Genomic DNA, 57671 nt, shown 5'->3' with positions numbered 1-57671 from the left:
GCCTTTGAGTATTTCTGAAAACTGCACTATTTCGCTGACCCGCTGGCGAACCACCGCAATACCCTCAAGGCCCAGGACTTCCATGATCACCTTGGCCAGTCCGGCGTACAGGTCCGCCTTGGTTTCCAGACGCACCAGCGTGTACCAATGGCTGTATGAGGTCCACAGGTTGAAGAAACCGGCGTTGGCCAGTTCTGGGACGTTTGCCGCCATGATTCGCCAGCGTGGAATGAACACGTTATCGAATACCACCATCGCCTCGGCTTCTTCGCCTTTGGACGTGAGCGGGTGGTCGTAGGCGCTGGCGTGGGGCTGGGAGACAATCTCCCGGCAGAAAATCTTCACCCCCGGCGCATCGGCAGGGACGTAGGCCCAGAATGACTCGTCGGGCGCCGCGGGGTGCAAACTGCCGACAAATATTTCATTGGATTGCGGTGCTACCGTGCCCACGCCTTTGACGCCGCTGATCCAGATGCCCTCGGCGTTTTGCTTGTTGATCCGCATCACCGCACGATCGGGCGGCGTCAGGTTGAGGTCGGTGCCGTGGGTCCGTGCCCGATAGCCTTGAGGGTCAACAATGGCCTCGGACAAATACAGGCTGTTGCGCTCGGCGTAGTCATGGTAATCGGTGATGTTTTCTGCGTACTCGGGGCATTTTTTCCTGAATGTCGGCAGGTGTCCCATCATGCCGACGGCGAAGCTGGCGATCATGTCCAGGCTACGGCAGTGGGTGCCCCAGGTTTTTTGCGCAACGTACATGATTGCGCGGCGTCGCGACGCCAAGTCTGCTTTGTTTCTGGGGGGCATATAGGCAGAAGAGGCCAGGTAACCGTCGGGGCGTACGTACGTCAGAATGTCGTCGTGTTTACCGCTGAACTGTTCCTCGTAGATTTCTGCAACTTGCGATATGCCGCCAGCCGTAGAGAAGTGTGTAGTCACATCTTCAACAACTTGGCCTTGATAAATAACAGTGCGGTCATCACGCAGTGAAGCTTTGAAGGATTCTGCACTTTTCAGATATTTACGCTTGTTTTGCAGATCTGGCATGGTAGCAACCTCAGTAATGTTCAACGTTGTTTGCGTAGGCTCTGGCCCGCTGTCTAGCGCTGGATCAAGGACAACGTTCTAGCGCCACTATAAGATTCAGATGGGAATTAATGTCGTTACAGACTTTGGCGATCCGGATTCTCTGTTTGGCATTTCGAGTACGCGTTGTTTCCCACCCGGACTCTTGTCTTGTTGACCGGGTGTCATGAATATTGAAGTTCGTGCAATGTGTTCGAAGTTGCAGCAACCCGGTTTTTCAAAGCGTGTTTATTGCACTGTCCTACGGCTGTAGCCGGCGATGTTTCCAGCCTTCGGCGCAGCGGTCATAGCGCAGCCGCTCATGCATCCGCCCGCTGCCGTTGGCCCAGAACTCAATTGACTCAAGGCACAACTCGAACAGGCAATATCCGGGTGGGCGTGGCAGCGGGCCGCCGACTAGTGCCAGACGCTGGGCTTGCGCGCGCAACGACTCAATATCGATGAGTTCTTCACTCTGGCGCGAGGCCACCGACATGGGGTGGGTTGCATAGGGCCGACTCTGCCACTGTGCGTCGGCGCGCTCCGACGAAAGCTGCTCGGCGATACCATTGAAAATGATCTGCTGACTGGTTTCACGCCAATACAGCACCCCCGAGGCCCAGGGATTCTCCAGTAGTTCGCGCCCTTTCTGGCTGCCGGCATGGGTGGCGAACACCAGGCCACGCGTACTGATTTCGCTGATCACGATGATGCGTGTCGATGGCCGGCCCTGGCTGTCGGCGGTGGCCAGCGCCAGCGCCCGAGGTTCGCGGATGCCCACGCGGCGTGCACGCTCCAACCAGTTGGCCAGCACGACCATGGGATCGGCGGGCAGCGTCTGGTACTCGGGAAACGGCGCATCCAGCGTGCCGGTGAGAGACTCCGACATACCTTTGCCCAGCAGGGGCTTGCCTTGTAGTGAAGGGTTCATAGCACGATGGTCCCCCGGCCGAACGTGACGCCATTGCCCGATACTTCAACCCGCGTCAGTTGATCGGCCCGGCCCTCAGCCCTGGCGAACATCAGCGACGGCCGGCCGATTTCCACGCCCTGCAGAATCTCGATCTGCTGGCCGAACTCGATCTGGCCGTGGCGTGCCAGGTGAATTGCCAAGGGCCCGGCCGCAGAGCCGGTGGCGGCATCCTCGACCACGCCATAGGCCGGTGAGAACATCCGGCTGCGCCACTGCCGCCCTGCGCCGGCAAAGCAGTTGATGGCCATGTCATGGAAGCTGGCAAGGGCACGATGGTCGGGGTGCAGCGCTGACAGCGCGGCAATATCCGGCAAGCCGACAAACACATGGCGCGGGCCGTTGTGATAGATCTCGATAGGAAAGGTCGAGCCGCTGATCCCCAAGGCGCTGAGCAATTGCGCATCGCGTCCCAAGGTGGTCCAGGTCGGTATGGGCTGGTCCATGCTGGCGGCGATGACGCTGGTGTTGTGGCGCTCCAGTTCAAAAGTGATGGTGCCCATCCGGGTTTCCAGGTACAGCCGGTGATTGTCGGTCTGCGCACCCAACGCAATAGCGGTACCCAGTAATGGATGGCCGGCAAACGGCAGTTCGTTGACCGGGGTAAAAATCCGGATCAACGCATCGCCACCGTTGCGCGGCTTGAGCACGAAGGTGGTTTCCGACAGGTTCATCTCGCGGGCGATACGTTGCATTTGCGTGGACGACAAGTCATCGGCGTCAAAGAACACCGCGACCGGATTGCCTTCCAGAGGGACGCTGGCAAAGGCGTCGATGATGACGTATTGGTGCATGGTTATCTCCCGGCGGCCGAAGCGCTGCTGTCGACAGGTGTGTGGAGGAGGGCATGGCGTAGCAGGTCGGCGATGATGCGTGGGCCTTCCTGGGTCAGCAGCGACTCGGCATGAAACTGCATGGATGCAAACGATGGCCCACGCAGGGCATGTACTTCCCCGGTCTCGCTGTCGCGGCTGATTTCGACGGTTCCGATGCCGTTGATGTCTAGGCGGTCACTGCTGCTCTGGGCGGCGAAGGTGTTATAGAAACCGACCCGTTCGGCGTGGCCAAACAGGTCGATCTGTTTTTGCACGCCCTGGTTGGGAATGGCTCTGCGTTGCAGCTCCAGGCCCAGGCACAGACTCAGCACCTGATGACTCAGGCACACCGCGAGGAACGGTCGCTGCTGGCGCAGCAAGGAGCGGATGGCCACGTGCAGATGGTCGATTTTTGGCAGTTGGGTATCGCTCGGGTTACCGGGGCCTGGGCCCATGATCACCAGGTCATAACCATCAAAGCTGTATTCGTCGCGCAAGCTGCACACCGTTACCACCAGACCCAGGGCACGAAGTTGCTTGGCGATCATCGAGGTGAAGGTGTCTTCCGCGTCGACGATCAACACCTGGCGCCCGTTAAAATCGGCATGGGTCTGTTGCCGTTGCTGGCTGTCCATCAGCCAGAAGTTGGAAACGTAGGCATTGCGGCTGGCCAAAGCCGCCCGCACCTGCAGGTGGCTACCGAAGCGCGAGGGCGCCTGGTTTTTCAATGCGCTAATCAGCCCGGCGGCCTTGGCCCGGCTTTCGGCAGCTTCGGTCACTGGATCAGAGTGGCGCACGATGGTCGAGCCCACGCTGATCTGCACCTGGCCGTTGCCATCGATGTCGGCGGTGCGAATCAGGATCGCCGAATCCAGAGTACGCCCCCCCTTGCCGTCGCTGCCGATCAGCGCAGCCATGCCGCTGTAGTACCTCCGGCCTTGTGGCTCATAGCGTTGAATGACCCGGCAGGCGCTTTCCAGTGGACTGCCGGTGACGGTAGGGGCGAACAGGGTTTCGCGCAGGATTTCGCGTACATCGCGCCGGGTCTTGCCTTCGATGAAGTATTCGGTGTGGGCCAGGTGGGCCATTTCCTTGAGGTAAGGACCGAGCACGCGGCCGCCGTCGTCACAAATGCGCGCCATCATTTTCAGTTCTTCGTCGACCACCATGTACAGCTCGTCGGCTTCCTTGCGGTCGGCCAAAAACTCCATGACCTCTGCCAGGTTGGGACCGGCGGGCGGATAGCGATAAGTACCGCTGATGGGGTTCATCACCGCAAGCCCCTCCTTGACGCTGATATGGCGCTCGGGGGATGCACCGACGAAGGTGCGGTTGCCGGTGTGGATGATAAATGTCCAATAGACACCTTTCTCCCGCTCTAGCAGATGACGAAAGAACGACAGGGCACTGGCTGGTCCGTATTCGCTGATCTCGGCGAGGAAGGTGCGCTTGATCACGAAGTTTGCGCCTTCACCGCAGCCGATTTCGTTGGTGATCACCTGGCTGACGATCTCGGCGTAGCTTGCGTCGCTGAGGTCGAAGCGCTCGTTGTTCAACTGGATGGGCACGTCGGGCAGCAGCCCCAGTAGCTGTTCGATGCCGATGGGCTGCTGTTCGGTGATTTTCATCGCCAGCAATGGCGACTGATCGTCCACGGCGTCAAAGCCACGCTCGGCAATCTGGTGGTAGGGAATCAGCGTCAATACATCCAGGCGAGGCGCGCCGATCGAGGTGGCGGGCAAGTCGATATCGGCCAGGACCGTGGGCTGCGACATCTCGCCTATCAACACGTCCAGCAGTCCCGGGCCGCCGGACTCCGGCCGGTACAGCAGGGCAAACGGCTCGGGCGCCGGTTGCAGGATGCGCTCCATAAGGCGGGCGGCGGCTTGGCTCATGACACCACCTCGTCAGTGGTGACGACCATGGCACAGCGGCTGGCGGCGTATTCGATGGCCATCCAGTGGTGTTCCTTGCTGAAGTCGGCAATAGCGTCGGCCACGAGGAACGGCTGGATATCGTTGGAGTAGGCATCTACGGTCGAGATCAGCACCCCGACATGGGCATACACCCCGCACAGGATCAACTGATCGCGCTCATTGGCGTGCATCCGCTCCAGCAGGTCGGAGTTGAAGAACGCACTGTAGCGCCACTTAGTCAGCAGCCAGTCGCCAGGCTTGGGCGCCAGGGCGTCGACCACCTCGCGGTCAGTGGCGCTGGCCTGCATGCCGGGCCCCCAGAAGTCCTTGAGCAGCCCGCGTTGCGCTTCGCTCATGCTGCCAGGCTGGGCGGTGTAGGCCACCGGCACGCCGTTGTCAGCCGCCCACTGGCAAATGCGCGCGGCGTTGCCCACCACTTCTTCACGCAGGGCGTCGGGCAAGGGCCGTAGGAAGTAGCGTTGCATGTCATGCACCAACAGTACGGCGCGCTCGGGGTCGATACGCCATTGTGCGAGGTTGACAGGCAGGTCGCGGGAGGTGGGTAGGGCATACGGGACGATGTTTGGAATGCCGGTCATGCGACAGTCTCCAGTGGGAAGTTTGCAGTGGGGGCTGCTTGCCAGCCGTTCCAGGCCATCACTGCGGCGAGTGCCTGCTGGGGATTGAGGCGTGGGTCGCAGAGACTGGTGTAGTGGCGGCTGACCTGGAGCAAACCTGCCGCGTCTGTCGCGCATTCGCTGACGTTGTCGGGGGTGGTTTCCAGGTGAAGGCCGGCGGCCACGCCACCGGCTGAAGTCACGGCATGCTTGAAGGTGCAGATTTCCTCGCTAATGGTTTGCACCATGCGGGTCTTGTTGCCGCAAGGGGCGACGATAGTGTTGCCATGCATCGGATCGCTCAACCAGATCACCGGATGGCCGGCTGCACGTACCGTTTCTACCAGCGACGGTAGGCGTTCGCCGACGGCCTGTGCGCCCATTCGCGCAATCAACGTCAACCGTCCTGGCTCGCGTTGCGGGTCGAGCCGTTCGCAAAGCCCCAGCAACTGCTCGCGACCCATCTGCGGGCCGACTTTGCAGGCCACCGGGTTGAGCACCTGGCTGAGCAGCGCCACATGCGCGCCGTTCAACTGTCGGGTGCGCTCGCCAATCCAAGGCCAATGGGTCGACCCCAGGTAGGCCCGGTGCTGGTGATCCTTGCGCAACATCGACAGCTCGTAGTCGAGCAACAGCATCTCGTGACTGGTCCACACCGGCGGGGCGCCTTTATCAAGATCGCGCGGGGCGTCCCAGCCCAGGTGACGCATGATGTTGCGCGCCGATGCATAGCCCTTGAGGATCCGCTGTGGGTTGGCCTGACGCTGTCTGGCATTCGCCGCATGACCGTTGACCATATCGCCGCGATACACCGGCAGCAGCTGTTCGCCGACCTGTTCATGGGGCTTGGATCGAGGCTTGGCATATTGCCCGGCAATCCGCCCGACCCGGATTACCGGGCGGCCCCCGGCCTTTTGCAGCGCCCCGGCGAGCGTCTCAAGCAGTGCGGTCTTGCGTGTCACGCTGTGTACCTGGTGGTCGTCGATGTCTTCGGCGCAGTCGCCGCACTGCATCACCAGCGCCTCGCCCGTGGCGACACGGGCAAGCTGTGCACGCAGTGCCAGGGTATCGCCAACCCGGATCAACGCCGGGCTGGCCCGCAGGCACTCCTGAACCTTGCGCAGGCACGACGGATCGTCCCAGTCGGGTTGCTGCAGCACCTCGCAGCGCTGCACGCGTTGCAATAAATCGTCCATTATTGACCCTGCTTGGCTGGCTATCAGGTGGGAATACCTTCGCGTTTGATTTGCGGCACCGTAATACTTAGTGCGCGCAGTTGCTGGAAGACGTTCATGAACTCGCGATTGCGCTTGATCTTGCCGTCATCCAGCTCGAAGGAATGCAGGAAGTGGTTTTCGTAATAGCCGTCCGGGTAACCGGGGAAGAGGATCTTGCCGTGGCCTTTGCACTCGACCCAGAAGTGATTGGGGTCGTCGGTACCGAAGATCTTGATGTCGTACCATTCCCAGTCCGGAAAACACTTGAGCGACCAGACCGCATGTTCCGCGAGTTTCTGTTTACCGCTGATCACGATCGGTGCGCCGGTATCCGTCGTCCATAGACCGCCACTGCCATCTTCGACGAACAACTCATGTCGACGCAGGCGATCCTGGCCCTTGGTATTCATGTAGGTTGCAACGGTGATGCGATTCTTCTCGCGAAGATCGGAGGCGCCACTGAAGTCGGCTTGGTTAGTTGTGTCTGGCATCATCAATACTCCTTTGATGGTATTTAGACGGGAATGCCGTCGCGCTTTATTTGCGGCATGGCTATGCCTAGTGCGTGCAGCTTGGGCACAGGGTTCATGAACTCGCGGTTGCGCTTGATCCTGCCGTTATCGAGTTCGAATGAGTGCAGGTAGTGGTTCTCGCAGTAGCCTTGCGGATAGCCCGGGATCAGCACCTTGCCGCGCCCGTCGCACTCCACCCAGAGGTGGTTGGGGTCGTCGGTTTCGAAGATCCGTACGTTGTGCCATTCCCAGTCGGGAAAACATTGCTCGAGCCATACGGCAAGGCGTGCCAGGCTCTCGTGGCCCTGGAAAACCAGGGGCTCTCCGGTAGCCGTGGTCCAGTTTCCGCCGCAGCCGTCCTCGCTGAACAAGGTGTGGCGTTGCAGCCGTTCGGCGCCCTTCATGTGCATGTAGCGCTCGACGGTTGCGCGATTGATCCGACGCAACTGCAGGTGGTTTGCGAAGCCTGTCATTGGTGAGGTGTCCTGCATGATTTAAGCCTCCCTGTCTACCGCTGTCCTGGCGGGCATTGCGCTACGGCCTGTTCGCCAGGGCATGCCGGGTATAGCCGATGAAATTGAAGTCAGGCCTTAACGCGATGTGCGACGTCAGCGTTTGCACGTCACGCCAGCTTTTCTGCACCAGATTGCTGCTGAAGTGGGCTTGGGCGCCGCTCAGGCGGAAGATGCGGTTGACGGCGTCCAGAAGCAGTTGTGCAGCGAAGCTCGCATCACGGGCGCAACGTCCGATTTGCAGTGGTGATAACTCACCCTGGTCAATCGCCTGGCAACTGTTGTGCAGCAACAGGCCGCAGGTCTCCAGTGCAGCTTCCGCGCTGGCATAGGCCATGGCCACTTCACCCACTGCCTCGCTGGGGAGGCTGTCACGCCATTGCTCAAGGCACTGCCAGCCGGCCCCCAGGCCACAGGCCAAAAACAGCTGGGCATCGGCGGCAATCGGTGAGGCCTGGTACTGCGGGCCCTGGGCGTGGCGGGAACCACCTTTCATCAAGTCGGTTCTGGCAAAGGTCATATGCGTCGGTACAACCACTGCGTCCAGGATGATCGAGTGACTGCCTGTGCCCCGCATGCCCAGGGTTTGCCAATTGTCGAGGACTTGCCAGGTACCGGCGGGAATGGCGGCGAAGCGTTGCTCCCCGTCATCGACCTCAATGCACAGCAAAGCCCAATCAGCGAAATCAACGCCCGAGAGGTAGTGCCATGTCCCCGTCAAACGCCAGCCCTGGGCGACGGCCTCGACCTTGCCGGTGGAGCGGAACGAGGCACAAATGCGTACGTCCTGGCTGTCTCCCCAGATTTGCTGTTGTGCAGCCACTGGAAGGTAGGCTGCCATGCGCCCTACGACCGCCTGGATGATGGCGCACCAGGCAGCAGAAGGGCATGCCTTGGCCACAGCCACGATGCGCTGTGACAGTTCGACGAAGGTGCCGGGGTGCCCGCCCTGTTCCCTTGGCACGAAGTAGCGGGAAAAACCGGCGCAGGTCAGCGCCTCCACCACTTCGGCGGCCAGCACACCTTGCTGGTCGGCGTTCAACGCGTGGCGGGCGGCAACTTCACGGACGCGCTCAAGGGGCATCAGTTGAGCGAGGGTGCTCGGCGCTTTCAGCTCTTGCATCGGGTCATCTCCTTGAAATTATTCAACCGACTGTGTGGGTGAGGGTGTTTGGCTGGCGGGTTTGCGCGGGGCGCGCAGGCTCCAGCCGAGCAGGTAGGCCAGCATCAGGCCAAGGGCGGCCAGCAGGCAGCCGAACAGGCCGCTGTAACCGGTGTGGTCCAGCAACACGCCGGCGAGAATCGGCAGCAGCGTGCGACCTGCTACGAACAGACTCGACTGGATGCCGTAGTCCAGCGCCGACAGCCCGGGCCGTACGTGGTACATCATCAAACCGAACACCAGGCCGCCGCTGGCGCCCATCATCAGGGCCACCAGCAAAGCCGCGACGGCCATTGCGTTAGGCCCCCAGCAAAGCAGCGTGCTGGCGGCCAGCGTGCCCAGCGTCAGCAGGTTGCCGGCCGCAAACAAGGGCAACGCAACGCGCACTCCCCACTTTCGCGATACATAGCTCCCGGCCAGGCTGGAGAAAGCGGCGACCACCCCGCCACCCACGCCGACAATCTGTGCAATGCGTTCAGGGCTGAAACCCTGGTCGAGCATCAACGGCTTGAGGAACACCCAGACGGTGCCGATCAACGGGAAATACAAGATCAGCAATACGGTCCAGGTGCGGTGCCCGGGTTGTGTAAACCACGCCAGCCATTGCCCCATGCTGGGCCTGGATATAAAGGCGTCGCGCTCTTCGGGAACAGGGCAGGCAAGGGTGGTCGGTGTTCGCAGCAGCGGGAGCAGCAGCACTGCCGAAAGCACCCCGAGAGACAAAACGTACAAGGGCGCGGCCCAACCTGTACGGCTGTGCAGGATCAGCATCAGGCCACCGCCGATGATTGCCGCCAGCGAGGTGGCTGTTGAACGAATCGCACCGGCCTGCATGCGCTGGGTTTGCGGCAGCATCCGGATGGCCAGCGCGTTGATGGGCAAATCGACCCAGGTACCGAAGAGGCTGACCGCCATGGCTAGCACGAACAACAGGGCAAATGGTGTCTCAGCCAAATCATGGAGGCCCAGCAACAGCAGGGTGGCGATGTAACCCACGCCCAGCAGCATTCCCCAATTGCGATAATTGTTCCGGCCTACCTGCCAGCGGTCGATGGGTGTCGCCAGCAGGAACTTGCCTAGCGCCGGCAACCCCGTCATCTGCATCAGGCCAATTTGTGTAGCGCTCCAGCCGTGTTCGCGCATCACCAACGGCAGGCCGATGAACAGATAAATCAACGGTGCCGTCAGGGCGAGGTTGATCCAGCCGATCAGCAGCTGTCGTGGCCACCAGAAAGTTGTGTTCATCACCACGCCTCACATGCGCCAGGTCAGTCGCGCGCCGACTTCACGTGGCGGGCTGTAGATGGTGTAGTAGCCGGCGTTGTAACCTTCGGCGTCGTACTTCTTATTGAGCGTGTTGTTGGCATAAGCCGCCACTTCCCACTGGCCGAAGGGATAGCCCACCACCAGATTCAGCAGGCCGTAGCCATTGCGTTCGTAACGGTTGCCGGCATCCAGGTAGATCTTGCTGGTGCCCACCACGCTGCCTTGGGCATACCATCTCTGTGGCGCGGTGTAGCGCAGGTCTACATGGCCATTGAGTCGGGGGGCAAAGGTGTTGTAGTTGCCCGCGTAGTTGGTCGCACCGTCCTGAAAACTGTCGTAAGTGGTGTGGTTGAAGGCCACGCCTGTGGTCACTTGCCAGCCGGCACCGAGCAGATAGTCCAGGTCCAGCTCTACGCCCTTGGACGTCGCCTTGGCGGCGCTGGCGGTGTAGATCACGCCCACCGCCGGCTGCATTTGCACTTGCATGTTGTCGATTTTCATCACGTAGGCCGCGAGGGAGTAACGCAGCTGTTTGTCCAGCGCCCAGCCTTTGAGGCCGGTCTCGTAGGACCAGATATCTTCCGGCGAATAAGAGGGGTAGTTGAGCCTGGAAACAAAGATGTTATAGCCGCCGGCGCGTACCCCTCGGCTGGCACTGATGTACCACTGGTTGGAGGCATTGATCTGGTACTGCAGGCTCAGCTTCGGCGAGACATAGGTCCAGTCCTGGCTGCTGTGTCCACCACCGGTGGGGGTGATGCCTGCCGACATGCGCTCGATGCGCGCGCCCGCCGAAACGCTCCAGTCATCGTTGAACGGCACATTCCAGTGGGTGAACAGGGCCACCGAATCTGTCTTCAAGCGGCCGCCATAATCAGAGAAGACGGGGCTGCGCAGGGCAAAGTTGCGCAAGTCGTTGTTACCGTGATCACCGTATAGGCCTACTAACCAGTCGGCCCGCCCCAGTTGCCCCTCCACCCGGAACTCCTGCGACAGGGTGCGCATATGGTTGTCGCGCCCGATGTACAGGCGTTCTACCGGCATGAAGTCGGAGTCTTGCAGGACCTTGTCCTGGTAGTCGTTGTAGGCAGTGATGGAGCGCAGGCGCAGGCCCGTATCGAACAGGTGCGAGGCATTGATCGAGAAGGTCTGGCCCAGGGAGCGGTTCCAGCTGGGCGTGGTGGATGCAACGCGGTCGCTGGGCTGGCCGGCATTGCCCCAGAGCGCCGCACCATCGTTGTAATCCTGACGGGTGTAACGGGTGACCACTTCATCGGCGTCGGTTGGGGTCCAGCGCAGTCCCAGGTTCAGGTATTTGTGGTGGGTATGGTCCTCATCCCCGCCCGTATAGGTGTTATGAATGAACCCGGACTGCCGTGCGATCGAGCCGGAAACGCTGCCATACAAGGTGTTGGCAACCAGCGGGCCACTCAAGGCGAAGCGCACGTCCCGCTTGTCCCGGCTGCCCAGCTCGGTCGTTACCGTGGCCCGTGGGGTATCTTCCATCTGCTGGCTGTGGATGGCGACCACGCCGGTCTCTGCATTGCGCCCGTACAAGGTGGACTGCGGTCCACGCAGTACTTCGACACGATCCACATCTAGGAGGCTGTTCTCGAAGCCCTGTGCCATCAATGTGGGAACGTCATCGACCAGGAGCAGTACCGAGGAAGAATAGGAGTGGATACCGGCCGTCACGCCGCGCATCACCGGTGCTTTCATACCGGCCTGGCCAAAGGGCTGGAAGGACAACCCGCCAATGCGACCCTCCAGTTGCTCCATAGTCGTGATGCCCGATTGCTCAAGATCCTGGCCATCAATCACCGCGACACTGGCGGGTACCATTTCCAGCGGCCGCTCAATCTTGTCGGCCGTCACCACCACGGAGGGGAGGGCGATGCTGGTTGCATTTTCGGCAGAGTCCGACGCGGTTTGTGCATAAACAGCTGCCGGGCAGGCAAGGGCAGACAACGCAATGAAAACGGTGCGCAGCACCGAGTCAGGGGCATAATTCATGTGGTAGCCAGGCCCGAAATAGGCGCTAATTAAGGTCGGGCCACTATAGGATGCCAATGCGAATAAATCTTGTTACACTTTTTTGGAGGTCCGGATTATCTGTTTGGCATTTCGGAGATCTCCCCCCGTCATTGGGTAAGCGCAACACAAGGAATGATGAAAATGAGCTATCGGTTTTCTTCCACGGACAGGGCCGCACCTTCTCGCCTGGGGCAATCGCCTTGGCGTCGCTCCCAGTTACCGGAAAGCCTGGGAACCTGCTTCAGTGACTCGCTGACATTCGAGGATGGCCTGGCAGTGACCTACTCCAGTTTCAATCCAAACTTTGACCTGGTGGAAGTTGGGTCGTTTGAAGGGGAGCGTGCCCTGACGGTGGCGATTGCGTTGTCCGGACAATCGAGCAGTACCGGTATGGACGGGCAGCGTTACGACTTCATAGGCGGCCATAGTACCGTCGCCACCTACGGCAGTTTGCGGGGAGAGCGGTGTTATCCGGCCAAACAGGCTATCCGCCAGTTGCGTCTGGTGGCCAAGGCGCCACTGCTGCAGCGGTACGGCTTGGAATACTTGCTGTTGGACAATGCCAAGGACCTGTCGGCCAACCATTTATTTTGCGGCAAGCACGGTGCGGCCACGCAGAGGCTGGCCGATTCATTGGTCCATCTGCACGACCAGGCTGGAGGGCTGCTCGATATCCACATTGCCGCACTCGGGTTGCTGTCGGAGCAGATCCGCCCGCTTGCCCCCGCGCCAACGCCTGTAGAGGACAAGATCCGCGCAAAAGACCAGGATTTGATGCTGAGCGCACGGGATATCCTGATGAGCCAATTCGATCGGCAATTAACCGTCGGGTATCTGTGCGCTACGTTGAGCACCAATGAATTCAAGCTTAAACAGGGCTTTCGCAAGGTGTTTGGCACCAGCCCTTACCGCATGCTCACGGATATCCGCATGGCAAAGGCCAGGGAGCTGCTGGAGTCGGGCATGTATGTGTCTACGGTGGCGTACAAGGTCGGGTTTCAACACCTTTCGAGCTTCAGCGCTGCATTTGAAAAGTATTACGGGCGCACCCCCAAATCATTGCGCCAGGCAAAATGACCGGCCCTGTGGCCCCAAGTGCCTCATAGGCCAGGCCTGACGCATGGCCGGAGCAGGCCAAGGCGACCGTCTCCATGCCTGCGCTTGGGCCTTGCAGGGTTGGCGATCAAGAGGCAGTGCTGACCCTGGCCGGCGGCGTCGGGGTTGAGACCAATTGCGGGTTTTCCACGGTCTTTGGCCGGCTGTTCCAAAATGGCACCAGCATCAGGCTGGCCAGCAGGGCCGTGGCGGTGAACACCAGGAATACGGTGATGGTGTCGAAGTAACCCGGCAGCAAGCCGCCCAAAACCGCACCGACCGAACCACAGCCATTGACGAAGCCGGCAGCCGAAGCCGCGCCGTGCTTGCTGCCGAAGTCAATCGCCGCCGAGCCACAGATCATCGAGTCCGGCCCGTAGAGTGTCAGGCCCATCATAAATAGCAGGCCGACCACCATGTACAGGCTGCCGCTTTGCATCGCGGGAACAAACAGCGCCAGGCAGATAGTCAGCAGAACCAGGCTAAGGACACAGGCGGGCACACGACGCGCACCGAAGTATTTATCCGATGCAATACCGATGAGGATGGGGCCGACTAAACCCGCAAGCTCAAAAGAGGTAGGCACGATTGCAGAGGCTACCTTGCCGATCTCGGGCATGCGCTCGTAGATAATCACCGGGCCCCACAGCAGGATCGCGTAACGGGCGGGCTTGAGCATGAAGTAGGCAAGGCCGAGCACCAATACCGTACGATTCTTCATCACGATCCGTAAACCGGCCCACATGCTTTCCCGTGGTACTACGACGTTACTGACCGGTTCGAGCTCGACTTCTACAGCCGGCAGGCCTACGTCTTCCGGACAGTTGCGTTGCAGGAAAAAGAACAGCACGGTCGCCACCAGCACCACGATCGCGCTGCTGATGAACGCTACGCGCCAGTCGTGATAGACCTGGTAAGCCCACCAGCCGGCAAATGGGGTAGCCACCAAGCCGCCAAAGGCGTAGGAGGTGCTCCAGTAGCCAAGTACGCGGCCGCGTTCTCCCGTACTGAAGAAGCTGCTGACGTTCTTGCACAAGCCTGACCACCCGGTCGATTGCGCAAGACCCTGAATGATCATGCAAGACGCGAAGATCGGCAGGGTGGCGTAGGTCCCCATCAGGAGCGCTGCCCCCGCCGAAATGGCCAGGCCGCTCAGGACTACGATCCTGGGGCCGAAACGGTCCGAGAAGTTTCCCCAGAGAAACTGACCTATGGCGTAGGCGGCCAGATAGAGGGCGTCGAGGTTGGCCATCATGGTCTTTTCGAGCATAAAGCCTGGGTCTTCGCCAATACCAAGCTTGGCGACGGAGAACGCCTTGCGGGTGAAGTAGAAGGCGGCATAAGCCACCCAAGTGATCAGGAAAACCTGCACGCGCCAACGCTTGAGGGAGTGCCAACTGCTTGCAAGGACCGACGGATTATTTTTGTTCATGGTGTTCTGATCCCGTAAAAGGTGCCAGACAGCGCAAAAGAGGATTTTTTTGTTTTTGTTTTTGCGGTACGAGCCCGTCCAGGCCCACGGCATCGATCAGATGGCCGTGAGAATGGAGTCAGGCTGTCAGTGGTAAAGGGCGCCTTGTCGCCAGCAGGCAGGGCCTGCTGAAGGCTCGGGGGGGCAGTAGAGGTGCATATCCAAACGCAGTGTGGGTCATGATCTTCTCCAGCAATATTATTGTTGTGAGGAGTGATGCATGGAGCCGATAAAGCCATCGCTGAAACGGTGGCTAAGATCGTTGTGGTGCCTGTTATGCGGGCTGACTGAGGTGGGTCAACCCTTGTCGGCCTTGCCGGCGGCGGCAGCGAATTTGGCCAGATGCACATCGAATCGACGAGGGTGCCGGTTGTGGTCTTCGGCATGCTCTTTACGCCGAATGGCGTTGCGCACCATCAGGGAGCCGAGGTAGCGGATCGGTTCGGGAGGGAAGTGGCCTAGCGGGCCTTGCAGCAGTGGCGAGCGCGTCCACGGGTTGTCCAGGCCCAGCACCAGTGACGAGAGGATCTGCCCGCCCATATGGCAAGGGCCAACGCCGCTGCCGGAATAGCCGAAGCCATAGAAGACATTGCCTCTTGAGCCCATGCGGCCGAAGAACGGCAGCCCCGTGACTGATCTGTCGGAGGGGCCATTCCAGGTGGCGGCAATACCGACGTCGGCGAACTCCGGAAAAAAATCCTTGAGTGTGTTGCGCAACAGTCCTGCATAGGGCGACGGTTGGTCGAACACCGGCAGGATACGTCCGCCATACGCGAAGGTGTTGCCACCTTTGCCGAGCATGATCCGGCCATCTGGAGTGTTGTGGTAATAGTGGACGAATATCCGCGAGTCCAGAACCGTGACGCCGTTGGTCAGGCCGATTTTTTCCAGCAGGTCAGGTCGTGGCTCGGTGATGATCATGTCGCTGGAAACGATCGCCACAGAACGCGCGAATTGTGGAAAAGCCCTGGCCATCCAGGCGTTCATCGCCAACACGACCCGGTCGCACGTTACGCTCCCGTTGGGGGTATGGATGATGGCTGGTGCGCCTTCTTCCAGGCGGGTCATTGGCGAGCTTTCATAAATACGCACGCCCAGGTCCAAGGCCACTCGGCGCAGCCCGCGGACCAGCTTGCCCGGCTGTACGCTGGCCGCCGCTGGCGAGAACCAGCCCTCAAGGTGGCGGGTCGAGCCAGCCAGGCGTTGTGCATCGGGCAACGCACATTTGGAAAACGAGTTGATACCGTTGCGTTCCAGCGCGGCGATCACCCCGTCGGTGGAGCCGATCTGCGCTCGGTTGGTCGCCGTGTAGAGCGTACCGTCGAGACGGTACTCGGCATCGACCGCGTACTTTTCGCAAAAGCGGCCGATGGCGTAGATGCTTTGCTCCGACTCCTGGACCAGGCGTATTGCCTCTTGGGTGCCGAACAAGCGCTCCAGGGTGAAGTACTTGGCCGACCAGGACAGTGCGCATCCGCCATTGCGCCCACTGGCACCGGCGCCGCAGATATCGGCCTCGACAATCACCACGTCAAGCTCGGGGTTCTGCTCCTTGAGCATGATGGCAGTCCACAGCCCGGTATAGCCTGCGCCAACGATGCAGACATCGGCGCGCGTGTTCTGGCGCAGGGGCGGGCAAGGCGCAGCGGGTTGATGTTTTAAGGCCTGGTCCAGCCAGTAGGGGCGCATAGGGTCGTCTCCGTTGGATCGTTACGAGGCAGGTTTATGAATCAGTCGCACGCAGCGACTACGATCATTTCCACGCGCCAGCCGGGGTCGATCAATTGCGCCAGGGTGCAGGCACGGGTGGGTGCGTGGCCGGCAGGAAAAAACTCATCCCAGATCCTGTTCAGCCCTGCATAGTCCTCGCGATCGGCGAGCAGAATGCGCACCGAAAGGAGCCGCTCGCGGCTACTGCCGGCACTGAGCAGAAGTTGTTCGATACCCAGGAGCACTTCAAGGGTCTGCGCTTGGATATCTCCCCCGAGGTCTTGGGCAACCTGCCCGCCGATGTACAGGTGATGGTTGTAGCGGACCATGTCCGAACGGCGTTTTGACACAGCGAAACGTTCAACTTCCATAGCGCATTCCTTGTAAGCGGCTGGGGCGTAACGGCTTGGGCATCTTGTGAAAAACATGCTTGCAGTTTATTTTCCATAAATGAAATCGATTTAGCGTATGCATGAATAAGCTGAAACTATAGATAGGTGCTGCAATGACGATCTCCCATACACAGCTCAAGGCCTTCCATGCGGTCGCGATGAACGGCAGCTTCACCCGGGCGGCCAACCAGCTGTGCCTGTCCCAACCTACGGTGTCAGACCAGGTTCGCAAGCTCGAGGACTACTACGGGGTGATGGTGTTCTACCGCGACAAGCGCCTGGTGCGCCTTACGGAGGTGGGCGAGCGGCTGTTCGGCCTGACTCAGCGCCTGTTCGATATCAGTATCGATGCCCACGACATGCTGACGGATTACCGCACCTTGTCGACGGGCACCCTGAACCTGGCCGTGGATGCGCCGGTGCATGTCTTGCCCTATGTCTCTCGCTTCTGCAGCCGATACCCAGGCGTGGATGTGAAGATTGAGACCGCCAATACCGATGAAGTCCTGCAGCGATTGTTCGGCCATCAGGCAGACATCGCCTTGCTGGGGCGCAGCATCGACGACGATCGCCTGCTGACGCTGCATCTGCGCAGCGATCCCATGCTTGTGTTCGTGGCGCATGACCACCCCTGGGCCCAGCGTGAATCGGTTTGCCTGGCCGACCTGGACAACACTCCCATGGTTTTACGCGAGCAGGGCTCGGTCACGCGGCTGTCCCTCGAGGAAGAGATGGCGGCGGCGGGCTTGCGCATTCGCAAGGCGATCGAAGTGGAGGGGCGTGAAGCCGCGCGCGAGGCGGTAGCCATTGGCATGGGCGTCGGTGTCGTTTCTGCGGCCGAATTGGGCTCGGACTCCAGGCTTCGCGGGTTGCCGATCATCGATTGTCAGCGCCAGTTCACCGAGACATTGGTGTGCCTGCGCGCGCAGAGCTCCCGGCGTATCCTGACGACCTTTCTGGACCTGGTTCGAGAAGGGCTGGACGGGCACGATTGATGCCCTGCGTGGCAACCCCCGCAGCCGATCAACCACTGGCTGACACAAGATTGATCTCGATCATCTACCCTTCCTGACACTCCCTCTACCCTTGGGTTTCCATAAAAGGCCAAGGATGGCTCAAGGAGCCTGCGGCCATGCATTCTCAAGGAAGAGTCAGTCATGCAGTCATTGAAGATTATGTTGTTGTCGTCGGCGTTCAACGGCTTGACCCAACGGGCCTGGCTGGATTTGCGCCAGTTGGGCCATGTGCCCAGTGTGGTGCTGTTCACCGATGAAGCCACGGTCTGCCGGCAGATCGAGGAATCGGCGGCGGACCTGGTGATCTGCCCGTTTCTCAAGGACCGGGTGCCGCAGCAGCTCTGGAGCAATCCGGATCGCCCGGTGGTGATCATTCATCCGGGGATTGTCGGCGACCGTGGCGCCAGCGCGCTGGACTGGGCCATCACCCAGCAGGTCAAGCGCTGGGGCGTCACGGCCTTGCAGGCGGTGGAGGAAATGGACGCCGGCCCGATCTGGTCGACCTGTGAATTCGACATGCCCGCCGACGTGCGTAAATCCGAGCTGTACAACGGCGCGGTGAGTGACGCGGCGATCTATTGCATCCGCGACGTAGTAGAAAAATTCGCCCGCGGTTTCGTGCCGGTGCCCCTCGACTACACGCAACCTGACGTCATCGGGCGTTTGCAGCCGAACATGAAGCAAGCTGACCGCACCTTCAGTTGGTACGACTGCGCCCGGTTCATCAAACGCACCATCGACGCCGCCGACGGCCAGCCCGGTGTGTTGGCGAGCCTCGCCGGCGGCCAGTATTACCTGTATGACGCGCATCTGGATTCGCGCCGGGGTACGGCGGGGGAAATCCTCGCGGTACAGGATGACGCGGTATTGGTCGCGGCCGGTGATCATAGCCTGTGGGTCGGCTCGCTCAAGCGCAAGGCCCAGCCCGGCGAGGAAACCTTCAAGTTGCCGGCCCGTCACGTGCTGGCTGGGCAACTGGCGGGTGTACCGGTGCTGGACGGCTCGATTGCCCACCAAGGGTTCGATGAGATGGCGTATCAACCGATTCGTTATCAAGAGTCCGGTCACGTTGGCGAATTGACCTTTGAGTTCTACAACGGTGCCATGAGCACCGAACAGTGCCAGCGCCTGGTCGCGGCGCTGCGCTGGGCCAAGGCGCGGGACACCCAGGTGCTGCTGGTCCGGGGCGGGCGTGGGAGTTTTTCCAATGGTGTGCACCTCAACGTGATTCAGGCTGCCGAGGTGCCGGGGCTGGAGGCCTGGGCCAATATCCAGGCTATCGACGATGTCTGCCAGGAACTGCTGACAGCCCGGCAACTGGTGGTCAGTGGCCTGACAGGCAGCGCCGGAGCCGGCGGTGTGATGCTGGCGCTGGCGGCCGATGTCGTATTCGCCCGGGCGGGGGTGGTGCTCAATCCGCATTACAAGACCATGGGCCTGTATGGCTCCGAATACTGGACCTACAGCCTGCCGCGCGCGGTCGGCAGTGAAATCGCCCACAGGCTCGTCGAGCAATGCCTGCCGATCAGCGCCTTCCAGGGCCGCCAGTGGGGGATGATCCAGGATATCGGCCCACGCTGCCCACGGGCATTTGGCTCATGGTTGCTGCAACAGGCCAGCGACGCGTTGACCGATGAAAAGTACGCCCTGCATCGCGCGCGTAAAGCCCAGATGGACCTGGAGCAGATTGCACACCTGCGCGAAAACGAGCTGGCACAGATGCGCTTGGACATGGTGGAAAACCGCCAACAGTTCGCCGAGAAGTGCCACAACTTCGTGTTCAAGCGCAAGACCTGCCAGACCCCGCAGCGCTTGATGGCGCCGTGGGCATTGGTGCCCAAGGCCACGCTGGTTGACTGAGAGGAACACCCCGCATCTACTCTTTTGCCGCCAGGGCGGAATTTCCTTTCGGCCCTGGCGGTCCATAATGCCAATGGAAAAAAGACAGAAAGGGTGAATTGTTGATGCGGCGAATTTATAGGGGCGTCATCTGCCAGGCCTTGTTGGCCATGGTTTTGGCTATCAGCCCGGCGGGATGGGCAGAGGCGGGCGCCACACCGGCGCCAGTCGAGGTCGTCGACAGTTTGCCGCTGTTGCCCGAAGACGCCGACCTCAAGCAGCTCAGCCAGCAGCTTGAGCTGATTCGCCAGAGCGTGCCGGTCAGTACCAGTGACGAGAAGCTGGCGGAGTTTCGGCAGGGCGCGCTGCAGGTGCAACAACTGGCCGCGGCCTTGCTCACGGTGCGCGCCACCGAGATGGAGCGCCTTGACGATCAACTCAAGGTATTGGGCGCGGCCCAGCCCGGCGAAGCGCAGAGCCTCACCGAGCAACGGGATGCCCTGACCCGCAAGAAGAACAGCCTGCTTGAGGATGAGCAGCAGGCCAAGCAACTGAGCCAGACGAGCCGCGACCTCGCCGCGCAGATCGTCAACCTGCGGCGCAATCTGTTCAACTCCCAAGTCACTTCACGTACCGACTCGCCCTTCAGCCCCACCTTCTGGTCGACCCTGATCCGCCCCACCAGCGAGGACCTGCAACGCCTGGACAACCTCAAGGCCGAAGGTATCGTCGCCCTCAAGAGTGCCGTCAGCCCCGAGAACCGCTGGGCGTTTTTCAGCACGCTGCTGGCGGCGGTGCTGATCTGGAGTTTCGGCCGGCGACTGCTGGAGCATCTGCTCACCTGGGCAATGATCCGCTGGCTGCCGGAGGGGCGCCTGCGGCGTAGTACGTTGGCGGTGGCGGTGGGGTTGTCGTCGATCCTGACGATCATGGGGGCGGTCTCGCTGATGCGCTGGGGGCTGGAGAGCAACGCGGTGTTGAGCGAAAACCTGGCCCGGCTTTCCGATCACCTGGTCACCCTGGCCACGTTCTGTGCGTTTATTGCGGGCCTTGGCCGCGCCTTGCTGATGCTGCCGCGACCGTCCTGGCGGTTACCGGCCATTGCCGATGAAATCGCCAGTGCCCTGGGGCCTTTCCCGGCGATTCTGGCGGTGGCGCTGATGCTGGTGGCCACCGAGGAGCGCATCAACAACGTCACTGGCGCCAGCCTGGCGCTGACCGTGGCGCTCAATGGCCTGACGGCCCTGACCACCGCGTTGATCTTTATCGCCGCGATGTTGCGCGTGCGCCATGTGCGCAAAAAACTCGAGCTGCCGCGCCCGGGTGGGCTCGCCGGTATGCTGCCCTTTGTGGCGTCAATCTGGGTGGCGGTGATTGTCCTCGCGTTGTTCACCGGGTATCTGTCCCTGGCCTACTTCCTTACCGTCAAGCTGCTGTGGGTCAGCGTCGTGGCGGCGTCGGCCTACCTGCTGATCGCCTTTTTCGGCGACGTCTGCGAAACCCTGCTTTCGCCCAAGCAGCCCAGCGGCCTGGCACTGGCCAATGCCCTGGGGCTGTCGCCACGGCACCAGGCCCAGGCCTGTACGGTGCTGGCGGGCGTTGGCCGTACATTGCTGCTGCTCACCGCCGTGATGGCGGCTTTCCTTCCAGCAGGCTCCAGCCCCAGCGAGTTGCTCCAGGGCTTCAGCCAACTGGGCGAGTCCAGCAAGACCCTGGGCAACCTGCACATCATTCCCCAGGACATCCTCATTGCGCTGCTGATGTTTGTCATCGGGCTGTTCGCCGTGCGCACCTTGAAGCGCTGGCTGAGCGAGCGGCTGCTGCCGGAAACCAACATGGACGCCGGCATGCGCGCCTCCCTGGTGACCCTGGTGGGCTACCTGGGCTTTGTGCTGCTGACTCTGTTGGTGATGTCGATCCTGCGGATCAACCTGACCAGCCTGACCTGGGTGGTCAGTGCCTTGTCGGTGGGCATCGGCTTCGGCTTGCAGGCGATTGTGCAGAACTTCATCTCCGGGCTGATCCTGCTCACGGAGCGGCCGGTGAAGGTTGGCGATTGGGTCAGCCTGGGGGGCGTGGAGGGCGATATTCGGCGGATCAACGTCAGGGCCACCGAGATCCAGATGTCCGACCGCTCGACGGTGATCGTGCCGAACTCGCAATTCATCTCGCAAAACGTGCGCAACGTCACCATGGGCAACGCCTTGGGCGTGGTGGGCATTACCCTCACGTTGCCGCTGGATACCGATGTATTGAAGGTTCGCGAACTGCTGATGCAGTCGTTTACCGAGCACGAGGCGATTCTCGATACGCCGGCACCCTCGGTCACGTTCAAGGACCTGGCCAGGGACGGCCTGATCATTGGGGTCAGCGGCTACGTCAACAGCCCGCGCTCGGTGTCCGGTACCCGCAGTGACTTGCTGTTCATCCTGCTTGCGCGCCTTCAGGAAATGGGCATTACGTTGTCTTCGCCCCAGAGCTTGGTATTGGTTCCGGGAGAGGGAAGCGCAGTGGCGGGCGATGTTCCTGTAAAGCCATGACGAGGTAGCGCTGCGTGACAATAAAAACCCCGATAACTGTGATTGCTGCGCTGTTGTTCTGTTTTTCGATGGCCGCGTGCAAGAGTAAAGACATGCCAGAAACCTACAGCTGGACGGGAACGGTATCTGCACCACAGGAATACCCGATGGAGGTTTACCGTGGCGCCATAATCGCTGAGGGTTTTACCTACGGTTTTGATGCGATCTGGGGCACGCAGAACACCGGCTGGGGCAGCCAGGGCGGAACGATGACCACCGCGATCGAAAAAAAGGGCGTGCCCTATCAGCTGGAATTTACCTGGTACTCGCTGGTGGAGCGCACGTTCTATAGCGGTCACTGGGCCTTGGACAAAGACGCGATCAAGCGCCTCTTGGATGAGGGTTTTATCGATCAGGACACCCATAAAAAAGACACCTACAGCACCTTTGTCGTGGGCTTGGCGCCACAGGGCCGGGTGGTGCTGTGGCTGAGCGGAGCGGGGCATCAGAAGGAAGTCGGGGCCTTTCAGGCGCAGGCTACAACCATTACCAAGCAAAGCGCCTACAGCAATGCCCAGTACATGTTTAAAGACGGCTATGCAGAGCGCATGCTCAATGATCCTTCCTATAAGACCTTCAGCCCGCAAATCCGGCAAAAAATACTGACGCAAGGCTATCCTGCGCCAGAAATCTATGGCGTCTACCGGGAGAAATATAGCTGGAGACCGGTGGTTGTCCTGGAGAAGGGCGAATGGCTCGATTTTGGCTTCAGTGCCTACAACGGCGAGCAGGAAAATTTATTCGCAAAGGATCTACAGGATAACCACTACGCCAAAAGGGCCATCCCAAAGTTCTGTGGCCTCTATTGGCGCAATGGAAACGGCCGGTATGGCGTGTGGATTGACGCCTTCGATGAAGAAGAAATCCTTGAGGCTTTCCAGAAACTGGGCAAGCAAAAAGATATCGACCTGGTGGTGAAGGTTGACGCGCAAAACACCAGGGTTTCCCTGGCATTGAGGTCGGGCGCGCAGGAGTTGCCCATCGGCAAAGCCAACGTCAGGCTATCTCGCAGGATCGAGTAGGCTCCCCCTGCCGATGGGAGAGCCCCACTGCAATGCTCAGCCAGCTAGCAGGGCTGGGCCGCAAGGCTGTTGCTGACATTGCGCCCCAGCACCAACACCGTCACAAAACCCAAGCCCACCAGCACTGTGGCGAGGCTCAGCAGCACCGAGCTGCCCAGTTGGTCGACGATCCGCCCGCCAAAGAACGAGCCCAGGGCAATGATCACCTGGAACAACGCAACGAACAGCGGCATGCCGCGTTCGACATCCTTGGGCGCCACGACAAACATCCAGATACTGGCGCAGGCCGGAAAGGCACCGAAGGCGAAGCCCCAAAGCGCGATCAGCATGGCTGCGCCGGTCATGCCGGTGGCGAAATGGGGGAACAGCGCAGTGCTGGTGCCGATCATCAGCGCCACCAGCAACAGGGTGTGGCGTACGCTGCGGTTGGCAGCAAAACCGGCAAAGATATTGCCCATCACCCCGGCCACGCCAAACAACAGCAGCAACGAGCCAATCGTTGGTCCATCGAAGCCAGCACTGTGCTTGAAGAAGGGCGCAACGTAGGTGTACGCGGCAAAGTGCGCCAGGCCGATCAGCAACACCGCGATTAACCCGACCCGCGCTTGGGGGTTGATAAACAAGGCGGGCAGGTCGCTGACGCGAATGGCCTTCTCCGGATTGAGTCGTGGCAGCAGGAAAATCTGCGCCAGGAGTACCGGTACGCCCATCAGTGCGGTGATCAGGAACGTCATGCGCCAGCCCATCAGGCCGCTCAGCCAGGTGCCTACCGGCACGCCCAGCACGGTGGCGAGGGTCACGCCGACCATGATGATCGAAGTGGCCTGGGCAACGCCCACACCCCTGGGCGCCAGGCGGCCGCTGAGGGCGATGGCGGTGGCCCAGAAACCACCGATGCTGATGCCCAGCAGCACACGGCCGAACAGCAGCAGGCCAAAATCACTGGCCAAGGCCACCACCGAGTTGGCAATGATCATGATCAGCGTCAGGCCGATCAGCAGATAGCGACGGTCCATGGTGCCAATGCTGACCGACAGCAAGGGCGCGGCGAGGGCGGCCATGATGCCGGGCAGGGTCACCATCAAACCGGCGTGGCCGGCACTGATGCCCAGGTCACTGGCGACATCATTGAGCACGCCCACCGGCAGAAACTCACTGGTCACCAGGGCAAAGGCCCCCACGGCAACCGAGAGAATCGCCAGCCACTGCTGTTTGACGCTCTGTTGATTATGTTCGGGAAGGCTATGAGGGGCCTGGCTAACGCTTGGCATGGGGCGAAGATCCGGGGGGAATGCAGCCTGAAGCCAGGCCGGGGAAGAATGTGGAGGCGATTATAGGAATCAGCGTTGCCAATTAAACAGGCCGCTCGGTTTGATAGTCATCATCACTGCAATCAATGCGACCCACGGTTTTGACAAGGCCAGCCCCCGATTCAACTCGCCAGCGCCAGCGATCACCCGTCTCTGCGGTGCTAATGCCGTGGCACGCTCACGGGCAGCGACTAATCGGTGGTCGAAGGCACAGCAGTGGCGCTGAAGTCGAGCAGGGCGATAAAGCTGTCCAGCAACGGTGATGGGTTGTCGGTGTTCCAGCTCAGGTACAGGCCGATGGCCGGGTTGGGGAAAGCGCTTACCGGGGCGATGCGACGAAACACGACCTTGTCGCGCAGGATCGAGTTGGCAATCGACTCCGGCACCAGGGCAACGCCGAAGCCACAGGCGACCAGGCCGATCAGCGTATGGAGCTGCGCGGCCTCCTGTACCACCCGAGGGTAAAATCCGGCGGCCTCGCACAGGGCGATAAGCTGGCTGTGATAACCGCTGCCCAGGGCTTGAGGGGTGAACACAAAGTCTTCGCCGGCGAAGTCCCGCAAGTCGATCTGGCCGTCGCCGGCCTTGGGGTGATCGGCCGGCAGGGCCATCACGATCTGCTCATCCAGCAACAGGCGCGACGCAATGTTTGGTGCGGCCATCGGCAATTTGCGTATGAAGGCAATATCCGCTTCCCCCGACGCAATGGCCTGGGCCTGGCTGGCGGAAGGCATCTGCTTGATGATCAATTGCACCTTTGGGAACGTCTCGCGGAACCGGCGCAGGCTATCGAGCAGTGGCTCGTAGTAGGTGATCGACACGGCAGTCACCGTGAGTTTGCCGGCGATACCCTGCGCCACCTGGCGCGCGTGTTCGATGCCCAGCGCCAACGCGTTGAGGGTGCCATAGGCGGCGTCGAGGAATGCGCCACCGGCTGGGGTCAGTTTTACCCCGCGCTTGCTGCGGGTAAACAGACTGAACCCCAGCTTGCCCTCCAGGCGATTGATGGCCTGGCTCAGAGGGGGCTGGGCCATGTGCAGGCGCATGGCGGCCCTGTGAAAGTGCAGTTCTTCAGCCACAGCGATGAACTGGCGTAGCAGGCGGGTTTCGATCATGTCTGCTGCTTCTTGATTTGAATTGATCAGGGGGCGGTGTGATTACACGAGGTACTTACGGAACCAGCCCAGGGTGCGTTCCCAGGCCAGGTTCGCCGCGGCCTCGTCGTAGCGTGGGGTCGAGTCGTTATGGAAGCCGTGGTTGGCGCCCTTGTAGATGTAGGCTTCATAGGTCGTGCCTGCGGCTTTCAAGGCGGTTTCATAAGCCGGCCAGCCTTCGTTGATCCGCGTGTCCAGTTCGCCAAAGTGCAACATGATCGGCGCCTTGATCTTCGGCACGTCCCTGGTGTCAGGTTGGCGCCCATAGAACGATACGGCCGCGCCCAGTTCCGGGTAGGCCACAGCCGCGGCGTTGGTCACGCCACCGCCGTAGCAGAAGCCCGTGATGCCGACTTTGCCGGTGCTGGCGTCGTGATGCATCAGCCATTCGATGGCGGCGAAGAAGTCATTCATCAGCTTGGTCGGGTCGACGGTCTGTTGCAGCGCCACGCCTTTTTCATCATTGCCGGGGTAGCCGCCCACCGAACTCAGGCCATCGGGCGCCAGGGCGATAAACCCGGCTTTGCCCAAGCGCCGGGCGACGTCTTCGATATAGGGGTTGAGCCCACGGTTTTCGTGGACCACCACCACCGCCGGCAGCTTGCCTGTGGCCTTCGCCGGGTGGACCAGGTAGCCGCGCACCGAGCCGTTGCCCTTGGGCGAGGGGTAGGTGATGTAGTCGGCAACGATGTCCGGGTCGGTGAATTTCACCTGCTCGGCCAGGGCGTAGTTGGGGCTCAGGGAAGCCAGCAGTGCCGAGGCGGTCAGGCCGCCAAAGGTGAACAGGGCCGCGCGGTCGAGAAACTCGCGGCGGTTGATCTTGCCGTGGGCGTAGCCGTCGTAGAGTTCCAGCAGCTCAGGGGCGAAGTCTTTAGCGGTCAGGCGCGTCATCGTCAGGTTCCTTTTTTCGGCACGTGGCGTTGAATGTAGACCATTCTCAGGCCTGGCGGCCATGGGCCGTATCGGCCAGGCGCCCGGTATCGACACGCACGAAGATCGAGTCGCCAATCGCCGTCAGCACGCCATCGGCGTACACCTCGCAGATCACGCGGCTCTTGCGCCCGACCTCACCCTCGACCTTCGCGCGCAAGGTCAGCGGCACGCCCATGGGGGTGGGCTTGATGAATTTGATGCCGAGGTTGCCGGTCACGCAGTCGATACGCGGCAACTCGCCAGGTGTGCGCTGTTCGGCACGGTAGTGATAGGCCATGGCGGTCCAGTTGGAGTGGCAGTCGACCAACATGGCGATCAGGCCGCCGTAGACCAGGTCGGGCCAGCCGCAGTATTGGGCGTCGGGCAGGTGCTCGGCGACGATATGCACACCGTCCGCATCCCAGCGGCTCTTGATATGCAGCCCGTGGGCGTTGCTGGGGCCACAGCCGTAGCAGACGCCGTCCGGCGCCGTGGTGTCTTGCAGGGAAGGGGTGTGCATCGTGCATCCTTATTGTTCTTGGGCCAATCCATGAGCCTAAAGGCCCACGCCCCTATCGCGCAAACTTCTTAGCCAAGGTCACGCAGGCAATCACCGCCACGGTCACGGCGAGCATGCCCAGGCTCACCGGTTCATGCAGCAGGCTGGCCGCCAGCGCCAGGCCGAAGAACGGCTGCAGCAACTGCAACTGCCCGACCGCCGCGATGCCGCCCTGGGCCAGCCCGCGATACCAGAACACAAAGCCGATCAACATGCTGAACAGCGCCACGTAAGCCAGGCTTAGCCACGCCGGCAGGCTGATGCCGGTGAAGGAGGCGGGGGCCAGGAGCAAGGTCAGGGGCGCGACCACCGGCAGCGAAACCACCAGCGCCCAGCAGATCACCTGCCAGCCGCCGAGGGTGCGTGCCAGCTTGGCCCCTTCGGCATATCCCAGCCCGCACACCAGCACCGCCAATAGCATCAGCAGGTCGCCGGCGGGGGCGGCGTTCAGGCCCTGGGCCAGGGCATAGCCCACCACCAGCAGGCTGCCCAGGATCGAAAACAGCCAGAACACCGGGCGCGGTCGCTCGCCGCCGCGCAGCACACCGAACACCGCGGTGGCCAGGGGCAGCAGGCCGATAAACACGATGGAGTGGGCCGAGGTCACATACTGCAAGGCCAGGGCGGTGAGCAACGGGAAGCCGATCACCACCCCCAGGGCGACAATCAGCAACGGCCCCCACTGGTTGCGCGCGGGGCGACGTTCCCGCAACAGCCACAACAGGCACAGGCCCAGCACGGCGGCAATGCTCGCCCTGGCCACGGTCAGGAACACCGGTTCGAATTCCAGCACCGCCAAGCGGGTGGCGGGCAGCGAGCCGCTGAAAATCAGCACGCCGATCAAGCCATTGATCCAGCCGCTGCGGCTATGTTCGGGGGGGATGGTCCGGGACGTTTGTTCCATGCAGGGGGCGCTCGACAGGGGAGGGTTGCGTTTCGGGCATCCTAGGGCTGAAGATTGCGACAATCAAAAAATTGTCATGGATACATCGCCCATGCCCCGTGCCCGCTACAAGTCCCTGGTGGATGCTTTTGCCAGGGATATCCGTGCTGGAACCCTGGTGCCCGGCACCCGCCTGCCGACCCACCGCCAATTGGCGACCACCCATGGCCTGGCCCTGGTCACGGCCAGCCGGGTGTATAGCGAACTGGAGGCCATGGGCCTGGTCAGCGGCGAGACCGGGCGTGGCACTTTTGTGCGGGAAATTGCCCTGGCGCCCGGCCAAGGCAGTGGGCAAATGGCGGTGGCGGCGGGCATGCTCGATCTGAATTTCAACTACCCGTCCTTGCCCGGCCAGGCCGACCTGCTGCGCACGGCCTTGCGCCAATTGGCGTTGTCTGGCGACCTGGAAGCGCTGCTGCGTTACCAGCCCCATGCCGGGCGCGTCCATGAGCGGGCGGTGATGGCGCGGCATCTGCTGCACCGTGGCCTGAGTGTCGCGGCCGAGCAGGTGCTGGTGGTCAGCGGGGCCCAGCATGGCCTGGCGGTGAGCATGATGGCGTTGCTCAAGCCCGGCGATGTGGTGGCGGTGGATGCCTTGACCTATTCCGGTTTCAAGGTGCTGGCCGAGACCTTGCACCTGGAGCTCGTTGCGATCCCGGTCACGCCGCGCGGGCCGGACCTGGCAGTGTTGCAACAGCTGTGTCGCCGACGCCCGGTGCGCGCGCTGTACTGCATGCCGACCTTGCACAACCCCCTGGGCTGGGTGCTGGGGCTCGACCAGCGCGAGGCGCTGGTGCGCATCGCCCGCGAACACGAGCTGATCCTGATCGAAGACGCCGCCTATGCCTTCCTCGTCGAGCACGCGCCACCGCCCTTGGCGCACCTGGCGCCGGAGCGCACGGTGTACGTGGGTGGGCTGTCCAAGAGTGTCGCCACCGGCCTGCGGGTGGGGTTCGTCGTGGCGCCACTGGCGTGGGTTGCGGCGCTGGAAAGGACGGTCATGGCCACGGTGTGGAATGCGCCGGGGGTAATGACGGCCATCGCCACCGGCTGGATCGAGGACGGCACGGTACTCCAACTGGAGGTACAAAAACGCCAGGACGCCCAGGCCCGGCAGGCGCTGGCGGCTGAGGTGCTGGCGGGGGTGGAGTACATCAGCCATCCCTCGTCGTATTTTTTATGGCTGCCGTTGGGGGAGGATGCCCGGGCGGATCAGGTCACCATGGCGTTGGCGCAGGAGGGTGTTTCGGTGTCCACTGCCGAGCCGTTTGCGGTGTCAGGGCATGTGCCCCATGCAATCAGGCTGGCGTTGGGCTCGGTGGACAAGAGCGCGTTGCGCGCGGCGTTGCTCAAGGTACGGCGGGTGGTTGAGTAACCACCCGCCGCACACGGTCTCAGCCGTCGATCCAGGAGTGTTCGGCGCCTACTTTGACCTTGAACTGATGGAACAGCGGGTAGTAGTGCTCCTTCATTTGCTTGATCCGCAGGCCCAACAGCTCGGAAGGGACAATGCCCTTGCTCGTGTAAAACTGGCGCAGGCGCGCTTCAATGTTGACCACCGGCCCGGATGAGAGGACTTTGTTATCGACAACTTTTGATTCTTTGGCAATGCCATCGAAACCCAGGTCATACATGTCCGGTCTTTTCGATTTAAGTACGTCGTTAAACAAATTGGGGCCCACCGTCTGAAAGATTTTGCGCTCATAGGCGTTGAACTCAGGGGTGTATTGCACCTGCCCATTTGACCCTCGGGTAACGGTGGGGCGATTGGCTGCGAAGTAGGGCTTGTTGGCGGAAAACCGCTGGTTCATTTCGGCGATCATATCGGTAATGACAGGGTTGCCAGGCTGCGTTGCAAAGTTACTGGTGTTGTAGAACGGGTGGTAGTCAGTGAGGCTATGGGCCACAGGTTTATTCAGGAGGACATCATTGGCGCCCGCTTTTAGTAGCGTATTGCCGATGTCAGCTTGAATGACATCATCGGTATCGAGATAAATGCCACCGTATTTATTCATGATGGGATAGCGTGCAACATCCGACGCGGCGGCCAGGTTTTTCCCCTGGCCTTGGCGAAAGTAGTTATACAGTTCGCCGTTTTTCAGCTGTTTGAAAACCTCGTCTTCATTGAGGTTCATCACCGTCAGGCCAGGGGCCTTGCTTTGCAGTTTGCTTTTTATCTGTTGAAAAACCGCTGGGTTATCGGCATCCACATGCAGCACAGATTTATACCCCCACGCTTTGCTTGCATTGTTGGCCATGTTGTCGACCAGGTTGGCGGGAATGTCCTGGCCAGCCCAGAAATAATGCAGTTCTTTGGGTAAAGGCTGCACATCTTTGGGGACATTTATCGTGATCGGCGCGGGGGCCTCAACAAAATGGTAGTTGTGTGCGTCGATCCGCTTGGCTTTTTTAAGCTCATCGATGGTTCCCCGCTGCCATTTGCCTTTGCCGGTTCTCCAGTAGTAGAGATGGTTTGGCCGTTCGGCGCCGCTCAATAGGCGGGTGGCTTTCCATGTACCGATGGAGCTATTGAAGCTGACACTCTGGTCTTCGCCCATGTAGTTGATGGCATAGGGCGACGCTGGGTTGCCCGTTGCCTTGATATCGTCCATTGGCACTACATACGTACTGTCGCCAAGTTTCCAGGGTGTTGGCGCGCTGCCGGCCCCTCCCAGCAACTGGTTGGCCCTGGATGTGGGGGCCCACCCAGCCATGCCCAGATCCTGCACGGGGATATCCGCGCCCGCGCCGCCGGGGTGGACGATGACCCGCTGTCCCTCTTTCAAACGCGACTCATAAAACGCACCATCGACCCTGACGTATTCCTTATGGCTCTGGCCCGTGTAGACATTGCCTTGCAGCCCTTTAGTCCTGAGCTCATCCGCCGCGATATGTTTGATTTCGTAGCCCAATAGGTCGGTATTGAGCGATTTCACCTCACCATTGGCGGCCACCCGGCTGGGTTTGAAATCATTCAGTGGGGGGCCAAAGGCTCTTTTCTTGAGCACGTCGTATTGATGCCAGTTGCCCTGGAACAGTACGACGTTCCCCTCGACTGTCTCTTGCCCAACCCGGAACGTACCGGTTGCTGCCAGACCGTGCTGCTGGCTGGCGGTCTTTGCCACCTCGGCGCCGATGGCCGGCAAGCTGTTGGGGTCGTTTAACCTGGGCGTATCAACGACGAAATGGTCCAGTGATTTGCCGTACGCCTGTTGCGTGCGAGGGTCAAAGGCATACCACTTTTGGCTCGCCTCATCGAACTTGGCCAGGGCCTTGTTTTCAAGTGCGCCGCTGGCTGCTTTGTAGGTGCCTTCGGCAATGTCAGGTTTTTTTGCCAGTTCCAGCAGGTTCACACTGCGGTAGCTGCCGCGCAAGGATTTGACGCCCTTGTGGGCGGTACGCCCCAGGCTTACGACAGAGCGCGCCAAGTCATCGATACCCCCTACTGGATTGAGCGCACCAACCGCCGCGCGCCCAATGATCTGCCCGGTACGCCCCAGCTTCGACAGGGCCGATGCCCCGGTGGCAAGGGCTTTTGCGCCTTTGGCGGCCGGCCCCAGGCCGATTGCAAAACCGAAGATATCAAACGCCAGATCGACAATGCCGCTGCCGATGTTGCCCTCGATAAAGTTCTTGATGGCCGACCTGAAGGGAATGAGATTGAGCGCAATCTCTTCAAGGATCTTATAGGTCGGTACTTCCGTATCAAAGGTGGTGGCGCCCTTGGCATAGCGTTCTACAGCAGGCAGTTCCATGTCCTTGATCAAGGCATCAGCAATGTAGCGGGTCCTGGCACTGCTGAAGCTATTGGGGGCGTCTTCTACACCTGGGGTTTCCTGGGTTATGCCCGCTGCGTACTGACCCGAGGGTGTTATTGCATCGAATCTTTTACCGCCAGAGGAATGCATGAAACTGCTCTGGGGAGCGTACTCCTTGTAACTCTGGTCTGGCCGCCGGGTCACCGTGCCCTTCAAGCGATCAATGGCATAGGTCATGACGCTACCGTTGCGTTCGGTCTTGACCAGGACAACACCCGGTTCAACCTGAATGGGCTGATCGTCCCGTGTGTAGCGCATCTCCTTGCTGATGGTTATTTTTCCGAATTCCAGGTTCTGCCTGTCGGTGAGCGGCAGTTTGGAAATCAGTAGCTTGATCTGGGTAGCCGTGGTTTTTTTGACGTCGTTGGCGTAGTCGGCAAATGTCCTTTTGAACACTTCCAAGGGGCGCGCCAGGTTTTTGAGCTTGGGCATGACCTCGTTGAGGTTGATCGCAGTCGATGAGCAAACCCACGCCGCAGGTTTGCCATCAGGCTCAATGTTGATGGTGCCATACGTCTGGTCCCTTACAAAGGCACGGCCGGTCTCTCCCCAGTTGTCCGCCGAGTCGGGTGCCCCGTTGAGCCCGCGACCATCGATATACAGGTCCAGGATCGAGTAGGGGCCGGGGAAAAACCTGCTGGCGGGCTGCGAGGTAATGCATTTTTTGTCGAAGAGTGCCGGGTCCATCTCCGGCAGCGCATGCTTGAGCTGTTCCAGGGCAATGGCTTTGGTGGTGGGCATGGGCGGCAGTTGGGTTTCGGAGGCCTCCTTGAGTTCGCGCACTTGCGCGCTGAATGCCTCGCGCACGGCAGTTATTGCGGCGGGCGTCACGGGGTAACCCATGCCGCTGGCTGCCCCCCAGTCTTTGATCGCCTCGCTCTGGGCCCTGTATTCCACCTGCCGTTCTTCTTCCGTGATGGGCGCTGTACCCGCGTCGAGCATGATCTGCGCATAGCTCATCGTCGCCGTTGCCCCGGGGGCTTTTGCTTCAATGCGCGCGGTTGCCGTGGCCAGGCTGACCCAACTGTGGGTTCCCACCACTACCTGCTCCGGAATGTCCTTGACCAGGAACGCCGGCGCCCGGCTGGCCAGTAGCAGATGGGCTTGAAGCGTGGCTTGCGCGGGCGAGGCTGCACGCCCCTGGGCCAGCAGGTGCGCGGCCAATTCCTCGCAGACCGTGGCGGCCGACTTACCGACGTTGCCGGGCGAAACCAGCCGGTAGCCCGCGATCTCGCCGGGTACTTGGCCGGTGGGTGCGCTGGTGCTCTCGACGTTCAAGGCCGCCAGCAGCCAATCAGCGGCACTGCCTTTGACGGCGCGAGCCGCGAAGGTGGCTTGGATGGCACTGCCCAGTGCCTGGCCTCGGGCAGAATTGATCAAGGTATCAATCAACAGGCGTGGATTACTCTGCTCTTGAGGCGAGACTTGCCTGCCTTGCAGCAGATAATCCAGCACACGGTGAAAGGGCCGCAGGGTCAGATCGCCGAACTGGCCTGCGCGTATATCCGACTGCAATTGTTCCTGGCTGTCCTGGTCAAGCGATACGGGCCAGGCCAGCGCGCCACCCAGGTTGCCATTGCTCGCAGCCTTGGGGGGTGGCGTGGCGAGGGCGCTGGCAAGGTTGACCAGTTGTGCGTGATCTGTCGGGATATCCCAGCCATGGTCTTGGATAAATTGCAGTAGGCTGACCCTATTGGGTTGGCCGCTGGTGCTGGGTTGGTAAGTGCTGTCGGCCGGCAGGTCGATCATCGTTTTGGTCAGCGCATTCTGGATTTGCCCCACATATTCGCTGCCGGATTCGACGCCAGACGCCAGGTGACGAAGCTCGGCGATGGCTTGATGGCGGCTGACAATGTCCCCCAAGTGCGCTTTTTGCACGTACAGAGCGCTGTCGCTGCGCGCCTTGATCAAATCGGCGCTGGTGGTGGGATCGAGCTTGGTAAAGCCTTGCTGTTGATCGATTTGTTCAGCACGCAGGCGCATCGACGGGCCCGTCAGGTCCAGCCGCTCATTGTAAAAGTGCCCGACCAGCCAATAGGGAACCGGGTCATGAATATCGCTTGCGGGGGGCGAGAACGTCGTGTCAGCGTGGCCCGCCGCAATGACTTTGCCGGCCTGCAGGATGGGCCCACTGATGGCTGCCCAGCGTGCGTCGTCGAGCCCGACTGTGTGGCGCTTCTGTTCGGGGTCAAGGTAGTGCTGGCGCTTGAAAGAGAGCGTTCCTGACTCCGGGTGGAGGGTGATCGAGCGGGTGTTGATGCCTTTTTCTTCAAGCCACTGACGGACGTCGGGCGACTTGAAGGCATTTTGCAGTTGTGCCCACCACTGGCCGAATGTGGAGTCGGGAGCAATCGTGTTGATCGTCACATTCTTTTGGCGATTGGCGACCTCCAGTAATGCCGAGCTATACGCCGTCGCCAATTCGCGATCGCCCACGGTGCGAGGATGTTCTGCTGATTCAGATGGGGTGGGAGTTTCACGCTTGTGCCGCGAGGGCAACGGCGTGACAGGCAGATTGAGTAGCTGGCGTGGGGGGCGCTGCGCAGGGCTGGGCTGGGAAATACTGCTCATAAGGATTGCTGCCTCAAAGTTCGGGAATGGGCCTGGGTGTCAACCGCTACCGGGCGTTAGCCTTGTGTAGCGGTTTGCCCCAGGTTGATTCCCTTGTTTTGGCAGCCGATGACTTTCCTTATGTTTCAATTATGTTCTGATCAGAAATCCCAGCGGGTCGTCAGCATCACGTTGCGCGGATCGCCGTAATAGGCGGTGTTGTAGAAGCCGATATTGGTGTAGTACTTCTTGTCGAATGCGTTGTTCAGGTTCAGCGTCGCCGACAGGTTTTCGGTGACCTGGTAACGCGCCATCACATCCACCAGCCAGTAGGCTTGCTGGGCAAACTCCTCGTTCTTGGCCTTGTAGCGGTTGTACAGTTCCTGCCAGCTTCGGTTCTGCCAGCGCGCGCCGCCGCCCACGGTCAAGCGGTCCAGTGGGCCCTTGAGTTTGTAGGTGGTGTAGAAGCTGAGTTGGTCCTCGGGCTCCCAGGTCGAGACCTTCTGCCCACTTTGGTCACGGATGATCTTGTGGGTGTAGCCAGCCTGGGCCTGCCAGCCGGGCAGCAGTTCACCGGACATTTCGGCCTCCAAGCCCTTGGTCTTGGCTTCGATGCCCTTGGTGGCATAGCCCAATGACGGGTTGGTCGGCGCGGCGTTGTATTCGGCGTCGGCTTCTGCGCGGTTGCTCTGGTGCACTTCAAAGTAGGCCAGGCTGGTGTTGAGCCGGCCGCCGAAGAATTCACCCTTGATGCCGCCTTCGTAGTTCTTGCCTTCGGAGGGTTCCAGCAGCTTGTTGTTGCGGTCGCGGTTGTAGCTTTCCGGCATGAAGATGTCGGTGTAGCTGGCGTAGGCGGTGAAGTTTTCGTTCAGGTCGTAAGTCACGCCGGCGTAGGGCACCAGGCGCCCGGTTTCGGTGGAGTCGTCGGTGCCGCGCAGCTTGTAGTTGGCGACGCGGGCGCCGAGGAACAGGTTCAGCGGGTCGGCCAGGTTGAAGCGCGAGGTCATGTAGCCAGCGCTTTGGCGGGTGGTCAGGTCGTTGACGTAGGTGGGGGCGCCCCAGTCGGGTTCGGCAAAGTTGCCATCGAAGTTCCAGAAGTCCACCACATTGCCGTTGGCGTGTTTGGGGCTGCCGTAGTCCTTGCCTTTCCAGTGGGAGTTGGAGGCCGAGCCACCCACTACCAGTTCATGCTCGCGCCCCAGCAGGCTGAAGGGGCCGCTGAGGTACACATCGGCGGCATTGGCACGGGTCTGGCCGGTGAATTTATTGGCGTAGACCGTGGACAGGCCGGTGTCGGGATTCGGCGCGCTCTGTATCGAGCCCAGGGGCGCGTGGTAGCCGCTGAGTTGGTGGGTCACTTGCGCCTTGGCTACCCAGCCATTGGCGAAGCTGCGCTCCAGGGTGGCGAAGGCGCCCCGGTTGTATTGCTCCCAGCGGCTCCACTTGGCGCCGTTGTTGTAGGAGCGCTTGACGTCGATGCGATCGCCCTTGGTGTTGAACAGCGGGCGGCTGCCGGACCAGCCCGAGCCCATGGGGTCGTTGTCCTGATAGTCAAAACCCACGGTCAGCAAGGTGTCGTCGTCAAGATCCGCTTCCAGTGAGCCGAAGTAGACGCTGGTCTTGCGCTGGTAGCGCTCCATGAACGAATGCTTGTCCTGATAGGCCGCCACGGCGCGCCCGCGGATATTGCCGCTGTCGGTCAGCGGCCCGCTGACATCGACCTGGGAGCGGTAGTTGTCCCAGCTGCCGGCACCCAGTTCGATGCTGGCCTTGAAGTCACGGGTGGGCTTTTTACGGATCAGGTTCAAGGTCGCCCCCGGCGCGCCCGCACCGGTCAGCAGGCCGGTGGCGCCTTTCAGGATCTCCACTCGGTCGTAGATCGCCATGTCGGTCAGGGTCTGGCCGGACGAGTAGGCCGAGTTGCGCAGGGTGGGGATGCCGTCGTACTGGAAGTTTTCGATGGAAAACCCACGGGCGAAGTAGTTGGTGCGCTCGCTGTCGTAGGTCGACACGGTGATGCCGGGGGTGTGGCGCATCACATCGTCAATGGCGTTGAGGCCGAAGTCGTCCATGTGTTGGCGGGTGATCACGGTGATCGACTGCGGGGTCTCCCTGGGCGTCAAGACCAGGCGTGTGGCGGTGGCAATGGTGCCCGGAGTGTAGGAGCCGGTGCCCTCGGTGACGGTGCCCAACTGGTTGGAGGTGACCTGGGTGGCAGCCAGTGCCAGGGTGCCGCTGGCCTCGGTCAAGGCCTGCAACTGGTAGCCATCGGCGCTGGCTTGCGCCGCAAAGCCGGTGCCTTCCAACACCTTGGCAAAGCCATCCACTACGTTGTAACTGCCGCGCACGCCTGCACTGTTCAGGCCGGCCACTTGTTGCGACTGGAAGGCTATCGGCGTGCCTGCGGCCTGGGCATAGCGGCTGAGCACTTCGCCGAGGGGGCCTGGGGCGATATCGAAGGCCTGGACCTGTTGCTGCGCGTAGGCAATGGCCGGTAATGCCAGCGGCAGGCAGCCAAACAGCAGGCGGCTGGCCAGCAGCAGGCTGCCACGGGAGGATGGGTTGGAAGACATGTAATCGGTGCTCCTTTGGATGTTGGCCAAGGAAAGGACGCGGCAAAACCGAAAACACGCAGACTTTATTGAGAATTATTCGCGCTGTTTTTCAAGGACACACGGGTGACCCACGGTGTGTAGTTGCTGACTTCGATCGGCAGCGTGCGCTGGAGCAGGCGCAAGGCCCGCGCCGGGTCGTCGACCGGCAGCATGACCGTGACCCGCAAGCCTTGCAGGGCCTGACGATCGAACAGCAACAGGCCGCTGCGATGCCGTCCCAGGCGCTCCAGCACATCCGCCAGGGGCTCGTCGTTGGCCAGCACCTGGTGGGTGTTCCAGGCGGCCTCGTGGGCGCGGGCATCGAATTTTTCCACCGGCCCTGGGCCGCTTGCCTCCAGGCGCACCTGCTGGCCGGGGTTGAGGGTCAATTGTTGGGTGCCGCTGTCGATGCGAGTGGACGATTCGAGCATCCTGACCACCGTCGCATCGCCGCTGCGCTCGACGATAAAACGCGTGCCCAGGGCGCGAATGCTGCCTTGCGGGGTGTCGACATAGAACGGGCGCTGGGCATCCTTGGCCACGTCCACCAGCAACTCACCGCGCAGCAGGCGTATGCGCCGTTGGTGGGCGTCGAAGTGCAGGTCCACCGCCGAACCACCATCCAGTTGCAGGGCACTGCCATCGGCCAGGCGTTGTTGCTGCCATTGGCCACTGGCGCTGCTGAGGTCGGCGAACAGGTAGCCGCGCTGGCTGTACTGATAGGCCGGCAGGGCAAACAGGCCGATTAACAGGGTGAGGGCCAGGCCCTTGATCGCCTTCGGCTGTTGGCGCGCCCGGCGCAACGCGGCCCGGGCCGGCGCCTGCTTGAGTGGCGACAGGTGGCCCTGCAAGCGCGCAACCGCCAATGGATGTTGCGGGTCGGCGGCCAGCCAGGCGTGGAAAGCCTGTTGGCTGGCGGCATCGGGCTGATGGTCGAGGCGCACCAGCCACTCGGCAGCCTGGCGCAGGATGGCCGGGGTCATGCCTGGGCGCACGTGTCGCAGGCCAGCAGGGCTTCCACCAGGTCCTGTTGCACGGTGCGCACCGAAACCCCGAGGCGCTCGGCGATCTGGGCCTGATCCAGGCCATCGAGGTGGCGCAGGATAAAGGTCTCGCGGATCCGTGGCTTCATCCGCGCCAGGGCCCGGTCAATCGCTTCGAGCACCTGCACCGCCTGCAGGATCTGCTCGGGCGAGGGCGCTTGCTCAAGGTACTGGGCGCAGCGTTCCAGTTCCTCCTGATAGGCCCGCTCCAGGCGGCGCCGGCGATTGCTGTCCATCAACAGGCGGCGGGCCACCGTGGCGAGATAGGCCTGGGGCTCGCGGGGCGCCACGTAGGGGCTGGCCGACAGCAGGCGGATGAACGTGTCATGTGCCACGTCTGCCGCGTGCTGGGAGCAATTCACGCGCCGGCGCAGCCAGCTCAGCAACCAGCCGTGGTAGCCGCGGTACAGGGCTTCAAGCGTCGCGGCTTCGGCGGGCTGGGCTGGTTTCATGCGAAAAATTCGTAAGTGGGAATTAATCTTATTCTAGTTGTTTCTGACTGGCGGCTGCAATGGGCGAGTGGGCCTCGGTCTCAGAACCGGCCCGTTCAACGTCTTTTATAGAAGGACTCGAGAAAAGACGGCCTTACCTCGTCGGTCGGCGAATTTAATGTGGATAATTTTGCGTATCGGTCAATATTTGTTGGTTTTTTTGACTGAGTATCGCGCTCTGAGCGCGATATGGCCGTGGAATAGCGGTCGGGGTCATGCCTAAAAAGTGTTGAAAAGTAACTTGGCTCCAAGTGGTTGTGTATTTATGTAGCATTTTCCGCGTATTGAGCGAATCGACAGTAACGTCTTTTTGACAGAATCAGCTCTGTGTGCACCGAACCGGTCAGCCTTTTCCACGTTGTGTTTAAAGCCCGGGTACCCATAAACACTAGGCGATGGCATGGCGGCGGCTGCATGCCTTGGCGCGCAGTCCTTGGGCAGTGAGGGAACCGTGATGGCCAATCGGTCATTCCAACCCCGTTTCGGTCAGTGGCATATGCCCTGCACCCACTCACGGCAACCTCTGCGCTTACTTCACCCATAGGCTTGATAATGACGAAACCCTTCCCGAACCAGAGCGGCATCTACGACGTCATCGTTGTTGGCGGTGGCGTTGTGGGATGTGCGATGGTCCGGCGCTTTACCCTGGAGGGCGCGCGGGTGCTGTTGCTGGAAAAAAGCCCGGACATCCTCTCTGGTGCGAGCAAAGGCAACAGCGCGATCCTGCACACCGGCTTCGATGCGCCAACCGGCAGCCTGGAGCTGCAATGCATGCAGGACGGCTACCAGGAATACCTGGACATCCACCAGAACATGTCGCTGCCGCTGCTCAAGACCGGCGCGCTGGTGGTGGCCTGGAACGAGGATGATCTGGACAAGCTGCACGGCATCGTCGAACAGGCACATGCCAATGGGATTGCCGATGTCAGCCTGATCGGCCGCGAGCGGGTGCGCAGCCTTGAACCGCACCTGGCCCAAAGCGCCCTGGGGGCGGTCCAGGTGCCTGGTGAATTCCTTATCGATCCGTGGTCGGCGCCGCTTGGGTATCTGCTCCAGGCCATGACGCATGGGGCACAGGTGCGCTTCAATACCGAGGTCAACGGCGGTTATTTCGATGGCGAACTGTGGGCCCTGGAGACCACCAACGGGTTTATCCGGGGGCGCACGATCATCAACTGCGCCGGCTTGTTCGGCGATGTACTGGAGCAGCAGTTGCTGGGCGCGTCGAGCTTCTCCATCCACCCGCGCAAAGGCCAGTTCGTGGTGTTCGACAAGGCGGCCGCGCGCTACCTGGGCAACATCATCCTGCCGGTGCCCAACGAGCGCACCAAGGGCATCGTCCTGACCCGCACCGTCTACGGCAATTTGTTGGTGGGGCCTACCGCCGAAGAACAGGAAGACCGCCTGCACGCAGGCCTGGACAGCGACGTGCTGCGCCAGTTGGTGGACGCGGCCGTCGAGCGGATTCCTGCGCTCGACGGCATGCCGGTCACCGCCACCTATGCCGCGCTGCGCCCGGCCACGGAAAAGAAAGAGTATCGGGTGCAGCGGGTCGAAGGTAAGAACTGGATCAGCGTCGGCGGCATCCGCTCCACCGGCCTGACGGCGGCGCTGGGCATTGCCCGGCACGTGTTCAGCCTGTATCAGCGCGAGCACACGCCAGTCCCCGCCTCAATCCTGCAATGGCCGGTGCTGCCCAATCTCGCCGAACATTTGCCCCGCGATTACCACCGGCCGGGCTACGGCGAAATCGTCTGCCACTGTGAAATGGTGACCCTGCGGGAAATCCAGAATGCCTTGGCCAGCGCGCTGCCGCCCGGTGATCTGGGCGGCCTGAAACGCCGCACGCGGGCCTGCATGGGGCGCTGCCAGGGCTTTTATTGTGGGGCGCGGGTGGCCGAGCTGAGCGCTGGCCACCTGGCCATTCCCCTTGCCACAGGTGTTTGTCATGAAGCCCATTGAAGTCGAAAACATTGATGTCGCGATTATCGGTGGCGGGCCGTCGGGGCTGTCGGCGGCGATGACCCTGCGCAAGCTGGGCGTTGGCACGGTGGTGGTGTTTGAGCGTGAGCCCGAGGCGGGTGGTATCCCTCGTCATTGTGGGCACCCGCCCTTTGGTTTGCGCGAATACGGCCGCGTCTATACAGGGCCTGGCTATGCGCGCAAAAACGTCGCGCAGGCGTTGAAGGCCGGGGTGCAGATTCGCGTCAAGCACTCGGTGACGCAGATGGGCCTGGGTGGGCGGCTGGAACTGGTGAGCCCGGAGGGCGCCAGGGTGATCCAGGCGCGACGCGTGCTGATTGCCACCGGGGCCCGGGAAACACCACGCTCGGCGCGCCTGCTGGGCGGCGATCGCCCGCTGGGGGTGATCAATACCGGCGCGTTTCAGTCCTACCTGTACCTGGAGCATCTCAAGCCCTTTGAGCGTCCGCTGATCGTCGGCACCGAGCTGGTCAGCCTGTCGGCGGTCATGAGTTGCCGGCGTGCCGGAATCCAACCGGTGGCGATGATCGAGGCCAACCTGCGGGCCACGGCGCGCTGGCCGCTGTCGCTGTTTCCGCGGTTATGCGGGGTGCCGATGCATTTCGGTGCACAACTTCTGGCAATCCACGGCACCGGGCGGGTAGAGGGCGCAACGGTGCGCCTGGCCGATGGGCAGACCCAGACCTTCGATTGTGACGGCGTGCTGCTTACCGGCCAGTTCACTCCCGAGTCGAGCCTGGTGCGCTTGAGCGAGCTGCGGCTGGACCCGAAAAGCGGCGGCCCGCATGTCGATCAATACGGGCGCTGTTCCGATCCGGCCTACTTTGCCGCGGGGAATCTGCTGCGCCCCGTCGAGACGGCAGGTTGGTCGTTTCGCGAAGGCCATAAGATCGCTACGATGATCGCCCGCGATCTGCAGGGGCAATTGCCGCCTGCTGCGCCGAGCATCGAGATCGCCTGCAAGGGCGCCTTGAAGCTCTGCGTGCCGCAACGCCTGAGCCCGTCCACAGTGGCCGGTATGCAGCACCTGCAACTGCGGGTCAGCCGTGGGGTGAAAGGGCGCCTGGTGGTACGGGCCGATGGCCAGGAAATCTGGGCCCGCGCCGGCAGTTCGCTGCCCGAGCGGCGGATATTGATACCCATCGCCAGCCTCAAGCTGCCCCAGGGCGTACAGCAACTCGAAGTCGACTTTGTCGGCCAATAACAAGACCTGCCGAGGAGTCTTAAACATGCGGATTGCCGCGCTCGATCAAGGCACCACCAGCACCCGCGTGTTGGTGGTGAGTGACAATGGGTCAGCTGATATCCAGCTCTCGTTGCGCCATCAGCAACACCATCCCCATCCTGGTTGGGTGGAGCACGATCCACTGGAGCTGCTCAGTAACCTGCAGCGTTGCCTGGAGGCCACCGGCCAGGTGGACGCCATCGGCCTTGCCAACCAGGGCGAGAGTTGCCTGGCGTGGGACGCCCAGACCGGCGAGCCGTTATCCCCGGTGATCGTCTGGCAAGACAATCGCACCTGGGCCGAAATCGCCCAGTTGCGCGGCGACGGCGGCGAGGCCCTGACCCTGGAGCGTGCGGGTTTGCCCCTGGACCCGTATTTCTCGGCGAGCAAGCTGGCCTGGATCGTGCGCAACCTGCCAGCCGCGCAGAGCGCATTGCGCGCCGGGCGGCTGCGCCTGGGCACTACCGATGCATACTTTCTCGACCGCCTGACCGGGGTCTTCGCCACGGACGTCACCACCGCTTCGCGCACCTCGCTGATGAACCTGGCGACCGGGCAGTGGGACAGCCAGCTCTGCGAGCTGTTTGGCGTGCCCATGGAAACCCTGCCGCAGATCCGCGACACCGTCGGGCACTTTGGCGAGATCGGCGCCACGCCGGTCACCGCCTCGATTGTCGACCAGCAAGCCTCGCTCTACGGCCATGGTTGCCGCAATGAGGGCGACGCCAAGATCACCTACGGGACCGGGGCGTTTGCCCTGACCGTGACCGGCGAGCAGATCATCCGCGCCCCGGAAAAGGGCCTGCTGGCGACCATCGCCTGGCAGATCGACGGCAAGCCCACTTACGCCATGGACGGTGGTGTCTACGATGCCAGCGCAGCCGTGGAATGGGCCGGGCGGCTTGGCTTGTTCAGCGATTTTTCGGAGCTGGCGGCATTCGACGAAGCACCGGCCATTGGCCGCCAACTGGCGTTTGTGCCGGCGTTGTCCGGCCTCGCTTGCCCGCACTGGGACCGCAGCGCGGCAGCCCTGTGGGTCGGCATGAATGGCAGCACCACGCGCCAGGATATGTGCCAGGCCGTGCTTGAGGGTGTGGCATTGCGCAGTGTGGAAGTGATCAGCGCAATGGACGGGTTTCTCAGCGTCACCGATCACCTGTCCATCGATGGCGGCCTGGCGCGCAGCCCCTATTTTGCGCAGTTTCTCGCCGATGCCTTGCAGCGCTGCATCGTCACCCAGCGCTTCGATGAGCTGACCGCATTCGGCTGCGCAGCGCTGGCAGCCAAAGGCCTCGGCGTGGCGCTCAAGCCGCCGCGCAATACCAGCACCAGCTATCACCCCAAAGTCAGTGCCGCCCAGGCCCAGCAGTGGCGGGCCACGTTCAGCGATGCGGTGACGCGCTGCCGCGACTGGCGCTGAGCGCTTACCACTCCGGCCGGGTCAGGGCAGGGGCTTCCAGGACTTCAACCTGGGCTTCGGCCAGGGCCTTGGCCAGTTCGCCCAAGGGTTTGCGGTCGATGATCAGGCGGTCGATGCGCTCCAGGGGGAATACCTGGAACAGCGCACGCTTGCCCATTTTCGAGGAGTCGGCAATCACCGTGAGGTAGCGCGTGCGGGCGATCATGGCGCGGGTGATTTCCGCTTCCTCGATGGAAAAGTCAAAGGCGCCGTCGGTGTTCAAGGCGCCAATGGTGACCACCGCATGCTCAGCGTTGAACCGGGCGATCTGCTCCATGGCCAGGGCGCCGATGTTCTGTTCCGATTCGGGGCGGTATTCGCCGCCGATCATGAACACGCGATTACCGCTGGCGCCAATGGCGGCGGCGATCAACAAGGAGTTGGTGATCACGGTGATGCGGTTGAGCCTTGCCAGTTCACGGGCAAAGAACAGGGTGGTGGTACCGGTATCGATCAGCAGGCTGTCGCCCGGCGCATAGAGCCCGGCGGCGAAGCGCGCCACTGCACGTTTCTCCTGGGAGAATTCATTCATCCGGGTCTGGAAGGCGTTCTCGTGCTCGCCGCTGGGCGGCAGCGAGGCGCCGCCATGGAACTTGGTGACCTGGCCATCTTCGGCCAGGGCCGTGAGGTCGCGGCGAATGGTCTCTTGCGAAGTGCCGAGGGTGCGCGCCAACTCGTCGACCGAGATGCGTTCACGCTGGCGTAGCAGTTCAAGGATATGTTGGCGTCTTTCATTGGGGCGCATGGGCAACCATCCTCTTGATGCTACGTGAATGCGCCACGGCGGCGCAGTGCTGTTACCGAGGCACTCAAATGATGCCCTGCCAGTAAGCGGCGGGGCGCGTGGGCGCCAGTGGAGGTGGTGTGAACTTGGTATTGGCGTTTGCCGTTCACGGCCGTAGAGTCCGCTGCCTTGAAAGGTGTGATCAGAGATTACGCAATAGAGTTGACCGATTCCAGTGTGTTTAACCCGCAAAACCACAAAAAACACACGATTGGCATGGGAAGTGGTTAGTAATAGGGTGTGGAAGCGCCACAAATGGGGCTGTAAAACGCGTTTGGCCAATGGAGCGACCGAACTGGGGCGTACTCCTACAACAACAATTGATTCAGTACAGATGGAGCGAAAGCAATGGCGGAATTCGGCAATTACGTTATTTACCTGATCATGATCGGCGCGGTGGTTGGCGCGTTTGCATCCGTGATCAAGCCGGACAGCGGCCTGGGCAAGGAGTTTGTCAACGGCATCCACTCCATTGGCCCGGTGTTCCTGGCGCAGGCGGGCATCATGGTGGCGATCCCGTACCTGTCCAAATTCATCGAGGTCGCACTGGGGCCGTACTTCGGCGCGATGGGTTCCGACGTGTCGATTGCGGCGCTGTCGATCATCGCCGTGGACATGGGCGGCTACCAGTTGGCCGATGCCCTGGCAGCGAACCGCGACATGTGGATCACCGCCATGATCGTTGGCTATACCTCCGGCGCGACCATCGTCTACCTGATCCCGGTCGGCCTGATGATGCTCGAACGCAAGGACCACAAGTACCTGGCGCTGGGGGCCATGGCCGGTTTGATCAGCATCCCGTTTGCGGTGCTTGCCTCGTTGATGATGATCACCGCCTTCAACCTGCCGGTGCGGGATATCGTTTCCACCACCTCGCCGGCCCTGCATTACCTGAGCCTGGGGTTTGTCGACTGCGTGCGCTTGCTCGCGCCATTGTTTGTGTTCTGCTTCCTGCTGGCCGCCGGCCTGCGCTACCGGGCGGCGTGGATGGTGGCCGGGTTCCTGGTGTTCGGTAAGTTGATGGATGCCTTTATCAAGATCGTCCTGGCGCTGGCCATCGTCGAGCACTTCACCGGGTTCTTCATGAAGAACTTCGGTGTGTGGGGCTTCGACCCGATGTTCGCCGACGAGAAGGAGCTGTTCCGTGCCATCGAGATTGCCGGCTACATCGGCATCATGCTCGCCGGTACGTTCCCGATCTGCTACCTGTTCAACCGCTACTGCAAGAAACCCATGGAAGTGCTGGGCAAGCACATCGGGCTGTCAGCCGATGGCGCGGCGGCGTTTGTCATGGTGTTTGCCAACATCATCGCGGTCTACCACCTGTTCAAGAAGATGAATGCCCGGGACAAGGTCTTGTGTGTGGCCCTGGGTGTCTGTGCCCAGGCCACCATTGGCGACCACCTGGCCTTTACCGCGAACTTCCAGCCGACGCTGATCATGCCGATCCTGCTGGCCAAGTTGTTTGGCGGCCTGCTCGCAGTGGCGATCGCGATCAAGATCTCGGTGCCCGCCGCCCAGCGTTACGAAGCGCAGGAGCGCGAGCGCGAAGAGGCCGATGAGGCCGGCGTGCCGGCTGCGCAGGCAGTGTGACCCTGACTCTTTAATCCACGGCAAGGGCGCGTGCCCTTGCATTGCCTTGAGGTAACAATGAGAAAGATTTTTCTGGCCTGCCCCTACAGCCATGCCGATGCGTCAGTGACCCACGAGCGTTTTATCCAGTGCAACAAGGTGGCGGCCATCATCATCGAGTCGGGTCATGGGGTGTTCAGCCAGGTGTCCATGTCGCACCCGATCAACCTCGCGTTCGAAGGCAAGGACAGCGCCACCATCGGCAAGCTGTGGGCGCCGGTGGATGCGCTGTTCATGGACATGATGGAAGAACTGATCATCCTTGACCTGCCGGGCTGGGACCTGAGTTCCGGGATCAAGCGCGAGATCGAATTCTTCAAGAACCGTGGGCAGAAGGTCAGCTTGTGGTCCGAGGTCCACGCCGAGTTCAACTAATTCCCCCGGCAACGCAAACCCTTGTGGGAGCGGGCTTGCCCGCGATGACGGAGTGTCAGAAAAGTATTTCTAACCTGACCCACCACCATCGCGGGCAAGCCCGCTCCTACATTTGATTTGCGATGTAGCGCAAATGTTGTGCCCAGCCGAGATCCCCCTGTGGGAGCGGGCTTGCCCGCGATGGCGGTGGGTCAGGAATGGCTCCCACAGATAACAGTGTTAGCAGTCGAGACTGTACAAGCGTCAGGTCAGGATATTAAAATGAGAAGTATTATCATTAACTGCTCATTGGACCTGACATGTACGACGACAGTCTCGTCTCGCCCGTCGAACAACTCTACACCCGTCACCATCTCTGGCTGCGCGGCTGGTTGCGGCGTCGCCTGGGGCACAGCGCCGATGCCGAGGACCTGGCGCACGACACGTTCATCCGGGTGTTGCGCACGCAGCAGGACGTGCGGGAGCTGCGCCAGCCCATGGCATTTCTGGCCGCGATCGCCAATGGCTTGCTGATTAACCGCTGGCGGCGCCAGGCGATTGAGCGGGCTTACCTGGAGGCGCTCGCCGCCCGTCCGGAAGGTGAGGAGCCGTCGCCCGAAACCCGTTACTTGATGATCGAGACCTTGCTACAGCTGGACTCGCTGCTGGTGGGGCTGTCGATGCAGGTGCGCAAGATCTTCTTTTTGTCCCAGCTCGACGGCCTGACGTACCCGCAGATCGCCACGCAGTTGAACTTGAGCGTGGCCCAGGTGCAGCGGGCGATGGGCAAGGCTTTCAGTGTGTGCTACGCGAGCCGTTTCGAATGAATGGCAAGCCGGTTGCACCGAAAGTCCGCGAGACGGCCATCGACTGGATCGTCCGGTTGCAGTCCGGGATGATGAGCCCGGACGAGCAACAGGCGTTGCAGCATTGGCGCCAGGCAAGTGCCGAGCACGAATACGCTTGGCAACGCGTCGCCAGCTTGCCGCTGATGCTTCAGCCGGGGGCCAGCCTGTTGGCGGATGTCACCGCACGACGCGCGCTGGAGGCAGCCGGGGCTGATCCGGCGCGGCGCCGGCAGGTGCTCAAGTGCTTGCTGGGGTTGGGCTTGCTCGGTGGTTTGTCCTGGCAGGGCGCGGAATCGACCCTTCTGCGCGCAGCCTTTGCCACCTACCGCACGGCTACCGGCGAGCGCCGCCGCTGGACCCTGGCCGATGGCAGTTCTCTGTGGTTGAACACTGCCAGCGCTGTCAGCCTGGACTTTAGCGCGCAGCTGCGCCGCGTGCAGTTGATCGAGGGCGAGGTGGCGCTGGATGCGCGCGTTGAGTCGCGCCCACTGCAACTGCTCACAGCGGATGCGCTGCTGCGCAGCCACGATGCCAATCTGCTGGTGCGCCATGATCAGCAGGGCACGTGGATTACCGTATTGCGCGGGCTGGTGGAGGTGAGTTCGCCGCGCCACCCGGCACCGGTATCAGTAGCGGCAGGCTGGCAGACCCAGGTCGATCGCCAGGGTGTGGGTACGCCACGGCAAACCGATGGATTTCTGGCCCAGGCCTGGCTGCGCGGGATTCTGCCTGCCGAGCGCATGCGCCTGGATGTGCTGCTGGCCGAGTTGTCCCGTTACCGGCCGGGCGTCTTGCGATGCAGCGAGCAGGTCGCGGAGTTGCGCGTGACTGGCAGCTTCCAGCTCGACGACACCGATGCCGCGCTGGCGTTGGTGGCCCATGCACTGCCGGTGCGTATCGAGCGGCGTACCCGCTATTGGGTGACTGTGGTGCCGGCCTGAACATTTATTTACGTTCTCTGCGCAGTTTTTCAAAACTCGCTTGGCCTATAGGGATAACCCACCGAAACAGGTGGGCCTTCACCTCTAGGAGCCCTGCATGATTTCTCCCGCAAGTGTCTTGCGCACCCGCACATTGGGTCTGCTGTTACTCAGCCTGCAACCGCTGTACAGCACGGCAGTTTTCGCCCAGGCCGAGCGCCAACCCTACAGCATCGAAGCCGGCCCGCTGGACCAGGCACTCTCGCGTTTCGGCGTGCAGGCGGGTATCAGCATGGCGGGCAGTTCGACGCTGACGGCGGGCAAACGCAGCAACGGCCTGCACGGAGATTTCAGCACCGAGGCCGGCCTGGCGCAGTTGCTGGCAGGCACCGGCTTGAGTTTTCAGCGCCAGGCCAATGGCAGCTTCGAACTGCATCCAGCGACCAGTGCGTTGGTGCTGCCGTCGCAGAAAGTCACTGGCGATGACCTTGAGAAAAAAGCGGTGTACACCGCGCCACGTTCGTCGGTGTATATCTCCAACGAAGAAGTGCGCCGCTTTGGCGTGATCTCCGTCGGCGACCTGCTTAAGGGCCAACCGGGGGTGCAGGTGGGTGACAGCCGCAATGGCGGTGGCCTGGATGTGAATATCCGCGGGATCCAGGGGCAAAGCCGGGTGGCGGTCACGGTCGACGGTTCGCAACAGGCGCTGGATGTCTATCGCGGCTATGCGGGCACGCAACAGCGCAGCTACATCGACCCCGACCTGATCAGCGATGTCGCCATCGACAAAGGCCCCAGCCTGACGTCCAGCGCCATCGGCGGCACGGTGGCGATCCGCACCCTGGGGGTCGATGACATCCTGCGTGACGGCAAGAACGTGGGCCTGCGCCTGAAGGGCGATTTGTGGAACAACGGCGTCGAGCCGGCCTCGCGCAACGGCCATTCGACCACCGAGAACCTGTACTCCGAGCCGCACCAGAACCGTGGCGGCCTGTTCGGTTCCGACTCGGAATCGGGCAGCGCGGCGTTTGCCTATACCCACGATCTGTTCGATGTGGTGGCCGCCTACGCCCATCGCAACCAGGGCAACTACTTCTCCGGCAAGCACGGCCAGGACCGCTACCGCACCTTTGACCGCTATGGCCGCGAAAACATGACGGTGGCCACCACCTACAACGCCGGCGAAGAGGTGCTCAACTCCTCGGCAGAGACCGAGTCGATCCTGCTCAAGACCACCCTGCGCCCGGCCGACGACCACACTTTCGACTTCGGCTACAGTCGTTACGATGGACGCATAGGCGAGATCATGCCCTCGGACATCTTCCGTTTCGGCACCGGCGGTATCTACCAGTACCCGCGCGGCAGCACCAAGATCGACACCTACACCGCCCGCTATCACTACCTGCCCACGGGCAATATGCTGGTGGACCTGACGACCGGCCTGTGGATGACCGATGCCAAGACCAGCCAGTTGACCTCGGTGCTGGCGCCCAAATCCCAGGCCTATCGTTCGGACCGCAACTGGACGCGCCAGCACGACCGGCGCATCGGTGGCGAGCTGGCCAATACCTCGCGTTTTGACACGCACTATGGCGATTTCAAACTGGACCTGGGCGGCTCGTTCCAGCTCGAGGAGCTGCAGCCGCAAAAGAGCGTGGTCACCACACAGAACGATATCAACGCCAACCGCAGCCTGCGTGATGGTTCGCGCAAGGAGTTCAGCCTCAACGGCAAGCTGGAGTACAAGCCGGTTGACGAGCTGACGGTGTGGGGTGGCGGGCGCTATACCTACTACCGCACCAAGGATCATGTGCCGCACGCCACCGCCCAGCGCGAGGAGCGCGAGTTGCGCTACGTGAACGTGATCAAGCCGGGCAGCTACGGCAATATGCTGTGGTTCCCCGACGCCAACGGCCAATACACCGATGCCACCGACCCGCGCCTGAACAACGGGATTGTGTTCAGCGACACCAACAACCCGTTCGATGGCCCGCGCTACAACGACTACGGGGGCGTTGGCACACGGGTCTATCCGTCGCAGGTGGGCGAAGTGGTCACCGGCTACACCTATTCGGGCAAGCAGCGCGACAGCAAGGGCGCCTTTTCGCCGGCCATCGGCATCAACTACGAGATCGCGCCCGATACCTTCATCTACGCCTCGTACACCCAGGGCCTGCGCATGCCCTCGTTGTTCGAAACCAGCCAGGGCACCTTGCAGACCATGCCTGGCAAGGGCCTGAAACCGGAGCGTTCGAGCAACTGGGAAATCGGCGCAAGCACTCTGCAAAAAGGCCTGCTGGCGGACAACGACACGGCGGCGATCAAGCTGGCGTACTTCAACAACACCATCAAGAACTACGTGACCCGTTACTACGACCCAAGCCCCGGCCTGATGGGCCTGATGAACTTCAGCAATACCGACAGCTTCAAGACCAGCGGCCTGGAGCTGCAATCGAAATACGATGCCGGCTGGGTCTTTGCCGACCTGTCGTCGACCTATTACCTCAAGACCGAAACCTGCGACTCGGCCTTCGCCGCGCGCCTGCGGGCCAGTTCCACTCGCTGGCAGAAGCTTGACAACACCCCCAACTGCACCCCAGGCAGCTTCATGGGCTCGTACACCAATACCCAGAACCCGCCGCGGGTCGCCGGCAACCTGACCACGGGCCTGCGCTTCTTTGACCAGGCCCTGACCGTGGGCGGGCGCCTGACCTACACCTCGGGCCCGACCGTCACCGCCGACAAATCCTGGCAGACCGGCGCCACCACGCCGCAACTGGTCTACCGCGAAGTGGCGCTGGTGGACCTGTTCCTCGACTACAAATGGCAAGACCACACCCAGTTCAACGTGTCGCTGGATAACCTGACCAATCGTTACTACCTGGACCCGCTGGCCCAGAGCTTCATGCCGGCACCGGGGCGTACGTTGCGCATGGGGGTGGTGACCAAGTTCTGATCAGCGGCGCCTAGCGGCTCAGGGAGTGTTCGTAGGCCGCGGTCATCACCTGCCAAGTGTGGGGATTGGCCGGGATCAGGTGCTCGATGCGCAATGAGGTGACGGTGATGTCCTGGGGCATGCCGAAGGTGGTGAAGGTGGACATGAAGTCCAGCTCGCCATGGCGCGAATTGACGCGGGTCAGCACCAGTGGCGGCAGTTCATTGGCCAGGGGGGTCGAGCCTTGCGGCACCGGCAGGCTTTCCAGCAGCGTGGCCAGGGTCGGGTTGCCCAATGCTTCACGGGCAGCCCGTTGCCAGGCGAGGTTGCGGATCTCGTCGGCATTGAGCAGGTAGTCGCCCAGGCCACCCGGTTGCAGCAGGGTGGTCAGCAGGTTCAGGCCTTGTGCCGCGTCTGGCGCCAAACCCACCAGGTCGAACAGCACCTGGGTGCTGGCGTTGGCGGCGAGCACTTGCCAGTGGCTCCCGAGCACGATGGCCGGCGCCGGGTTGTTGGCCTTCAGCACGTGGCTGATGGCATCCCGAATGGCATCCATTGCCGGCGCGGCGAGCGGCGTGGCTTCGTAGCGCGGGGCGTAGCCGGCTGCGAGGAACAGGCTGTTGCACTGCTCCAGGGGCACCTCGAGGGCGCTGAGCAGGTTATGCAAGGTGCCAGGGCTGGCCTTGGCGCGGCCGGTTTCGATGCAACTCAGGTGGCGCTGGGAAATACCGCTGATCAGCGCCAGCTGCAATTGGCTCAACTTCGCCTGGCGGCGCAACAGCCGCAGTTGCGTACCGGCGTCGGTCTCGGGGTTGGCGCGGGGGAACGGTGGGCGGTTCATGGATGGACTCTGGCAGGGCGGGGCGGGGGGCGTCCATGACCTCGCAGGTCATTGAGATGGCGGCGACGTTATCACTAATCTGCGGCTTGCCCAATCCTGCGTGGTGGACCCTATGCACAGACCCTATATCGCCCTTGCCAGCCTGTTGGCGTTTTCCCTGTACACCCTGGGCACCTTGCTCTGGGCCGAGCAGTCGCTGCTGGCGTTTGGCCTTGAGCTGCTATCCAGGCCCGACACCGCCCAGGTGGTGATCGACCTGTACCTGATGGCGGCCCTGGCGTGTGTGTGGATGTACCGCGACGCCCGCGCCAAGGGCCGGTCGCTGGCCAGTGTGCTGCCGTATTGGCTGCTGACGGCGATCTTTGTCTCGGTGGGGCCGCTGCTGTATATCGTGGTCCACGGCTTTGCCAGGGACCGGCGATGACCAGCCTCGTGCATCTGTTTGCCCTGTGTGTGCTGGTGTTGTTCATCAAGATGTTGGCGATCTCCTGTTACCAGGGTTTTTTCCGCCTCCGGCACCGTGCGTTCAGCAATCCTGAGGATGCCGGTTTCTTCCAGCGCCCGGCCATTGCCCAGGAGCTTGCGCCGGTCAGCCGGGCGGCGAAAGCCTGGGCCAATGACCTGGAAAACATTCCGCTGTTTTTCGTCCTCGGCGGGTTATGCCTGGCGCTGGGCACCAACGCCGCCGCGACGGCCTGGCTGTTCGGCCTGTTCACCGTCGCGCGGGTACTGCATACCTTGCTGTACCTGGGCCGCCGCCAACCCTGGCGCACCCTGGCCTATGGCGTTGGCCTGGCGTGCCTCTTGGGGTTGGCGGGGTTGATCGGTGCGGCGCTGTTGCCTATTCGATAGGGTATCGACCGGATACGCCGCGATCGCCGGCAAGCCGGCTCCTATAGGGGCTAGACGAAGGCCTGGCGGCTGAAACCGCGTGGCAGGCGTTGCAGGCCGGGCAGGGCGGTCAGGCGTTGGGTCCAGGCGCTGCGCCAATCATTGCTGGCGGTGTTGGACTTGGCTTTGCGCGATGCACGGCGGGACGCGTTGCGCTGGTTGCGGCGGGCTTCCTTATAGGCATCGGTGTTGCGGCAGGTGCGGCATTTGACCCGGTTCAGTTCCACCGTGGACGTGAGGTTATTGCCGTGATGGCCGCAAGCGAGGTGCCCTGCGACCTTGAAGTGAGTGACCATGTCAGCGTCTCCTTCTGTGAGGGTTCGCGGCACCGCAAATCTGTGGATGCTCGCGCTCAAGGCCAGGCCGATTGAGGCCGTGCCCTTATATTTCCGACCCCACGGGCGGGCTGACGTTCACCGCAAGCCGTGGCGCGCTGAATCTGAACAATTCTCACGGTTTCCACAGGCCTGCGCCGGGTTTGCGGGGGGCCAGTCAGCTCGGCAAACCAGCGCCTGCTGGGCGGTCTTGGCGTTATAGGCGCCAGGGACTATTGTTGGTTGTCTGGCGCACAGCCCATAGGAGGGCGATACCATGAACACCAGTGCTCTACTGGAACAACTGCTACGTGCAGGTCAAGCCTCGATGTCCCAGCAAGGCGGTTCGGCGGCACCCCAGGGCGGCGCGGGAGGGCTCGGTGGGTTGGGCGGCCTGCTCGGTGGATTGCTCCGGGGCGGCGGCTCCGCTCCTTCTGCGTCGGGCGGTGGCGGCCTGGGCGATCTGCTCGGTGGCCTGGGCGGTATGTTGGGCGGGACCCAGGCGGGCGGTTCGAGCCAGACCCGTAGCGGCGGCACCAACTATGCGGCCCTGGCGTCGTTGGGGATGATGGCATTCCAGGCGTATCAAGCCTGGCAACGCCAGCAGGCCTCTGCGCCGCAGCAGGCCTTGCAGACGGTTGATCAACTCTCTGGCGCCGAGGTCGAGGCCCATAGCCATGCGGTACTGCGCGCATTGATCGCGGCGGCCAAGGCGGATGGGCGGATTGATGAGAAGGAAAACGCGTTGATCTCCCAGGAGATCGGGCGCCACACCGACGATCCGGACTTGCAACAATGGCTCGACGATCAAGTCGCCAAGCCCTTGGATGCAACCGACTTTGCCGAATATGCCAATGATCCGGCGGTGGCCGCCGAGGTCTACCTGGCCAGTGTGATGCTGGTGGATGACCAGCAGGTCACCGAGCGCAACTACCTCAATGAATTGGCCGATGCCCTGGGTATCAAGCCTGAATTGCAACTGCACCTTGAACAGCAAGCCCAACAGGCCTGATCCACAAAGACAGCGAAGCAGGAGCCTGGCCGGCTCCTGCATGTTGATCAGATCGCCAATTCCCCCCCATCTGCCCGCTGGATCACCACCGTGGACGCCCGCGCCCGTACTTTGCCGACGGTGACGTCGGTTGCCACGTTAGTGGACGGCCAGTTGCTTGGATGCTGGATGTTGATAAACACCGTCTTGTTGTCCGGCGTGAAGGTCACCCCGGTCACTTCCGAACCATTGGGCCCAACGAAGAAGCGCCGCAGGTCTGCCTGGTTCTGTGCGTTGACCGGCACTTGCTTGCCCTGGGCGTCGACCATATTGGTGGGAATCACCACCAGCATCTGGTCGTTGGTGTAGTCGGTCAGGGTTTTTTCGCCGTTGTCGGTCTGGATCCACATCACGCCACGGCTGTCGAAGGTCATGCCGTCGGGGCTGGCGAACTGGTTCAGTGCGGTCAGGCCCGAGCGGTTGAGGTCCGGAGTGCCGGCAGCGTTGGCGCCAAATACAAAGATGTCCCAGGTGAAGGCCACTTGGTTGTCGGCGTCATGCCAGCGGATGATGTGCCCGTGCTTGTTGTTCACCCGCGGGTTGGCGGCGTTGGCCACGGTACGGCTGGTGTTGTTGGTGAGCGTCAGGTACACGTCGCCATTGAGCGGGTTGACCGAGGTCCATTCCGGACGGTCCATCGGCGTGGCGCCCAGGGCGTCGGCCGCGCCACGGGTGTTGAGGATGATCCCCGGCAGGTCGGTGAACTTCGCGCCCAGGGTACTGCCATCGAGTGTCGGGCTGGCCACGTCGAGCAGCAACCAGTTGCCGCTGCCGTCGGCATTGAAGCGCGCCACGTAGAGTTTGCCGCTGTCCATGTACTTGGCGCCGGTGGCCAGGCGGTCGCTGGGGTTGGCGTCTGCCGGGTCCCACAATGCGGTGGAGACGAATTTGTACAGGTACTCGTTCTGCGAGTCATCGCCGCTATAGAACACCACTGGCTTGCCGGCGGTGGTCAGGCCCGGCCAGCAACCTTCATGGCGGAAACGGCCGAGCGCGGTGCGTTTCACCGCACGGGTCGCGGCGTTGTACGGGTCGATCTCGACGATGTAGCCATAGGTGCTGGCTTCGTTGCGGTAGTCGTCGGTGGCCGTGGCGCCGCTTGGGGTGACGTTGAAACGGCTGAACTCGCCGTTCACTTCGCTCGGGTCACCCGCGACACTTTCCCAGCGATAGTTGCCGTTGCTGGTGCCCACGCCGATGCGCACCTGGTCGGCCGGGCGGTTGCCGCTGCGGTTGACGAAAATCCCTGGCCAGTTTTCTTCGCAAGTCAGGTAGGTGCCCCACGGTGTGTAGCCATTGCCGCAGTTGTTGTTGGTGCCGCGGGTCTGGGTGCCGGTCGGCGAGAACTTGGTCTTGACGTGCTCGGTGCCTTTCATCGGGCCCGCCAGGTCCATCAGCGTGGCCGAGGTGAAGCGACGGTTCAGCGGGTCGTTTTCCATCACCTGCCAGCGGCCGTTGACTTTAGTCACGCGCATCACGCCCGCGCCGTGGGCGTTGATTTCCTTGCGCACTTCTTCCACCGGGCGTACGCCGCCGATCAGGGTCGCGCCGTTGGGGTGCAGTTCGGACTGTTCGATGTATTCGTGGTTGATCGCGATCAGGCCGTCAGTGGAGCTGCCATTGATCGGGAAGAAACGCATGCCATCGTGGTTCATGCCGACCGAGTTGGCCTGGTCGGTCGAGGTATTGGTGCCATCGCTTTTCCACGGTGCCGCATTGCTGTTGAGCGGCGTGCCCCATGGCGCGAGGATGTGCGCGGTGTAGCCGGCGGCCACGGTGCAGCCGTCGGTGCGCGAGCCGGGGATCGAGTTGAAACCCAGCTTCAGCGCAGGTTTGGTGGGCTCGGTCGGGGTGTCGTGGTCAGAGCCACCGCCGCTGTCAAAGCAGCCCGTCAGGCCGGTGCCGGCAATCATGGCGATCGCGGCGCCGAGTCCGCCCCGTACCACACTGCGGCGGCTCAGGTAGGCAGTGAGTACCGATTCCATCGGCTCATTGAGGCTCAGGTTGCGATTCTGGTTGTCGCCAGTCTCTCGACTCATTTCATCAGGTCCTTTGTAGATCACGATTTTTGAAAGGAGCCCGAACTCTAAGAGTCGAATGTGATGATTCGCGGTCGGTTTTGTTAAAAATGTATTTAAGTGTATTTCTTTTATTTCCTTTTGTTACAAGGGTGCATATTTCACTCCTGTTAAAAAACTGACATTAAACCGTCATTAATTGACCCCCACTATGCCGCCCTTAAAGCAGAGTTAGCCCTAGGGTGAGAGAACAATGGCTTCAATGGTGCGGCGCGATGTATTGGGATGGATGACGCTGGGGGCCTGTGCGCCGTGGCTGGCCGGCTGCTCTAGCCGGGGGGCTGCGGCGGGGCCTGCAGACAGCCAGCCGGTCGACCTGCTGTATATCGCCGACACCCTCGATGCACGCCTGCCGGGTCGCCCGGTGGTGCCCGCCACACGCCTGGGGCCGGCGACACGGATCGGCCAGGCGCCGTGGATCACCGGGGCCAATGCGCGTTTTCGCCAGGCTGACGGTAGCCAGTTGGATGGCCTGCTGGATGCCTCCTTAAGTGACGGTGTGCAAACTGGTGGCTACGCGGTACTCGGTGCCGTGTTGCAACGCCTGCGTGATGAGGCAGGGCCTGAGAATAGCCTGACCCTGGAAAACGGGCAGTGCTGGAACGGCAGCGGCCTGGCGTACCTGACCCGTGGCCTGTCCGGGGTCCAGGGCAGCCAATTGCTCGGCAGTGAAGTGCGGGTCAGCAGCGATGAACGCGTGCTGTGGCCCGAACAATGCCAGGGCCTGTATCAGCAATTCGGCCACCCGGTACTTGGCGCCGGGTTGGCCAGCGCCAGTGCGCAACGCCTGGCCACCCCAGGCATGCAGGTGTTCCGCCGGGGCGGCGTGCGTATCGCCGTAGTCGGCATCACCGACCCGTATGCGCGGGACCAGCAAGCCTCCTTGAAACAGTGGTTGCACAGCCTGCAACCGGTGCTTGCCCAGGCCCGTGAAGAAGCCGACCTGGTGGTGGCCCTGGCCGATGTCGGCACCGGGCCGGGGTTCTGGCTGGCCGAGCGCCTGGGCCAGGTGGACTTGATGTTGTGCGCCCGTGGCCAGGACCTGTGGCCGCAGCCGGTAGAAATCCTGCAAAGCTCCGGCAAGCGCGTACCGGTGGTGCTGGGCGGGACCCGGGCCAGCGGCGCCTTCCGCATCCGCTGCCAGGCGCAGGCGGGGCAATGGCGCTTCGATGCGCGCTTCTTTCCCGCCCAGGCCAGCGCGTTGGACGCTACCGCCCAGGCCCACGCCCAGCGCCTGCAACCACGCTTGCAACAACAGCGCGCCGCCCACGCCGCCTGGCTCGACCAACCGCTGGCCAAGGCCCCGGAAAACCTCTGGCGCCGCGATGTGCGCGCCGGCAGTTGGGATCGCCTGTTGCACCAGGCCCTGGCCCGCGAGCCCAAGAGCGCGGTGCTGCTGCCAGGCCTGCGCTACGACAGCCCCCTGGCCCGCGGCCAGATGATTACCCGCGAACACCTGATCAGCCTGAGTGCCAGTTACCCAGCGCCGGTCGTGGATGTCCCGGCGCAGCAGGTGCGCCAGGTCCTGGAAAACGGCGCCGAGCAACTGTTTGGCGAGCCACTGCTGCTGGATAACAGCCAGGACCTGCCGCGCTGGCTCGGCCAGCCCTGGCAGGTCACCTATAGCCCTGGCGGCAAGCGGGTCAGTGAGTTTGCCGAACCGCTCGGCACCTGCCGCACCTTTGGCCTGGGCTTTGCCGCCGATGCCGGGCAACCGCTGTGGCAACACCTCGAAGGCTGGTTGCGCGAGCAGCCGGCGGACTGGCAACTGG

Annotated in this window: 45 protein-coding genes (2 of these 45 only partly in view); 18 read left to right on the top strand and 27 right to left on the bottom strand. The window is 61.9% G+C overall.

All coding sequences use genetic code 11. The features are described from left to right. The 11 genes from AC19YY_RS13795 to AC19YY_RS13745 all read right to left on the bottom strand — a co-directional run. On the bottom strand, window positions 1–1047 hold the 5' portion of the coding sequence (locus tag AC19YY_RS13795; protein WP_170041203.1) for a 4-hydroxyphenylacetate 3-hydroxylase N-terminal domain-containing protein. It extends 429 nt beyond the left edge of the window; only the first 1047 of its 1476 coding nucleotides appear in the window; it begins with the start codon at window positions 1045–1047; the stop codon falls past the left edge of the window. A gap of 280 nt (window positions 1048–1327) precedes the next feature. Further along, window positions 1328–1954, bottom strand: coding sequence for a phenazine biosynthesis FMN-dependent oxidase PhzG (gene phzG, locus AC19YY_RS13790; RefSeq protein ID WP_275941748.1), 627 nt, complete (start codon window positions 1952–1954; stop codon window positions 1328–1330). Window positions 1955–1992: 38 nt separating this feature from the next. After that, window positions 1993–2829, bottom strand: a complete 837-nt coding sequence (locus AC19YY_RS13785) for a PhzF family phenazine biosynthesis protein (protein ID WP_169952913.1) — start codon at window positions 2827–2829, stop codon at window positions 1993–1995. Window positions 2830–2831: 2 nt separating this feature from the next. Next, window positions 2832–4745: an anthranilate synthase family protein gene (locus AC19YY_RS13780; protein WP_170041204.1), complete on the bottom strand. Its 1914-nt coding sequence runs from the start codon at window positions 4743–4745 to the stop codon at window positions 2832–2834. Beyond that, the gene (locus AC19YY_RS13775) at window positions 4742–5365 is read right to left on the bottom strand and encodes an isochorismatase family protein (protein WP_170057168.1); all 624 of its coding nucleotides are present in this window, start codon (window positions 5363–5365) and stop codon (window positions 4742–4744) included. Before AC19YY_RS13775 ends, AC19YY_RS13780 begins: the two co-directional genes overlap by 4 nt. Further along, window positions 5362–6579 carry a 3-deoxy-7-phosphoheptulonate synthase gene (locus AC19YY_RS13770; protein ID WP_169952920.1) on the bottom strand — a complete coding sequence of 406 codons (1218 nt, stop codon included), beginning with the start codon at window positions 6577–6579 and terminating at the stop codon, window positions 5362–5364. The genes AC19YY_RS13775 and AC19YY_RS13770 overlap by 4 nt, the downstream gene beginning before the upstream one ends. 23 nt (window positions 6580–6602) lie before the next feature. Then, window positions 6603–7091 (bottom strand): PhzA/PhzB family protein, encoded by a 489-nt coding sequence (locus AC19YY_RS13765; RefSeq protein ID WP_170041206.1) that lies wholly within the window; start codon window positions 7089–7091, stop codon window positions 6603–6605. 23 nt (window positions 7092–7114) lie between these two features. Further along, complete coding sequence (locus AC19YY_RS13760; protein ID WP_170041207.1) at window positions 7115–7603, bottom strand: PhzA/PhzB family protein; 489 nt, start codon at window positions 7601–7603, stop codon at window positions 7115–7117. A 43-nt stretch (window positions 7604–7646) separates the two neighbouring features. Continuing rightward, window positions 7647–8747 carry an acyl-CoA dehydrogenase family protein gene (locus tag AC19YY_RS13755; RefSeq protein WP_500604364.1) on the bottom strand — a complete coding sequence of 367 codons (1101 nt, stop codon included), beginning with the start codon at window positions 8745–8747 and terminating at the stop codon, window positions 7647–7649. 18 nt (window positions 8748–8765) lie between these two features. Then, entirely contained in the window at window positions 8766–10031 is a 1266-nt protein-coding gene (locus AC19YY_RS13750) for an MFS transporter (RefSeq protein ID WP_500604363.1), read from the bottom strand. Window positions 10032–10040: 9 nt separating this feature from the next. Further along, complete coding sequence (locus AC19YY_RS13745) at window positions 10041–12065, bottom strand: TonB-dependent receptor (RefSeq protein WP_500604362.1); 2025 nt, start codon at window positions 12063–12065, stop codon at window positions 10041–10043. Between the two features lie 162 nt (window positions 12066–12227). On the opposite strand from AC19YY_RS13745, the gene AC19YY_RS13740 reads away from it, so the two are divergent. Next, entirely contained in the window at window positions 12228–13163 is a 936-nt protein-coding gene (locus tag AC19YY_RS13740) for a helix-turn-helix transcriptional regulator (RefSeq protein WP_169952932.1), read from the top strand. A 106-nt stretch (window positions 13164–13269) separates the two neighbouring features. On the opposite strand, the gene AC19YY_RS13735 is transcribed toward AC19YY_RS13740, so the two are convergent. The 3 genes from AC19YY_RS13735 to AC19YY_RS13725 all read right to left on the bottom strand — a co-directional run bounded on the left by AC19YY_RS13735 (window position 13270) and on the right by AC19YY_RS13725 (window position 16733). Beyond that, the gene (locus AC19YY_RS13735) at window positions 13270–14613 is read right to left on the bottom strand and encodes an MFS transporter (protein ID WP_169952934.1); all 1344 of its coding nucleotides are present in this window, start codon (window positions 14611–14613) and stop codon (window positions 13270–13272) included. Between the two features lie 336 nt (window positions 14614–14949). Then, complete coding sequence (locus AC19YY_RS13730) at window positions 14950–16341, bottom strand: FAD-dependent oxidoreductase (RefSeq protein ID WP_500604361.1); 1392 nt, start codon at window positions 16339–16341, stop codon at window positions 14950–14952. A gap of 41 nt (window positions 16342–16382) precedes the next feature. Beyond that, the gene (locus AC19YY_RS13725) at window positions 16383–16733 is read right to left on the bottom strand and encodes a RidA family protein (protein WP_500604360.1); all 351 of its coding nucleotides are present in this window, start codon (window positions 16731–16733) and stop codon (window positions 16383–16385) included. Between the two features lie 134 nt (window positions 16734–16867). Here AC19YY_RS13725 and AC19YY_RS13720 point away from each other — a divergent pair, with 134 nt between their 5' ends. From AC19YY_RS13720 to AC19YY_RS13705, 4 genes are all read left to right on the top strand, one after another. Next, window positions 16868–17749 (top strand): LysR substrate-binding domain-containing protein, encoded by an 882-nt coding sequence (locus tag AC19YY_RS13720; RefSeq protein WP_500604359.1) that lies wholly within the window; start codon window positions 16868–16870, stop codon window positions 17747–17749. A gap of 162 nt (window positions 17750–17911) precedes the next feature. Further along, entirely contained in the window at window positions 17912–19630 is a 1719-nt protein-coding gene (locus tag AC19YY_RS13715; protein ID WP_500604358.1) for a hydrogenase maturation protein, read from the top strand. A gap of 149 nt (window positions 19631–19779) precedes the next feature. Next, the gene (locus tag AC19YY_RS13710) at window positions 19780–22149 is read left to right on the top strand and encodes a DUF3772 domain-containing protein (protein ID WP_407073415.1); all 2370 of its coding nucleotides are present in this window, start codon (window positions 19780–19782) and stop codon (window positions 22147–22149) included. 92 nt (window positions 22150–22241) lie between these two features. Beyond that, window positions 22242–23210 (top strand): DUF2931 family protein, encoded by a 969-nt coding sequence (locus AC19YY_RS13705; RefSeq protein ID WP_222931747.1) that lies wholly within the window; start codon window positions 22242–22244, stop codon window positions 23208–23210. Between the two features lie 44 nt (window positions 23211–23254). Here AC19YY_RS13705 and AC19YY_RS13700 read toward each other — a convergent pair whose 3' ends face one another. From AC19YY_RS13700 to AC19YY_RS13680, 5 genes are all read right to left on the bottom strand, one after another. Continuing rightward, complete coding sequence (locus AC19YY_RS13700; protein WP_500604357.1) at window positions 23255–24481, bottom strand: MFS transporter; 1227 nt, start codon at window positions 24479–24481, stop codon at window positions 23255–23257. Window positions 24482–24711: 230 nt separating this feature from the next. Then, window positions 24712–25635, bottom strand: a complete 924-nt coding sequence (locus AC19YY_RS13695; protein WP_500604356.1) for a LysR family transcriptional regulator — start codon at window positions 25633–25635, stop codon at window positions 24712–24714. Window positions 25636–25677: 42 nt separating this feature from the next. Then, window positions 25678–26565 (bottom strand): YghX family hydrolase, encoded by an 888-nt coding sequence (yghX, locus tag AC19YY_RS13690; protein ID WP_500604355.1) that lies wholly within the window; start codon window positions 26563–26565, stop codon window positions 25678–25680. Between the two features lie 46 nt (window positions 26566–26611). Continuing rightward, complete coding sequence (locus AC19YY_RS13685; RefSeq protein ID WP_169952955.1) at window positions 26612–27106, bottom strand: PaaI family thioesterase; 495 nt, start codon at window positions 27104–27106, stop codon at window positions 26612–26614. Between the two features lie 52 nt (window positions 27107–27158). Further along, window positions 27159–28049, bottom strand: a complete 891-nt coding sequence (locus AC19YY_RS13680) for a DMT family transporter (RefSeq protein WP_500604354.1) — start codon at window positions 28047–28049, stop codon at window positions 27159–27161. Between the two features lie 91 nt (window positions 28050–28140). Between AC19YY_RS13680 and AC19YY_RS13675 the strand changes: the two genes are divergently transcribed. Beyond that, window positions 28141–29463 carry an aminotransferase-like domain-containing protein gene (locus AC19YY_RS13675; protein WP_169952959.1) on the top strand — a complete coding sequence of 441 codons (1323 nt, stop codon included), beginning with the start codon at window positions 28141–28143 and terminating at the stop codon, window positions 29461–29463. Between the two features lie 19 nt (window positions 29464–29482). Here AC19YY_RS13675 and AC19YY_RS13670 read toward each other — a convergent pair whose 3' ends face one another. The 4 genes from AC19YY_RS13670 to AC19YY_RS13655 all read right to left on the bottom strand — a co-directional run bounded on the left by AC19YY_RS13670 (window position 29483) and on the right by AC19YY_RS13655 (window position 38545). Then, window positions 29483–34477: a glycosyltransferase gene (locus AC19YY_RS13670; RefSeq protein ID WP_500604353.1), complete on the bottom strand. Its 4995-nt coding sequence runs from the start codon at window positions 34475–34477 to the stop codon at window positions 29483–29485. A gap of 140 nt (window positions 34478–34617) precedes the next feature. Further along, a complete protein-coding gene (locus AC19YY_RS13665) occupies window positions 34618–37029 on the bottom strand; it encodes a TonB-dependent siderophore receptor (RefSeq protein WP_172311645.1) in 2412 nt (803 codons plus the stop codon). A 65-nt stretch (window positions 37030–37094) separates the two neighbouring features. After that, window positions 37095–38033, bottom strand: a complete 939-nt coding sequence (locus AC19YY_RS13660) for a FecR family protein (protein WP_500604352.1) — start codon at window positions 38031–38033, stop codon at window positions 37095–37097. Beyond that, window positions 38030–38545 (bottom strand): sigma-70 family RNA polymerase sigma factor, encoded by a 516-nt coding sequence (locus tag AC19YY_RS13655; RefSeq protein ID WP_500604351.1) that lies wholly within the window; start codon window positions 38543–38545, stop codon window positions 38030–38032. The genes AC19YY_RS13660 and AC19YY_RS13655 overlap by 4 nt, the downstream gene beginning before the upstream one ends. A gap of 591 nt (window positions 38546–39136) precedes the next feature. Here AC19YY_RS13655 and AC19YY_RS13650 point away from each other — a divergent pair. Genes AC19YY_RS13650 through AC19YY_RS13640 form a run of 3 tightly spaced genes read left to right on the top strand, consistent with a single transcriptional unit; the run spans window position 39137 to window position 43212 of the window. Beyond that, window positions 39137–40546, top strand: a complete 1410-nt coding sequence (locus AC19YY_RS13650; protein ID WP_170041226.1) for an NAD(P)/FAD-dependent oxidoreductase — start codon at window positions 39137–39139, stop codon at window positions 40544–40546. Further along, window positions 40533–41771, top strand: a complete 1239-nt coding sequence (locus AC19YY_RS13645; RefSeq protein WP_500604350.1) for an NAD(P)/FAD-dependent oxidoreductase — start codon at window positions 40533–40535, stop codon at window positions 41769–41771. The genes AC19YY_RS13650 and AC19YY_RS13645 overlap by 14 nt, the downstream gene beginning before the upstream one ends. Window positions 41772–41796: 25 nt before the next feature. Next, window positions 41797–43212: an FGGY family carbohydrate kinase gene (locus AC19YY_RS13640; protein ID WP_169952974.1), complete on the top strand. Its 1416-nt coding sequence runs from the start codon at window positions 41797–41799 to the stop codon at window positions 43210–43212. Window positions 43213–43216: 4 nt separating this feature from the next. Here the strand turns inward: AC19YY_RS13640 and AC19YY_RS13635 are convergent, their stop codons facing one another. Then, the gene (locus AC19YY_RS13635; protein WP_169952976.1) at window positions 43217–43996 is read right to left on the bottom strand and encodes a DeoR/GlpR family DNA-binding transcription regulator; all 780 of its coding nucleotides are present in this window, start codon (window positions 43994–43996) and stop codon (window positions 43217–43219) included. A 387-nt stretch (window positions 43997–44383) separates the two neighbouring features. Here AC19YY_RS13635 and eutH point away from each other — a divergent pair, with 387 nt between their 5' ends. The 5 genes from eutH (at window position 44384) to AC19YY_RS13610 (ending at window position 50745) form a co-directional block, all read left to right on the top strand. Further along, window positions 44384–45628 (top strand): ethanolamine utilization protein EutH, encoded by a 1245-nt coding sequence (gene eutH / locus AC19YY_RS13630; protein ID WP_169952978.1) that lies wholly within the window; start codon window positions 44384–44386, stop codon window positions 45626–45628. 57 nt (window positions 45629–45685) lie between these two features. Then, window positions 45686–46042 carry a DUF1937 family protein gene (locus AC19YY_RS13625; RefSeq protein WP_170041228.1) on the top strand — a complete coding sequence of 119 codons (357 nt, stop codon included), beginning with the start codon at window positions 45686–45688 and terminating at the stop codon, window positions 46040–46042. A gap of 299 nt (window positions 46043–46341) precedes the next feature. Continuing rightward, the gene (locus AC19YY_RS13620; RefSeq protein WP_169952982.1) at window positions 46342–46848 is read left to right on the top strand and encodes a sigma-70 family RNA polymerase sigma factor; all 507 of its coding nucleotides are present in this window, start codon (window positions 46342–46344) and stop codon (window positions 46846–46848) included. After that, window positions 46845–47810 carry a FecR domain-containing protein gene (locus AC19YY_RS13615; RefSeq protein ID WP_500604349.1) on the top strand — a complete coding sequence of 322 codons (966 nt, stop codon included), beginning with the start codon at window positions 46845–46847 and terminating at the stop codon, window positions 47808–47810. The genes AC19YY_RS13620 and AC19YY_RS13615 overlap by 4 nt, the downstream gene beginning before the upstream one ends. A gap of 97 nt (window positions 47811–47907) precedes the next feature. Then, entirely contained in the window at window positions 47908–50745 is a 2838-nt protein-coding gene (locus AC19YY_RS13610) for a TonB-dependent receptor (RefSeq protein WP_500604348.1), read from the top strand. A gap of 10 nt (window positions 50746–50755) precedes the next feature. Here AC19YY_RS13610 and AC19YY_RS13605 read toward each other — a convergent pair whose 3' ends face one another. Further along, window positions 50756–51565 carry a helix-turn-helix domain-containing protein gene (locus tag AC19YY_RS13605; RefSeq protein WP_169952987.1) on the bottom strand — a complete coding sequence of 270 codons (810 nt, stop codon included), beginning with the start codon at window positions 51563–51565 and terminating at the stop codon, window positions 50756–50758. Window positions 51566–51677: 112 nt separating this feature from the next. Between AC19YY_RS13605 and AC19YY_RS13600 the strand changes: the two genes are divergently transcribed. After that, the gene (locus AC19YY_RS13600) at window positions 51678–51989 is read left to right on the top strand and encodes a DUF2834 domain-containing protein (protein WP_169952989.1); all 312 of its coding nucleotides are present in this window, start codon (window positions 51678–51680) and stop codon (window positions 51987–51989) included. Further along, window positions 51986–52417, top strand: a complete 432-nt coding sequence (locus AC19YY_RS13595) for an MAPEG family protein (protein ID WP_172311631.1) — start codon at window positions 51986–51988, stop codon at window positions 52415–52417. The genes AC19YY_RS13600 and AC19YY_RS13595 overlap by 4 nt, the downstream gene beginning before the upstream one ends. Before the next feature lie 50 nt (window positions 52418–52467). Here the strand turns inward: AC19YY_RS13595 and AC19YY_RS13590 are convergent, their stop codons facing one another. Continuing rightward, window positions 52468–52752, bottom strand: a complete 285-nt coding sequence (locus tag AC19YY_RS13590) for a hypothetical protein (protein ID WP_169952992.1) — start codon at window positions 52750–52752, stop codon at window positions 52468–52470. Between the two features lie 295 nt (window positions 52753–53047). On the opposite strand from AC19YY_RS13590, the gene AC19YY_RS13585 reads away from it, so the two are divergent. Next, window positions 53048–53782, top strand: a complete 735-nt coding sequence (locus tag AC19YY_RS13585; RefSeq protein WP_172311629.1) for a tellurite resistance TerB family protein — start codon at window positions 53048–53050, stop codon at window positions 53780–53782. A gap of 47 nt (window positions 53783–53829) precedes the next feature. Here the strand turns inward: AC19YY_RS13585 and AC19YY_RS13580 are convergent, their stop codons facing one another. Further along, the gene (locus AC19YY_RS13580) at window positions 53830–55860 is read right to left on the bottom strand and encodes a PhoX family protein (protein ID WP_169952994.1); all 2031 of its coding nucleotides are present in this window, start codon (window positions 55858–55860) and stop codon (window positions 53830–53832) included. Between the two features lie 232 nt (window positions 55861–56092). Here AC19YY_RS13580 and AC19YY_RS13575 point away from each other — a divergent pair, with 232 nt between their 5' ends. Then, window positions 56093–57671, top strand: the 5' portion of a protein-coding gene (locus AC19YY_RS13575) for a bifunctional UDP-sugar hydrolase/5'-nucleotidase (RefSeq protein ID WP_432754252.1). Its footprint extends 74 nt past the window's final position; 1579 of the gene's 1653 nt are visible here — the first part of the coding sequence; it begins with the start codon at window positions 56093–56095; its stop codon lies off the right edge, out of view.

This window comes from Pseudomonas sp. MF09156 (assembly GCF_059862305.1).
Note: the sequence above shows the minus strand (reverse complement) of the source record. Positions and strands in the feature narration are given on the sequence as shown.

Coding starts and splice junctions, on each gene's coding strand:
- phzG (WP_275941748.1), bottom strand. CDS start 1,954: ATGTCGGAGTCTCTCACCGGCACGCTGGATGCGCCGTTTCCCGAGTAC.
- AC19YY_RS13785 (WP_169952913.1), bottom strand. CDS start 2,829: ATGCACCAATACGTCATCATCGACGCCTTTGCCAGCGTCCCTCTGGAA.
- AC19YY_RS13780 (WP_170041204.1), bottom strand. CDS start 4,745: ATGAGCCAAGCCGCCGCCCGCCTTATGGAGCGCATCCTGCAACCGGCG.
- AC19YY_RS13775 (WP_170057168.1), bottom strand. CDS start 5,365: ATGACCGGCATTCCAAACATCGTCCCGTATGCCCTACCCACCTCCCGC.
- AC19YY_RS13770 (WP_169952920.1), bottom strand. CDS start 6,579: ATGGACGATTTATTGCAACGCGTGCAGCGCTGCGAGGTGCTGCAGCAA.
- AC19YY_RS13765 (WP_170041206.1), bottom strand. CDS start 7,091: ATGCCAGACACAACTAACCAAGCCGACTTCAGTGGCGCCTCCGATCTT.
- AC19YY_RS13760 (WP_170041207.1), bottom strand. CDS start 7,603: ATGCAGGACACCTCACCAATGACAGGCTTCGCAAACCACCTGCAGTTG.
- AC19YY_RS13755 (WP_500604364.1), bottom strand. CDS start 8,747: ATGCAAGAGCTGAAAGCGCCGAGCACCCTCGCTCAACTGATGCCCCTT.
- AC19YY_RS13750 (WP_500604363.1), bottom strand. CDS start 10,031: ATGAACACAACTTTCTGGTGGCCACGACAGCTGCTGATCGGCTGGATC.
- AC19YY_RS13745 (WP_500604362.1), bottom strand. CDS start 12,065: ATGAATTATGCCCCTGACTCGGTGCTGCGCACCGTTTTCATTGCGTTG.
- AC19YY_RS13740 (WP_169952932.1), top strand. CDS start 12,228: ATGAGCTATCGGTTTTCTTCCACGGACAGGGCCGCACCTTCTCGCCTG.
- AC19YY_RS13735 (WP_169952934.1), bottom strand. CDS start 14,613: ATGAACAAAAATAATCCGTCGGTCCTTGCAAGCAGTTGGCACTCCCTC.
- AC19YY_RS13730 (WP_500604361.1), bottom strand. CDS start 16,341: ATGCGCCCCTACTGGCTGGACCAGGCCTTAAAACATCAACCCGCTGCG.
- AC19YY_RS13725 (WP_500604360.1), bottom strand. CDS start 16,733: ATGGAAGTTGAACGTTTCGCTGTGTCAAAACGCCGTTCGGACATGGTC.
- AC19YY_RS13720 (WP_500604359.1), top strand. CDS start 16,868: ATGACGATCTCCCATACACAGCTCAAGGCCTTCCATGCGGTCGCGATG.
- AC19YY_RS13715 (WP_500604358.1), top strand. CDS start 17,912: ATGCAGTCATTGAAGATTATGTTGTTGTCGTCGGCGTTCAACGGCTTG.
- AC19YY_RS13710 (WP_407073415.1), top strand. CDS start 19,780: ATGGTTTTGGCTATCAGCCCGGCGGGATGGGCAGAGGCGGGCGCCACA.
- AC19YY_RS13705 (WP_222931747.1), top strand. CDS start 22,242: ATGCCAGAAACCTACAGCTGGACGGGAACGGTATCTGCACCACAGGAA.
- AC19YY_RS13700 (WP_500604357.1), bottom strand. CDS start 24,481: ATGCCAAGCGTTAGCCAGGCCCCTCATAGCCTTCCCGAACATAATCAA.
- AC19YY_RS13695 (WP_500604356.1), bottom strand. CDS start 25,635: ATGATCGAAACCCGCCTGCTACGCCAGTTCATCGCTGTGGCTGAAGAA.
- yghX (WP_500604355.1), bottom strand. CDS start 26,565: ATGACGCGCCTGACCGCTAAAGACTTCGCCCCTGAGCTGCTGGAACTC.
- AC19YY_RS13685 (WP_169952955.1), bottom strand. CDS start 27,106: ATGCACACCCCTTCCCTGCAAGACACCACGGCGCCGGACGGCGTCTGC.
- AC19YY_RS13680 (WP_500604354.1), bottom strand. CDS start 28,049: ATGGAACAAACGTCCCGGACCATCCCCCCCGAACATAGCCGCAGCGGC.
- AC19YY_RS13675 (WP_169952959.1), top strand. CDS start 28,141: ATGCCCCGTGCCCGCTACAAGTCCCTGGTGGATGCTTTTGCCAGGGAT.
- AC19YY_RS13670 (WP_500604353.1), bottom strand. CDS start 34,477: ATGAGCAGTATTTCCCAGCCCAGCCCTGCGCAGCGCCCCCCACGCCAG.
- AC19YY_RS13665 (WP_172311645.1), bottom strand. CDS start 37,029: ATGTCTTCCAACCCATCCTCCCGTGGCAGCCTGCTGCTGGCCAGCCGC.
- AC19YY_RS13660 (WP_500604352.1), bottom strand. CDS start 38,033: ATGACCCCGGCCATCCTGCGCCAGGCTGCCGAGTGGCTGGTGCGCCTC.
- AC19YY_RS13655 (WP_500604351.1), bottom strand. CDS start 38,545: ATGAAACCAGCCCAGCCCGCCGAAGCCGCGACGCTTGAAGCCCTGTAC.
- AC19YY_RS13650 (WP_170041226.1), top strand. CDS start 39,137: ATGACGAAACCCTTCCCGAACCAGAGCGGCATCTACGACGTCATCGTT.
- AC19YY_RS13645 (WP_500604350.1), top strand. CDS start 40,533: ATGAAGCCCATTGAAGTCGAAAACATTGATGTCGCGATTATCGGTGGC.
- AC19YY_RS13640 (WP_169952974.1), top strand. CDS start 41,797: ATGCGGATTGCCGCGCTCGATCAAGGCACCACCAGCACCCGCGTGTTG.
- AC19YY_RS13635 (WP_169952976.1), bottom strand. CDS start 43,996: ATGCGCCCCAATGAAAGACGCCAACATATCCTTGAACTGCTACGCCAG.
- eutH (WP_169952978.1), top strand. CDS start 44,384: ATGGCGGAATTCGGCAATTACGTTATTTACCTGATCATGATCGGCGCG.
- AC19YY_RS13625 (WP_170041228.1), top strand. CDS start 45,686: ATGAGAAAGATTTTTCTGGCCTGCCCCTACAGCCATGCCGATGCGTCA.
- AC19YY_RS13620 (WP_169952982.1), top strand. CDS start 46,342: ATGTACGACGACAGTCTCGTCTCGCCCGTCGAACAACTCTACACCCGT.
- AC19YY_RS13615 (WP_500604349.1), top strand. CDS start 46,845: ATGAATGGCAAGCCGGTTGCACCGAAAGTCCGCGAGACGGCCATCGAC.
- AC19YY_RS13610 (WP_500604348.1), top strand. CDS start 47,908: ATGATTTCTCCCGCAAGTGTCTTGCGCACCCGCACATTGGGTCTGCTG.
- AC19YY_RS13605 (WP_169952987.1), bottom strand. CDS start 51,565: ATGAACCGCCCACCGTTCCCCCGCGCCAACCCCGAGACCGACGCCGGT.
- AC19YY_RS13600 (WP_169952989.1), top strand. CDS start 51,678: ATGCACAGACCCTATATCGCCCTTGCCAGCCTGTTGGCGTTTTCCCTG.
- AC19YY_RS13595 (WP_172311631.1), top strand. CDS start 51,986: ATGACCAGCCTCGTGCATCTGTTTGCCCTGTGTGTGCTGGTGTTGTTC.
- AC19YY_RS13590 (WP_169952992.1), bottom strand. CDS start 52,752: ATGGTCACTCACTTCAAGGTCGCAGGGCACCTCGCTTGCGGCCATCAC.
- AC19YY_RS13585 (WP_172311629.1), top strand. CDS start 53,048: ATGAACACCAGTGCTCTACTGGAACAACTGCTACGTGCAGGTCAAGCC.
- AC19YY_RS13580 (WP_169952994.1), bottom strand. CDS start 55,860: ATGAGTCGAGAGACTGGCGACAACCAGAATCGCAACCTGAGCCTCAAT.